The 52,755-nt window shown below is 58.9% G+C and carries 66 protein-coding genes and 2 tRNA genes (2 of these 68 only partly in view); 38 read left to right on the forward strand and 30 right to left on the reverse strand.

The genetic code is table 11. The annotated features are described in order from the left end of the window. Both ACI512_RS11045 and ACI512_RS11050 read left to right on the forward strand, forming a co-directional pair. Positions 1-266: the end of an MFS transporter gene (locus tag ACI512_RS11045; RefSeq protein ID WP_236379689.1), read on the forward strand. The gene continues 898 nt to the left of window position 1, outside the view; only the last 266 of its 1,164 coding nucleotides appear in the window; its start codon lies beyond the left edge, outside the window; it ends in the stop codon at positions 264-266. Next, positions 263-1,456 carry an MFS transporter gene (locus tag ACI512_RS11050; protein ID WP_236379688.1) on the forward strand — a complete coding sequence of 398 codons (1,194 nt, stop codon included), beginning with the start codon at positions 263-265 and terminating at the stop codon, positions 1,454-1,456. The genes ACI512_RS11045 and ACI512_RS11050 overlap by 4 nt, the downstream gene beginning before the upstream one ends. Positions 1,457-1,506: 50 nt before the next feature. On the opposite strand, the gene ACI512_RS11055 is transcribed toward ACI512_RS11050, so the two are convergent. From ACI512_RS11055 to ACI512_RS11085, 7 genes are all read right to left on the reverse strand, one after another. Beyond that, positions 1,507-1,812 carry a DUF6482 family protein gene (locus tag ACI512_RS11055; protein WP_236379687.1) on the reverse strand — a complete coding sequence of 102 codons (306 nt, stop codon included), beginning with the start codon at positions 1,810-1,812 and terminating at the stop codon, positions 1,507-1,509. 23 nt (positions 1,813-1,835) lie between these two features. Next, complete coding sequence (locus tag ACI512_RS11060) at positions 1,836-2,360, reverse strand: DUF3833 domain-containing protein (protein ID WP_236379686.1); 525 nt, start codon at positions 2,358-2,360, stop codon at positions 1,836-1,838. 187 nt (positions 2,361-2,547) lie between these two features. Further along, positions 2,548-2,621 (reverse strand) — tRNA-Gly (locus ACI512_RS11065). A gap of 161 nt (positions 2,622-2,782) precedes the next feature. Then, positions 2,783-3,667, reverse strand: coding sequence for an alpha/beta fold hydrolase (locus ACI512_RS11070; RefSeq protein WP_012722737.1), 885 nt, complete (start codon positions 3,665-3,667; stop codon positions 2,783-2,785). A gap of 306 nt (positions 3,668-3,973) precedes the next feature. Next, complete coding sequence (locus ACI512_RS11075) at positions 3,974-4,666, reverse strand: pseudouridine synthase (protein ID WP_236379685.1); 693 nt, start codon at positions 4,664-4,666, stop codon at positions 3,974-3,976. Further along, the gene (locus ACI512_RS11080) at positions 4,666-4,878 is read right to left on the reverse strand and encodes a cysteine-rich CWC family protein (RefSeq protein ID WP_012722740.1); all 213 of its coding nucleotides are present in this window, start codon (positions 4,876-4,878) and stop codon (positions 4,666-4,668) included. The genes ACI512_RS11075 and ACI512_RS11080 overlap by 1 nt, the downstream gene beginning before the upstream one ends. A 74-nt stretch (positions 4,879-4,952) precedes the next feature. Beyond that, entirely contained in the window at positions 4,953-6,575 is a 1,623-nt protein-coding gene (locus ACI512_RS11085) for a methyl-accepting chemotaxis protein (RefSeq protein WP_236379684.1), read from the reverse strand. 262 nt (positions 6,576-6,837) lie between these two features. On the opposite strand from ACI512_RS11085, the gene ACI512_RS11090 reads away from it, so the two are divergent. Continuing rightward, on the forward strand, positions 6,838-7,197 hold the full coding sequence (locus ACI512_RS11090; RefSeq protein WP_236379683.1) for a hypothetical protein: 360 nt from the start codon (positions 6,838-6,840) through the stop codon (positions 7,195-7,197). Positions 7,198-7,252: 55 nt separating this feature from the next. On the opposite strand, the gene ACI512_RS11095 is transcribed toward ACI512_RS11090, so the two are convergent. Then, positions 7,253-8,365, reverse strand: coding sequence for an enoyl-CoA hydratase/isomerase family protein (locus ACI512_RS11095; protein WP_236379682.1), 1,113 nt, complete (start codon positions 8,363-8,365; stop codon positions 7,253-7,255). A gap of 136 nt (positions 8,366-8,501) precedes the next feature. Between ACI512_RS11095 and ung the strand changes: the two genes are divergently transcribed. Next, the gene (gene ung, locus ACI512_RS11100) at positions 8,502-9,194 is read left to right on the forward strand and encodes a uracil-DNA glycosylase (RefSeq protein ID WP_064055046.1); all 693 of its coding nucleotides are present in this window, start codon (positions 8,502-8,504) and stop codon (positions 9,192-9,194) included. A gap of 69 nt (positions 9,195-9,263) precedes the next feature. Here ung and ACI512_RS11105 read toward each other — a convergent pair whose 3' ends face one another. The 5 genes from ACI512_RS11105 to ACI512_RS11125 form a co-directional block, all read right to left on the reverse strand. Further along, entirely contained in the window at positions 9,264-10,301 is a 1,038-nt protein-coding gene (locus tag ACI512_RS11105) for an AbrB family transcriptional regulator (protein ID WP_064055047.1), read from the reverse strand. Next, entirely contained in the window at positions 10,294-11,808 is a 1,515-nt protein-coding gene (locus ACI512_RS11110) for a tripartite tricarboxylate transporter permease (RefSeq protein ID WP_012722750.1), read from the reverse strand. Before ACI512_RS11110 ends, ACI512_RS11105 begins: the two co-directional genes overlap by 8 nt. A gap of 1 nt (position 11,809) precedes the next feature. After that, entirely contained in the window at positions 11,810-12,268 is a 459-nt protein-coding gene (locus ACI512_RS11115; RefSeq protein ID WP_043204945.1) for a tripartite tricarboxylate transporter TctB family protein, read from the reverse strand. A 129-nt stretch (positions 12,269-12,397) separates the two neighbouring features. After that, positions 12,398-13,381: a tripartite tricarboxylate transporter substrate binding protein gene (locus ACI512_RS11120; RefSeq protein ID WP_064055049.1), complete on the reverse strand. Its 984-nt coding sequence runs from the start codon at positions 13,379-13,381 to the stop codon at positions 12,398-12,400. Positions 13,382-13,414: 33 nt separating this feature from the next. Beyond that, entirely contained in the window at positions 13,415-14,707 is a 1,293-nt protein-coding gene (locus tag ACI512_RS11125; protein ID WP_236379681.1) for an OprD family porin, read from the reverse strand. 235 nt (positions 14,708-14,942) lie between these two features. Here ACI512_RS11125 and ACI512_RS11130 point away from each other — a divergent pair, with 235 nt between their 5' ends. Both ACI512_RS11130 and ACI512_RS11135 read left to right on the forward strand, forming a co-directional pair. Then, positions 14,943-15,614, forward strand: a complete 672-nt coding sequence (locus tag ACI512_RS11130; protein ID WP_010212220.1) for a response regulator — start codon at positions 14,943-14,945, stop codon at positions 15,612-15,614. Further along, positions 15,607-16,992, forward strand: coding sequence for a sensor histidine kinase (locus tag ACI512_RS11135; RefSeq protein WP_064055052.1), 1,386 nt, complete (start codon positions 15,607-15,609; stop codon positions 16,990-16,992). The genes ACI512_RS11130 and ACI512_RS11135 overlap by 8 nt, the downstream gene beginning before the upstream one ends. Here the strand turns inward: ACI512_RS11135 and ACI512_RS11140 are convergent, their stop codons facing one another. Both ACI512_RS11140 and ACI512_RS11145 read right to left on the reverse strand, forming a co-directional pair. Beyond that, entirely contained in the window at positions 16,993-17,814 is an 822-nt protein-coding gene (locus tag ACI512_RS11140; RefSeq protein ID WP_012722755.1) for an HDOD domain-containing protein, read from the reverse strand. Positions 17,815-17,850: 36 nt separating this feature from the next. Further along, positions 17,851-18,792: a folate-binding protein YgfZ gene (locus ACI512_RS11145; protein WP_236379679.1), complete on the reverse strand. Its 942-nt coding sequence runs from the start codon at positions 18,790-18,792 to the stop codon at positions 17,851-17,853. A 140-nt stretch (positions 18,793-18,932) separates the two neighbouring features. Here ACI512_RS11145 and ACI512_RS11150 point away from each other — a divergent pair, with 140 nt between their 5' ends. Next, positions 18,933-19,187, forward strand: coding sequence for a succinate dehydrogenase assembly factor 2 (locus tag ACI512_RS11150; protein ID WP_012722757.1), 255 nt, complete (start codon positions 18,933-18,935; stop codon positions 19,185-19,187). Continuing rightward, entirely contained in the window at positions 19,171-19,617 is a 447-nt protein-coding gene (locus ACI512_RS11155) for a protein YgfX (protein WP_236379678.1), read from the forward strand. Before ACI512_RS11150 ends, ACI512_RS11155 begins: the two co-directional genes overlap by 17 nt. Here the strand turns inward: ACI512_RS11155 and nadB are convergent. Then, on the reverse strand, positions 19,586-21,202 hold the full coding sequence (gene nadB, locus ACI512_RS11160) for an L-aspartate oxidase (protein WP_236379677.1): 1,617 nt from the start codon (positions 21,200-21,202) through the stop codon (positions 19,586-19,588). The genes ACI512_RS11155 and nadB overlap by 32 nt on opposite strands. Before the next feature lie 464 nt (positions 21,203-21,666). Between nadB and rpoE the strand changes: the two genes are divergently transcribed. The 3 genes from rpoE to ACI512_RS11175 are packed head-to-tail and all read left to right on the forward strand — an operon-like array spanning position 21,667 to position 23,846. Next, positions 21,667-22,248, forward strand: coding sequence for an RNA polymerase sigma factor RpoE (rpoE, locus tag ACI512_RS11165; protein WP_003172477.1), 582 nt, complete (start codon positions 21,667-21,669; stop codon positions 22,246-22,248). Positions 22,249-22,280: 32 nt separating this feature from the next. Next, positions 22,281-22,868: a sigma-E factor negative regulatory protein gene (locus ACI512_RS11170; RefSeq protein WP_012722767.1), complete on the forward strand. Its 588-nt coding sequence runs from the start codon at positions 22,281-22,283 to the stop codon at positions 22,866-22,868. Between the two features lie 15 nt (positions 22,869-22,883). Next, the gene (locus ACI512_RS11175; RefSeq protein ID WP_236379676.1) at positions 22,884-23,846 is read left to right on the forward strand and encodes a MucB/RseB C-terminal domain-containing protein; all 963 of its coding nucleotides are present in this window, start codon (positions 22,884-22,886) and stop codon (positions 23,844-23,846) included. A 29-nt stretch (positions 23,847-23,875) separates the two neighbouring features. Here the strand turns inward: ACI512_RS11175 and ACI512_RS11180 are convergent, their stop codons facing one another. Next, the gene (locus ACI512_RS11180; RefSeq protein ID WP_102061808.1) at positions 23,876-24,055 is read right to left on the reverse strand and encodes a hypothetical protein; all 180 of its coding nucleotides are present in this window, start codon (positions 24,053-24,055) and stop codon (positions 23,876-23,878) included. A gap of 25 nt (positions 24,056-24,080) precedes the next feature. On the opposite strand from ACI512_RS11180, the gene ACI512_RS11185 reads away from it, so the two are divergent. Continuing rightward, the gene (locus ACI512_RS11185) at positions 24,081-25,517 is read left to right on the forward strand and encodes a DegQ family serine endoprotease (protein ID WP_046034528.1); all 1,437 of its coding nucleotides are present in this window, start codon (positions 24,081-24,083) and stop codon (positions 25,515-25,517) included. 65 nt (positions 25,518-25,582) lie between these two features. On the opposite strand, the gene ACI512_RS11190 is transcribed toward ACI512_RS11185, so the two are convergent. Next, entirely contained in the window at positions 25,583-27,016 is a 1,434-nt protein-coding gene (locus tag ACI512_RS11190; RefSeq protein WP_012722770.1) for a M48 family metalloprotease, read from the reverse strand. 95 nt (positions 27,017-27,111) lie between these two features. Between ACI512_RS11190 and ACI512_RS11195 the strand changes: the two genes are divergently transcribed. Together ACI512_RS11195 and ACI512_RS11200 are read left to right on the forward strand one after the other, a co-directional pair. Then, on the forward strand, positions 27,112-27,351 hold the full coding sequence (locus tag ACI512_RS11195) for a sulfurtransferase TusA family protein (protein WP_010212198.1): 240 nt from the start codon (positions 27,112-27,114) through the stop codon (positions 27,349-27,351). Between the two features lie 31 nt (positions 27,352-27,382). Continuing rightward, positions 27,383-28,453 (forward strand): AI-2E family transporter, encoded by a 1,071-nt coding sequence (locus ACI512_RS11200; RefSeq protein ID WP_053136801.1) that lies wholly within the window; start codon positions 27,383-27,385, stop codon positions 28,451-28,453. A gap of 163 nt (positions 28,454-28,616) precedes the next feature. On the opposite strand, the gene ACI512_RS11205 is transcribed toward ACI512_RS11200, so the two are convergent. Both ACI512_RS11205 and ACI512_RS11210 read right to left on the reverse strand, forming a co-directional pair. Further along, positions 28,617-29,090 carry a peroxiredoxin gene (locus ACI512_RS11205; protein ID WP_012722772.1) on the reverse strand — a complete coding sequence of 158 codons (474 nt, stop codon included), beginning with the start codon at positions 29,088-29,090 and terminating at the stop codon, positions 28,617-28,619. A gap of 11 nt (positions 29,091-29,101) precedes the next feature. Then, a complete protein-coding gene (locus ACI512_RS11210) occupies positions 29,102-29,662 on the reverse strand; it encodes a glycine cleavage system protein R (RefSeq protein WP_012722773.1) in 561 nt (186 codons plus the stop codon). Positions 29,663-29,935: 273 nt separating this feature from the next. Here ACI512_RS11210 and dapA point away from each other — a divergent pair, with 273 nt between their 5' ends. The 8 genes from dapA (at position 29,936) to ACI512_RS11250 (ending at position 35,384) form a co-directional block, all read left to right on the forward strand. Then, complete coding sequence (gene dapA, locus ACI512_RS11215) at positions 29,936-30,814, forward strand: 4-hydroxy-tetrahydrodipicolinate synthase (protein WP_012722774.1); 879 nt, start codon at positions 29,936-29,938, stop codon at positions 30,812-30,814. A 17-nt stretch (positions 30,815-30,831) separates the two neighbouring features. After that, entirely contained in the window at positions 30,832-31,947 is a 1,116-nt protein-coding gene (gene bamC, locus ACI512_RS11220; protein ID WP_012722775.1) for an outer membrane protein assembly factor BamC, read from the forward strand. Between the two features lie 4 nt (positions 31,948-31,951). After that, on the forward strand, positions 31,952-32,710 hold the full coding sequence (locus ACI512_RS11225; RefSeq protein ID WP_236379674.1) for an MBL fold metallo-hydrolase: 759 nt from the start codon (positions 31,952-31,954) through the stop codon (positions 32,708-32,710). 27 nt (positions 32,711-32,737) lie between these two features. Continuing rightward, positions 32,738-33,451, forward strand: a complete 714-nt coding sequence (purC, locus tag ACI512_RS11230; protein ID WP_010212191.1) for a phosphoribosylaminoimidazolesuccinocarboxamide synthase — start codon at positions 32,738-32,740, stop codon at positions 33,449-33,451. 83 nt (positions 33,452-33,534) lie between these two features. Continuing rightward, positions 33,535-33,624 (forward strand) — tRNA-Ser (locus tag ACI512_RS11235). A 137-nt stretch (positions 33,625-33,761) separates the two neighbouring features. Then, positions 33,762-34,370 (forward strand): hypothetical protein, encoded by a 609-nt coding sequence (locus ACI512_RS11240; RefSeq protein ID WP_405121765.1) that lies wholly within the window; start codon positions 33,762-33,764, stop codon positions 34,368-34,370. A gap of 483 nt (positions 34,371-34,853) precedes the next feature. Beyond that, positions 34,854-35,108, forward strand: coding sequence for a hypothetical protein (locus tag ACI512_RS11245; protein ID WP_405121766.1), 255 nt, complete (start codon positions 34,854-34,856; stop codon positions 35,106-35,108). 3 nt (positions 35,109-35,111) lie between these two features. Continuing rightward, entirely contained in the window at positions 35,112-35,384 is a 273-nt protein-coding gene (locus ACI512_RS11250) for a hypothetical protein (RefSeq protein WP_168224213.1), read from the forward strand. A 75-nt stretch (positions 35,385-35,459) separates the two neighbouring features. On the opposite strand, the gene ACI512_RS11255 is transcribed toward ACI512_RS11250, so the two are convergent. From ACI512_RS11255 to ACI512_RS11280, 6 genes are all read right to left on the reverse strand, one after another. Further along, positions 35,460-36,674: a tyrosine-type recombinase/integrase gene (locus tag ACI512_RS11255; protein WP_405121767.1), complete on the reverse strand. Its 1,215-nt coding sequence runs from the start codon at positions 36,672-36,674 to the stop codon at positions 35,460-35,462. Next, positions 36,671-36,886 carry an excisionase family protein gene (gene xisR / locus ACI512_RS11260; protein WP_093543899.1) on the reverse strand — a complete coding sequence of 72 codons (216 nt, stop codon included), beginning with the start codon at positions 36,884-36,886 and terminating at the stop codon, positions 36,671-36,673. The genes ACI512_RS11255 and xisR overlap by 4 nt, the downstream gene beginning before the upstream one ends. Then, positions 36,883-37,197 carry a hypothetical protein gene (locus tag ACI512_RS11265; RefSeq protein ID WP_405121768.1) on the reverse strand — a complete coding sequence of 105 codons (315 nt, stop codon included), beginning with the start codon at positions 37,195-37,197 and terminating at the stop codon, positions 36,883-36,885. The genes xisR and ACI512_RS11265 overlap by 4 nt, the downstream gene beginning before the upstream one ends. A gap of 10 nt (positions 37,198-37,207) precedes the next feature. Next, complete coding sequence (locus ACI512_RS11270; RefSeq protein ID WP_065886457.1) at positions 37,208-37,471, reverse strand: pyocin activator PrtN family protein; 264 nt, start codon at positions 37,469-37,471, stop codon at positions 37,208-37,210. 47 nt (positions 37,472-37,518) lie between these two features. Further along, positions 37,519-37,713, reverse strand: a complete 195-nt coding sequence (locus tag ACI512_RS11275) for a hypothetical protein (protein WP_405121769.1) — start codon at positions 37,711-37,713, stop codon at positions 37,519-37,521. A 144-nt stretch (positions 37,714-37,857) separates the two neighbouring features. Next, on the reverse strand, positions 37,858-38,613 hold the full coding sequence (locus ACI512_RS11280; RefSeq protein ID WP_405121770.1) for a helix-turn-helix transcriptional regulator: 756 nt from the start codon (positions 38,611-38,613) through the stop codon (positions 37,858-37,860). 155 nt (positions 38,614-38,768) lie between these two features. Here ACI512_RS11280 and ACI512_RS11285 point away from each other — a divergent pair, with 155 nt between their 5' ends. The 3 genes from ACI512_RS11285 (at position 38,769) to ACI512_RS11295 (ending at position 42,001) form a co-directional block, all read left to right on the forward strand. Then, positions 38,769-38,978, forward strand: a complete 210-nt coding sequence (locus ACI512_RS11285) for a Cro/CI family transcriptional regulator (RefSeq protein ID WP_405121771.1) — start codon at positions 38,769-38,771, stop codon at positions 38,976-38,978. A gap of 8 nt (positions 38,979-38,986) precedes the next feature. Next, positions 38,987-41,329 carry a VapE domain-containing protein gene (locus ACI512_RS11290; protein ID WP_405121772.1) on the forward strand — a complete coding sequence of 781 codons (2,343 nt, stop codon included), beginning with the start codon at positions 38,987-38,989 and terminating at the stop codon, positions 41,327-41,329. Positions 41,330-41,584: 255 nt separating this feature from the next. Next, positions 41,585-42,001, forward strand: a complete 417-nt coding sequence (locus ACI512_RS11295) for a hypothetical protein (RefSeq protein WP_405121888.1) — start codon at positions 41,585-41,587, stop codon at positions 41,999-42,001. A gap of 83 nt (positions 42,002-42,084) precedes the next feature. Here the strand turns inward: ACI512_RS11295 and ACI512_RS11300 are convergent, their stop codons facing one another. The 3 genes from ACI512_RS11300 to ACI512_RS11310 form a co-directional block, all read right to left on the reverse strand. Next, on the reverse strand, positions 42,085-42,474 hold the full coding sequence (locus tag ACI512_RS11300) for a hypothetical protein (RefSeq protein WP_405121773.1): 390 nt from the start codon (positions 42,472-42,474) through the stop codon (positions 42,085-42,087). A 262-nt stretch (positions 42,475-42,736) separates the two neighbouring features. After that, complete coding sequence (gene nadS / locus ACI512_RS11305; RefSeq protein WP_181081085.1) at positions 42,737-43,024, reverse strand: NadS family protein; 288 nt, start codon at positions 43,022-43,024, stop codon at positions 42,737-42,739. Positions 43,025-43,026: 2 nt separating this feature from the next. Beyond that, complete coding sequence (locus ACI512_RS11310; protein WP_405121774.1) at positions 43,027-43,341, reverse strand: type II toxin-antitoxin system RelE/ParE family toxin; 315 nt, start codon at positions 43,339-43,341, stop codon at positions 43,027-43,029. A gap of 117 nt (positions 43,342-43,458) precedes the next feature. Between ACI512_RS11310 and ACI512_RS11315 the strand changes: the two genes are divergently transcribed. The 6 genes from ACI512_RS11315 to ACI512_RS11340 all read left to right on the forward strand — a co-directional run bounded on the left by ACI512_RS11315 (position 43,459) and on the right by ACI512_RS11340 (position 48,497). Then, positions 43,459-43,791, forward strand: a complete 333-nt coding sequence (locus tag ACI512_RS11315) for a phage holin, lambda family (RefSeq protein WP_304628121.1) — start codon at positions 43,459-43,461, stop codon at positions 43,789-43,791. After that, a complete protein-coding gene (locus ACI512_RS11320; RefSeq protein ID WP_304628120.1) occupies positions 43,788-44,102 on the forward strand; it encodes an HNH endonuclease in 315 nt (104 codons plus the stop codon). Before ACI512_RS11315 ends, ACI512_RS11320 begins: the two co-directional genes overlap by 4 nt. A gap of 117 nt (positions 44,103-44,219) precedes the next feature. Next, positions 44,220-44,741: a phage terminase small subunit P27 family gene (locus ACI512_RS11325; protein ID WP_405121775.1), complete on the forward strand. Its 522-nt coding sequence runs from the start codon at positions 44,220-44,222 to the stop codon at positions 44,739-44,741. After that, positions 44,707-46,467, forward strand: a complete 1,761-nt coding sequence (locus tag ACI512_RS11330; RefSeq protein ID WP_405121776.1) for a terminase large subunit — start codon at positions 44,707-44,709, stop codon at positions 46,465-46,467. Before ACI512_RS11325 ends, ACI512_RS11330 begins: the two co-directional genes overlap by 35 nt. A 2-nt stretch (positions 46,468-46,469) precedes the next feature. Then, on the forward strand, positions 46,470-47,714 hold the full coding sequence (locus tag ACI512_RS11335; RefSeq protein ID WP_405121889.1) for a phage portal protein: 1,245 nt from the start codon (positions 46,470-46,472) through the stop codon (positions 47,712-47,714). Between the two features lie 12 nt (positions 47,715-47,726). Next, a complete protein-coding gene (locus ACI512_RS11340; protein ID WP_405121777.1) occupies positions 47,727-48,497 on the forward strand; it encodes a head maturation protease, ClpP-related in 771 nt (256 codons plus the stop codon). A 43-nt stretch (positions 48,498-48,540) separates the two neighbouring features. On the opposite strand, the gene ACI512_RS11345 is transcribed toward ACI512_RS11340, so the two are convergent. After that, positions 48,541-49,401 carry a DUF6216 family protein gene (locus tag ACI512_RS11345; protein ID WP_405121778.1) on the reverse strand — a complete coding sequence of 287 codons (861 nt, stop codon included), beginning with the start codon at positions 49,399-49,401 and terminating at the stop codon, positions 48,541-48,543. Between the two features lie 135 nt (positions 49,402-49,536). On the opposite strand from ACI512_RS11345, the gene ACI512_RS11350 reads away from it, so the two are divergent. The 7 genes in view from ACI512_RS11350 to ACI512_RS11380 are tightly spaced (at most 8 nt apart) and all read left to right on the forward strand, a layout consistent with a single transcriptional unit that may run on beyond the window. Then, on the forward strand, positions 49,537-50,781 hold the full coding sequence (locus tag ACI512_RS11350) for a phage major capsid protein (protein ID WP_405121779.1): 1,245 nt from the start codon (positions 49,537-49,539) through the stop codon (positions 50,779-50,781). A gap of 2 nt (positions 50,782-50,783) precedes the next feature. Next, on the forward strand, positions 50,784-51,125 hold the full coding sequence (locus tag ACI512_RS11355; protein WP_405121780.1) for a head-tail connector protein: 342 nt from the start codon (positions 50,784-50,786) through the stop codon (positions 51,123-51,125). Then, positions 51,125-51,448, forward strand: coding sequence for a phage head closure protein (locus tag ACI512_RS11360; protein WP_405121781.1), 324 nt, complete (start codon positions 51,125-51,127; stop codon positions 51,446-51,448). The genes ACI512_RS11355 and ACI512_RS11360 overlap by 1 nt, the downstream gene beginning before the upstream one ends. Next, entirely contained in the window at positions 51,441-51,857 is a 417-nt protein-coding gene (locus ACI512_RS11365; protein ID WP_405121782.1) for an HK97-gp10 family putative phage morphogenesis protein, read from the forward strand. The genes ACI512_RS11360 and ACI512_RS11365 overlap by 8 nt, the downstream gene beginning before the upstream one ends. Then, positions 51,854-52,201: a hypothetical protein gene (locus tag ACI512_RS11370; protein ID WP_405121783.1), complete on the forward strand. Its 348-nt coding sequence runs from the start codon at positions 51,854-51,856 to the stop codon at positions 52,199-52,201. Before ACI512_RS11365 ends, ACI512_RS11370 begins: the two co-directional genes overlap by 4 nt. Before the next feature lie 8 nt (positions 52,202-52,209). Next, positions 52,210-52,674 (forward strand): phage tail tube protein, encoded by a 465-nt coding sequence (locus ACI512_RS11375; RefSeq protein ID WP_405121784.1) that lies wholly within the window; start codon positions 52,210-52,212, stop codon positions 52,672-52,674. Further along, positions 52,674-52,755, forward strand: partial view of a phage tail assembly chaperone gene (locus ACI512_RS11380; protein WP_405121785.1) — the beginning only. 386 nt of this gene lie beyond the right edge of the window; the window shows 82 of its 468 coding nt (coding positions 1-82); its start codon is at positions 52,674-52,676; its stop codon lies off the right edge, out of view. The genes ACI512_RS11375 and ACI512_RS11380 overlap by 1 nt, the downstream gene beginning before the upstream one ends.

Consider the following 52,755-nt stretch of genomic DNA (forward strand, 5'->3'; position numbering starts at 1 on the left):
GTTCCACCGGCGTGTTTCTCGCTCAGGCGGCGGCCAACGCCTTTACTGCCGCTACCGCCCGCGATAACAAAGCAAGTGCCGTGGGCGTGTACCTCACGTGCTATTACCTGGGGGGCAGTTGCGGTGCGATTGTCCCGGCGTTGATCTGGGAGCGCTGGGGCTGGACCGGGTGTGTGGCGCTGATTATCACCTTCCAGATACTGACCTTGCTGATCGCCCTGAACGGCTGGAAGCCCTCTGAACCTGAACTGATCCCGACGCCATGAACGACACTGTCGCTGTGCCCGCTCCCGCCTCATCAACCCGTCGACGCACGCTGATCGCCGGCTGCAGCGCCCATGCCGTGCATGATGGCCTTACCGACGTCATCTATGTGCTGCTGCCGATCTGGCAAACGCAGTTCGCGCTGTCCTACGCTCAGGTCGGACTTTTACGCGGGGCCTATTCAGGAATGATGGCGGTGTTCCAGCTCATGGCCAGCCGCGCCGCGAAACGCTGGGGCCGTGTGCCGATGCTGGTGGGCGGAACCGCCCTCGCGGGGGCGGCTTATCTAATGGTGGGGCAAACCACTGGACTGGTGATGCTACTGCTGGCGTTGCTGTTGGGCGGATTGGGCGCCAGTACCCAACACCCACTGGCGTCCTCGATGATCAGCGATGCCTATGAGGACGGTGGCGGAATCAAGCAGGCCTTGGCCCAGTACAACTTCTCCGGTGACATTGGCAAAACCCTGGTTCCCGGACTGGTCGGCTTGTTGCTCACGGTCATCAGTTGGCGCGCCAGTGCCACGTTCCTGGGATTGCTGGGGTTGGCTGCGGCGGGGTTGTTGTGGTGGCTGATTCCCCGCCAGCCGGACGCCTCGGCGGCGACCCAAAAAAACAAGTCGCCTATCGGAGCCGGCTCTGTCACCGGCCTGCGCGCACTGATCCTCACCGGCACCCTCGACAGCGCCGTGCGCATGGGTTTTCTCACGTTCCTCCCGTTTCTGCTGCAAGCCAAAGGCGCGGGCACCGCCGGTATCGGCCTGGCCCTGACCCTGCTGTTTATTGGTGGCGCGTTCGGCAAATTATTCTGCGGCTACCTGGGCGCGCGCATCGGCATGATGAGGACGGTGTGGTTGACTGAAAGCAGCACGGCGTTGCTGATCGTCGCCGCCGTGTATTTGCCGCTGACCGGGCTGATGGTGATGTTGCCGTTGCTGGGCCTGGTGCTCAATGGCACGTCGTCGGTGCTATACGGCGCGGTGCCAGACCTGGCGGGTGCAGGTAAGCGGGAGCAGGCGTTTGCGGTGTTCTACACCGGTACGATTGGTGGCGGGGCACTGGCGCCGGTGGTGTTTGGCGGGGTGGGGGACGCATTGGGCGTGCCGGTCGCGGTGATGGTGCTGGCGGGGGTGTTGTGGGTGACGTTGCCGTTGGCGTGGGTGGTGCAGCGGGGGATGGAGAGGGAGGATTGATTGCCTCTTTTCGTACCGGAAACTCAGTTCTGTCCTACATATGCGCAGCCTTAAACGGACGAATCCAGCGTAAACGGAATTCGCAACGCACCAATAGGCCCTTCCCGAACACCGCACATTTCATCGTGTACGCAGTGCTGCACCAGCACACAGGGAAACGGCGGAACCCGTTGCAACAAATCGCGCAAATGCGTGGTGGAGCGGATGCGCAGCGGCTTGGCATCATCACCCAGCAACGTCATTTCGGCATGATCCAACGTAACGCGCGCGAGGTAGAAACCACCCTCCAGCGACAGCAGCTGCAGCTCGCGAATTTCGCCTTTTACTGCCAGTTCAGTCAGCCTGTGCAGATTCATGATTCACTCCCCTGGTGGGTCATTCACTGACGACGAAAGAACAACGTGACCTGGCCCCATTCGACGCCGAACTTGGTCATGCTGGAGCGGTTGATCAGGGTGTCTTCGTCCATCAGGTACATCCAGTCATCAAAGCTCACCTCGTAGACTGAGCCGTCCACCGGCAGGTTGAGTCGGTAGCGCCAACGCAGTGCGTTACCCGCCACTTCGCCAATGGCCTCGCCAACCACATCTCCCGCCCGACCGCGCCAGCGCCCCGGGCCATCCGGTGTCAGTGTCCACACCCGCTGTTGACGCGTGCCATCGCTGTACAGGAAGCGCTCGTCGAGAATCAGGGCGTTCCCCTCGCGTCGGCTGGCGATATTCACTTCAAAGCGCTTGGCCACTTCGCCCGAGCGTTTCTGGAAAATCCCCCAAGCCTTGACGGGCTTGCTGAAGAATCGCTCCAGGTCCAGTTGCGGCTGTTGGCCAGCGTAGTGCTCGACGCTTACGTTGGCGCAACTGCCCAAGCTCAAGGCCAGCAACAATGAAACCAATAGACGTGTCATTGCTCGGCTCCGTGATGGTGTGTCAGTGCTTTGGAGTGATAGTTGTACAAAAATATTGATTTGTACAGGTATGCTCGACGCAAGTCGCTGATACGTCAAATCGCGGCCATAAAAAAACCGGTCTCAAAGGACCGGTTCTTTATGCATCCCCCGTCAAAAACAACCTGACGTGGAACATGAATTTGAGTGGAGCGGGTAGAGGGAATCGAACCCTCGTCGGAAGCTTGGGAAGCTACTGTTCTACCATTAAACTATACCCGCTCAGAGCGGCTGACTTTGTACCAGATGTTCACCGGGATTTGAAGTTTTTCTTCAAAAATGTGTGTGGGAGATGGCTTGCCTGCGATATCGACACCTCGGTGTGTCAGTCACACTTCAGTAAGGCTGTCGCAGGCAAGCCAGCTCCGACACAAGCTTGCACCTCAGATTGCAAATGCATGCTGCGTCTGGCCATGTTGATAACGCAACCGGCTGACCTGCCGCTCCGGTTTCAAGAAGCCCACCACCGCATCCCGACTGTCGCGGCATGCTGCTTTGTGCTCCATGTCCAGAAAATGCCCGGTGGCCTGGATGGTACTGAAGCTGCTGTTAGAAACATGCTGCCCAAACAACTTGGCATCCTGGGCGCTGGTGTACTCGTCCCATTCGCCGTTCAGGAACAACACCGGAATATCGATCTGCTTGGCCGCCTTGAGGTAGCACAGGCGATCGCTGTTCAGCACATGGCTGATGTGAAAGTGCATCTGCCCGTACTCATGCTCGGCCAGGCTGCTCACGTGTTTGTAGTTGAACCGCTTGAACAGTGACGGCAGGTGTTTGCCGATGGTGCTGTTGACCAGGTGGCCGACGCGGTCGCGGTCGAGGTTGCCGAGGTAGTCGACGCCTCGTTCCAGGTAGTCGCGCATCGGTGCGTTGATCACCGGGGAGAACGAGCTGATCACGGCTTTTTCCACGCGACGAGGGCGGTGCGCGAGGGCGACCAGGGTGGCGGCGCCGCCCCAGGAAAATGAAAGAACGTGTTCGGCGGCAAAGTGGTCGATGAGCTCCAGCAGGAGCTGGCCTTCGACTTCCTTCGTCAGCATTTGCTCATGGCGGTTATGGATTTTGGAACGACCCGCGTAGGGCTGATCGTACAAAACCACATTGAACTGCGGGTACAGGCTTTTCACGGTTTGGGCGAAGGATGCCGTGGTGGCCATGGAGCCGTTGACCAGGATGATGGTCTTTGCAGCAGCGTCCGCGCGATAGAACTCCGTGTAAACCCGGTATTGACCCTGTATATCCAACACAGCGATTTCTGGCCTCATGTCGTAAGACTCCTGGCAAGCGGGTAGGGCGCGCAGATCACTCTGCACGAGCTATGTGACAGGTAGGCATACGCCTGGAAAGTGAGGGCCCATGTCGATCCGATGACGGCTGGCCGACGGGTGTTGTTATGGCGGGCTGTTTGCCGGGAAGGCCCGTAGATCAAGCGCGGGCGGGGCAAGGTGTTTCTTGGAGGTTATAGGCGACTCGCCAGTCATATTTAAACTGGTGATTCTGATTCAAGCAGCAGAGCGGGTGCCCCGCAAGGCGATGGAGCAGTTTTTTGCCCATCACCGGCTGAACGGTCGTCAGACCTGGCGGATTTCGTCGTCAGTCAGCGCACGATAGTGGCCCGGCGCGAGGGTCGCATCCAGCACCAACGGGCCCATGCGCTCGCGATGCAGGCCGATCACCTTGTTATCAAAGTGTCCGAACATGCGCTTCACTTGATGGTAACGACCTTCGATGATGCTCAGCCGCGCCGTTGTTGGCCCAAGCAATTCCAGCTCGGCGGGTTGAGTCGTGAGGTCCTCGAAGGCGAAGTACAGGCCGTTGGCAAAGGTCGTCGCATACTCAGGGCCGATGTCCTGTTCGGTCTCCACGTGGTAGACCTTGGGCAGTTTGGTCTGCGGCTGCGTCAGGCGCCGCGACCATTGACCGTCGTTGGTGATCAGCATCAGGCCAGTGGTGTTGAAATCCAGGCGACCGGCAATGTGCAGCTCATCTTTGTCCGGCTCGTCGAGTAAATCCAGGACGGTCGGGTGTTGCGGATCCGTCGTTGCGCTCACGCAACCCTGGGGCTTGTGCAGCATGAAGTAGCGCGCCGGTTTGCCCGCTTGCAGCACTTCATCGTCCACGCATACGCGGCTGAATGTCCGCACTTCATGATGAGGATCGCTGACGGCCACGCCGTCGATCGACACGCGCCGCTCAACCAGCAACAGGCGCACTTGCTTGCGATTGAACCGCGGCAGGTTGCTGAGGAAACGATCAACCCGCATTACGTCGGCTCAGCGCCACGCAACTGCGCATCGACCTGGGCGCAACGCGGGCACAGGCAGGCTTTGTTGCGCAACTCATCGGGCAGGGCTTGGAGCACGGCGGGGTCGATGGTGACGCTGTAACACCAGCAGGCCTGGTCGACCGTACGTGGGTCAGCCAGGCTGCAGTCGTTGCGGGCCCCGCAGGCGGGGCAAAGGGTTGGCGTGGTCATGGGCAGGTTCGGGCAAGGTTGCGGAGAATCCCGCTGTGCCTTGTACGATACAGGGCCGACCCTGCCCGGGCTACTTAGAGCTGGAACTTGCTGACCAGTACGTTAAACGAGGTGGCCAGGCGCGACAGGTCCTGGCTGGAAGCGCTGGTCTGATGGGCACCGGCCGCCGTCTGGGTGGACAGGTCCTGAATGTTCAGCAGGTTGCGGTCGACTTCGCGGGCCACCTGGGCCTGTTCTTCCGAGGCGGAGGCGATCACCAGGTTGCGTTCATTGATCTTCGCCACACTGGCGGTGATCCGTTGCAGCGCTTCGCCGGCGTTCTGCGCCAGGGTCTGGGTGTTGTTGGCCCAGTTCAGGCTCTTATTCATTGCCGCAACTGCACCGTCGGCGCCGGTCTGCACTTCACCAATCATCTTTTCAATATCGACCGTGGACGTCTGGGTGCGGTGAGCCAGCGCCCGCACTTCATCGGCGACCACCGCAAAGCCACGACCTTGCTCACCCGCCCGCGCCGCTTCAATGGCGGCGTTGAGGGCCAGCAGGTTGGTCTGGTCGGCGATGCCGCGGATCACATCGATCACCTTGCCGATTTCCCGCACCTGGCCGGCGAGGTCTGCGACCGACTGCGTGGAGTCGTTAATCTCGACCACCATCGAACTCATGCCGGACACGGCCTGTTCCACTTGCTGACGGCCATCTTCGGCTTCGGTGGTGGCCTGGCGCGAGGCTTCAGAGGTCGAGACGGCGTTGCTGGCCACTTCGTCCACGGCTGCGGTCATCTGGTTGACGGCGGTGGCCGCTTGCTGGATCTCATCATTCTGGCGGGTCAGGCCACGGCTGCTTTCATCGGTGACCGCACTCAGTTCTTCGGCGGCCGATGCAAGCTGGTCGGACGCGTTGGCGATTTCCATCAGGGTGCTTTTCAAGCCGCCCTGCATATCCGACAGCGCCACCAACAGTTGCCCGGCTTCGTCGGTACGCTCGGTGGTGATGGCTTGGGTCAGGTCGCCCTTGGCAATGCGTTGTGCACTCTGCACGGCCTGAGCGATGGGGCGCGTGATCAGGCGGGTGATCAACACGCCGATAGTCAGGGCGATGATGAAGGCCAGCACAATGCCGCTGATCATCCACGTCAACGCGCTGTTGCGCAGCTCGTCGGCGGCGACCGCCCCCTCTTTGATCTGGCGGTTATTGGATTCGATCATCACGCGGATCAGCTCGCGCGCCTGACGGAAGACTTCATTGTTGGTGGTATTGAGCTGGGTGCGGGCCTCATCGACCTGGTTGCCGTCGAGCAGCGACATGATGCGCTCGGAGCTGCTGATGTAGGTGGGCAGGATCTGGTCGAGTTTGTCTCCCGCTGCGCGTTCATCATCTTCCAGCGGCGTTGCGCGGTAGGTGGCGTACGCAGCTTGGCTGCGCTTGAGTTCCTGGGCGATATCCTGGCGCACGCGTTCACGATCCTGGGCGGAAACGTCGCCTTTACTGGCGTCCATCAAGCGGTACAGGCCTCGGTTATGGGCAACCAGGCCATTGAGAGTGGCGTTTGTGTTGCTTACAGAAACCAGGTTGTTGGAGAACGTCAGCTCCAATGCCGTGGCGAGGCGCACCACGCTTTTGATGCCCAACAAGCCGACCCCGAGGGTGACCAGCGCACACAGTAGAAATGAAAGCAGCAGCTTGGTTGAGATTTTCATGGCTTGAATCCGACGGTAGTAACGGAGGACGCACGGTAGAGCCTCCCTGGCCTGGTGCAGTGTCATAGTGACATCATCGCAATCGACAAAGTTTCGATCCAGACAAATTAACTGAATCGATAAAGCTCGCGCAGATGTATCAAGCTGTTGCAAGAACGCACCAGATTCCGTTTTTGATGTCAGATATTTCGTCATTCAGTGAAAGCTGAATGCCGCCCTCCCGCGTCGCTGGAGGTGCTCTTCCGCGGTCCAGGAGGCCGCCATGTATCGACGACTGCTGCTCAGCGCTTTACTCGGTCTGACCCTTTCTGCTTGTGTGCCTTATTACGATGGAGGCCAGAGCTACTATCGATCCGAGGTCTACACCTCACCGGCGCCGGTGTATTACTACGGGGGTGGCACGGCGTACCCGTACCGCCGTGATTACTACCCTGCGCCGCGCTATTACGCGCCCCAACCGCGTTATTACTCGGCCCCGCGCTACTACCAGCCGGCCCCGCGTTACTACGGACCGCGTGCCGGTTACCGGCCTTATCCGAACCAAAGCTGGGGCGGCGATCGTTGGGGCAATGGCGGGCACGGCCGCGGTGACCATGGAGGCGGTCGCGGCGGTCATCGCTGACGGGTCTGTAGTGCAAGCGGCGCAGGAAGCGCCGCTTTTTATTGGCCACAATTAATCAATAATCGGACAGGTCTGCCAGCAGATGGCGGCCTTCCCACGCCTTAGTGAAATGCGCCTGCACCACCGCCTCCGGAATCGCGTTGATATCCGGCCAGTGCCAATGCGGCGCCTGGTCCTTGTCGATCAGCCGCGCACGCACGCCTTCGCTGAATTCGGGGTGACGGCAACAATTGAGGCTCAGGGTGTATTCCATCTGGAACACCTGCGCCAGGGACAGATGCCGGCCGCGTTGGATCTGTTCCCACACCAGGTGCGCGGTCAACGGGCAGCCTTCGCTGAGCGTCTTGCCGGCCCGGCTGAACAGTGGGTCGGCGTGTTCGCGCAATTGACTCAAGGCGCGCCAGGCACACCGCACATCACCCACGTCCAGCCATTCGTCGATCTGTGCCCGGCGTGGCAGCCATTGAGCCTCCGGTTGTTGCTCGACGGCTTCCTGGGCCAACGCCTTGAGCAGGCTGTTGAGTTGCATCGAGGTCTGTTCCTGCCAGTTCAGCTGCAGCAGGCCATCGAGCAGTTCGTCTTGCTGGTCGTCGCGCAGGAAGCGGTCGGCCAGGCCCAGGTCCAAAGCGTCGCGGCCGTTGATATGGGCACCCGTGAGGCCCAGGAAGAGGCCGAGCTTGCCTGGCAGGCGTGACAGGAACCAACTGGCGCCCACGTCCGGGTACAGGCCGATGCTGATCTCCGGCATGGCCAGCCGGCTGCTGGGGGTGACGATGCGCACCGCCGCACTTTGCAGCAGGCCCATGCCGCCACCCAGCACGTAGCCGTGGCCCCAGCAGATCAGCGGTTTGGGGTAGGTGTGCAGGCGGTAATCAAGGCGATATTCCGCGGCAAAAAACTGCGCGGCCAGGTCCGGCACAACCCCTGGCTGTTCCCGGCACGCCTGCGCCAGGCTGCGCACTTCGCCACCGGCGCAAAACGCTTTGGGGCCGTTGCCGCGCAGCAGTACACAGACGATGTTCGGGTCCTTGGCCCAGGTATCCAGGCGTTCGCCCAGGGCGAGGATCATCGGCAAGGAGAGGGCATTGAGGGATTTTTCAGCGTCGAGGCTGGCGATGCCGATACGGGCACCGTCACTGCCGGTCAGATCTTCGAAGTGCAGGTTCATCGTGACCTCAATCGATACGTTGAAGGATGAGTATGATCGCTTCGTAGGAAAGTGTCGGTGGTGTGTCAGATCAATTGACAAGCGGGGTCGGCTTTCCTAGGGTTCGCCTCATTCTTTTTGACAAGACTATTCAACCATGACCGAAGACGACCGTATCAAACTCGAACCCAGCTGGAAACACGCCCTGCGGGATCAGTTCGAGCAGCCGTACATGGCGCAGTTGCGCGAGTTCCTGCGCCAGGAACATGCCGCCGGCAAAGAGATCTACCCGCCCGGCCCGTTGATTTTCAACGCGCTCAATTCCACGCCGCTGGACAAAGTGAAAGTGGTGATCCTCGGCCAGGACCCGTACCACGGCCCTGGCCAGGCCCACGGCCTATGCTTCTCGGTGCAACCGGGCGTGCCGGCGCCGCCGTCACTGGTCAATATCTATAAAGAGCTCAAGCGCGACCTGAACATCGACATCCCCAATCACGGCTACCTGCAAAGCTGGGCCGACCAGGGCGTGCTGATGCTCAATACCACCATGACCGTCGAGCGCGCCAATGCCAATGCCCATGCGGGCAAGGGCTGGCAGTTTTTTACCGATCGGATTATCGAAGTGGTCAGCGAGCATCAGCCGCATCTGGTGTTTTTGCTGTGGGGCGCACATGCCCAGGGCAAGCAGAAGCTGATCGATGCGACCAAACATCTGGTACTGACGTCGGTGCACCCGTCGCCGTTGTCGGCGTATCGCGGGTTTCTGGGTTGCGGGCATTTCAGCCGCACCAACAAGTTTCTTGAGCAGAATGGCGAGACGCCGATTGAGTGGCGCTTGCCGCCGCTCTAACGGCTGTCGCTGATCAAGTCTGGGAGGGAGGGGGCTTGCTCCCACCCACCTGTTGAACGGTGACAGCCTTTAGATCTTCTCGGGTTGGCGGTTCCAGTGCCTGAACAGCGGCTCCGCCAGAAACAACACAAACAGTAAACGCATCACCTGCATCGCCGTCACCAATGGCACCGACAGTTGCAGGGTCTCGGCCGTGAGGCTCATTTCGGCGATACCGCCGGGCATCATGCCCAGGGTCAGCGAGCGCAGGTCCAGATGGGTCAGGGCGCTCAACCCTACCGCCGCCAATGTCGCCAGCGCCATGGTCAAGGCCGTGCCAATCAAGGTACGGCCCATGAAAGAAGGCGCACGTCGGAAGAACTGCCGATTGAAGTGACACCCCAAACCGCTGCCGATCAACCACTGGCCGATCTGGCTGCCGCCGTCGGGCAGGCCGATATGCAGGTCCCAGACGACGCTGGCCGTCGCACTCACCAACAACGGCCCGAACAACCAAGGGTTCGGCTGACGCAAACGCTGCCAGCCCCAGGCGACCAGTGCGCCCATCGGAAACAGCGCTAACAGCCAAGGCCAGCTCACGGGCGCCGGATGAAACTGCGGTGTACCGCCTTCCAGCAGGTACTTGAAGATCGCCGGCACACACAGCACCACCACCAGCACGCGCAGACTCTGCCCTGCCGCGACACGGCTGAGCACGGCGCCATTGCGGGCGCCGAGGTTGACCATCTCGCCGGAACCGCCCGGCATGCTGGAGAAGAACGCGGTAGCGCGGTCTTCACCGCTGCGGCGCATTAACCATACGCCTACCACGCTCGACAGGCTGGTGACCAGCGCGCCGAAAAAGATCAGCCCGAAGTGGCTCATCACCTGCTCGATCACCACCGGCGTGAAGTGCAGGCCGATGCCAATGCCCACTACCCATTGGCCGCATTTGCGCCCGCCGGGGATCTCCGCCAACTGCCAGGGGGTTAGGCAGCGCACCAGAATGATCGCCAGCAACGAGCCGACCATGTACGGCAAAGGCCAGCCCACCAGGCTGGCCAGGTAACCGCCGGCCAGGCCGACCAGCGGTGTTCCCCACCATTGTTTAAAGGTGACCTCAGACATCGGCCACGGCACGACGCTGCAGGGCACGTTTGCGGTAGATGCGGATCAGCGGGAAGGCCAGCATCAGCGCGGTCAGCACCCACACACCAAAGGTGATCGGGCTCGACCAGAGGATCTGCAGGTCACCGTTGGAGATCGACAGCGCACGGCGCAGGTTCTGCTCCATCAAGCCGCCGAGGATAAAGCCCAGCAGCACCGGCGACAGCGGGAAGTCCAGCTTGCGCAGGATGTAACCGAAGATGCCGATACCGACCATCAGGAACAGGTCGAACGTGGTGGCGTGCACCGCGTACACACCAATCGCGGTGATGATGGCGATCACCGGCACCAGCGCCCAGTTCGGCACGGCGAGGATACGGGTGAAGATGCGGATCATCGGGATGTTGAGGATCACCAGCATGATGTTGGCGATGAACAACGACGCGATCAGGCCCCAGACGATGTCCGGTTGCTGTTGGAACAGCAGCGGGCCCGGGGTGATGTTGTACAGCGACAATGCGCCGATCATCACCGCCGTAGTGCCCGAACCGGGTACGCCGAGGGTCAGCATCGGCACCAGGGCGCCGCAGGCGGAGGCGCCGATGGCCGTTTCCGGAGCCGCCAGGCCGCGCATGTCGCCCTGGCCGAATTTACCGCTGGCACCGGCCAGGCGTTTCTCGGTCATGTAGGCAACGGCCGAGGCCAAGGTAGCACCGGCACCCGGCAACACGCCCATGATGAAGCCAAGCAGACCGCAGCGGATGTTGACGACGAAGACGGCGCCGGCTTCCTTCAGGTTAAACATCATGCGCCCGGTGGCTTTTACCGCTTCCTGGCCACGGTGGGTTTTTTCCAGCAGTAACAGAATCTCGCTGATGGAGAACAGGCCCAGCACCAAAACCACGAACTGAATGCCGTCGGTGAGGTGAATGTTATCGCCGGTAAAGCGGTACACGCCGCTGTTGGCGTCGATGCCCACCGCAGATAGGAACAAGCCGATCAGCGCCGCCACAAAGGTCTTCAACGGTTTGTCACCGGCCATGCCTCCCAGGCAGACAATCGCGAACACCATCAGTACGAAATATTCCGCCGGGCCGAAGGCAATCGCCCATTTAGCCAGCAGCGGCGCAAACAGCACCATGCCGCAGGTGGCGATAAACGCACCGATGAACGAACTCCACGCCGACAACGACAGTGCCACGCCAGCCAGGCCTTTACGGGCCATCGGGTAGCCGTCGAGGGTGGTCATTACGGTGGAGGCTTCGCCTGGGATGTTCAGCAGAATCGAGCTGATACGGCCGCCGTATTCGCAGCCCAGGTACACGGCTGCCAGCAGGATCAACGCCGATTCCGGCGGCAGGCCCAGGGCGAAGGCGATGGGGATCAGCAGCGCCACGCCGTTGATCGGGCCCAGGCCCGGCAACAGGCCGACGACAGTGCCGATCAGGGTGCCGCACAGTGCGGTGACCAGGTTGTAAGGGGACAGTGCAACGCCGAAGCCCTGGCCCAAGTAGCCGAAAGTATCCATATCAGTTCTCCAGAACGTCGAGCAGGCCGAGGGGCAACGGCACATCCATGGCTTTATCGAACAGCAGATAAAGACCAATCGCCATCAGGCTGACGATCACCACGCTGGGCACCCAGCGGCCGCCATACAGGCGCGCCATCGGGATGCCGATCAGCATGCTGCTGAGGATGAAACCCAGGGGTTCGAAGGTGGCGGCGAACACGATCAACAGCGCGACGCACACGCCGATCTTGATCAGGGTGTCGCGGTCCAGCGCGGGCTCTTCTTCGGTGTGCTGGGTCGGCTGTGGACGAAACAGCATGTAGATCAGTGCCAGGCTCATCAGCCCGAGCATCAGCAGCGGGTAGGCACGTGGCCCTACCGGCTCGTAGGAAAACGACGCTTGATACGGCCAGGCCATCAGCGCCAGGCCGGCGCAGGCGAGCAACAGCACGGCGGCGAAAATGCGTTGTAAGAGCATAGGAAACTCCTTGGAGACTCTTGTAGGCGCGCGCTTGTTCACGAAGGACGCAAGGACGTCGCGTGTATCAGGCCACACGCGTCATCGTTGACGTTTTTCGCGAGCAAGCCCGCTCCCACAGAGGGGCGATTACTGGATGAGGCCGAACTCTTTGGCCAGCACTTTGTAGTCAGCCACCTGTTTCTTCACGTAGGTGTCCAGCTCCGGGCCGGTCATGGCGAACGGGAACAGCTCGCGCTGGTCACGCAGCTTGGCGAACTCCTCGGAGGCCAGCAGTTTGTCGAAGGCGTCTTTCCACCAGGCGTAGTCCGCATCGCTGACTTTTGGCCCTAGGTAGAAGCCACGTACCACTGGCCAGACGATGTCGTAGCCTTGCTCCTTGGCGGTCGGAATATTCTTCATTTCCGGCTCGTCCAAGCGTTGCTCGGAGAACACCGCCAGCAGGCGCATGTCGCCGCTCAAGATGTGCGGCATGGAGTCGGAGATGTCGGTACTGCCCACCTGGATATGGCCACCGAGCAGGGCGGTGGCAATTTCACCGCCGCCTTCGAGTGCCACGTAACGCAGTTCGCGCGGGTTGATCCCGGCGGCCTTGGCGATCAGCGCGGTTTGCATCCAGTCCTGGCTGCCGACGGTTCCGCCGGAACCGATCACCACGCTGCCCGGATCTTTCTTCAGTGCTTTGACGAGATCGTCGAGGCTCTTGTAGGGCGAATCGGCTTTCACCGCGATAGCCCCGTAGCTGGTGCCGACGGCGGCCAACCAACGCACGGCGCTTTCGTCGAAACGACCGAACTTGCCCTGGGCCAGGTTCAACAGCGAACCGCTGGACCAGGCCACCAAGGTGCCGGCGTCTGCAGGACGCTGGGCCACTACGGCGTTGTAGGCCACCGCGCCTACGCCGCCAGGCATGTAGGTCACGCGCATCGGCTTGCTGAGCAGTTTCTCGTTGACCAGCGCGCTTTGCGCCAGTTTGCAGGTCAGGTCAAAACCACCGCCAGGCGAGGCTGGGGCGATGCATTCCGGGCGCTTGGGTTCGTCGGCGGCCAGCAGTTGGCCGGCGAACAGCATGCAGCCGGCGGCGAGGGCCAATTTACGCAGTGAAGGGGTCATGGTTATCTCCGTCTTTGTTGTTATGAGTTGTTACTACCAAAGCGCAACGCTATAGCTCACCAGCAAGCGCATTTCATCCGCATCACGGGCTGAGTAGTTGGAACGGTAGGTGGCGTTGCGCAGGCGCACGGCCACGTCTTTGAACGTGCCGGTCTGTACCACGTACTTGATCTCGCTGTTGCGTTCCCACTCTTTGCCCGTCTCGCCGTTCTTGAGCTTGATGTTGTCACCTGAGAGGTAACGGCTCATGAAACTCAGGCCGGGGATCCCCAGCTTGGCGAAGTCGTAGTCGTAGCGCGCTTGCCAGGAGCGCTCTTCGGCGCCGGCAAAGTCGTTGATCTGCACGAAGTTGACCAGGTATGGGTCGCTGCCATCCACATACGGGAACGCACTGTCACCGGACATGTGCTGGTAACCGGCGCTGAGCTTATGACCATTGAGGGCATAGCTGAACAGGCCGTTGAGGGAGGTGTTGTCGATCTTGCCGCCACGCGCACTGCCGGTGTCATCGCTGATCGCCAGGCGCAGGTCGGTGCCGAACGTACCGGGGCCCATCGGGCGCGCGGCCACCAGGCCGAGGAAGTGCTGGCGGTACACGTCGTCGAGTTGGGCGAAGTGGTAGCTGCCGGTGATTTTGTCGGCGAACTTATAGTCGGCCCCGCCGAAATTGAAGTGCTTGCCGGTGGCCCCGTTGAGGAAGCGGCTGTTCTTGTTGTTGAGGGCAATGTCTTCGTAGTTGCTGTCGTCGCGGTCCTTGGCTTTGTCCAGGCGACCACCGGTGAACACCAGGTTCTTGAATTCCTTGGACGTGATCAGGCCGCCATTGAAGGTCTGCGGCAGGATGCGACCGTCGTTGGGCTTGAGGATCGGCAGTTCGGGGATCAGCGAGCCGATTTTCAGCTCGGTGGCCGAGATCTTCACTTTGCCGGTCAGGCCCAGCTTGGAGTACTCATCGGCGGCGCGACCGTCGTCATGCGTGGGCAGCAGACCGGTGCCGGTGCGGTCGGGGCTTGAGTCGAGCTTGACGCCGAGCATGCCCAGTGCATCCACGCCGAAACCGACGGTGCCGTCGGTGTAGCCCGATTGCAGGTTGAGCATGAAGCCCTGGGCCCATTCATCGCGCTTGGATTGCTGCGCGCTAGTGCCGTCGCGGAAGTCGCGGTTGAAGTACATGTTGCGGGTTTCCAGGGTCGCGCTACTGTCCTCGAAGAAGGCAGCCTGGCTAAGCGGCGAAAAGCCGGCAAGGGTAGCAGCACTGGCAAGGGCGGTCTGGGTCAGGCGAGAAGAACGAACAGGCGAGGGGGCCTGGGGCTGTGTCGACAGCATCGTTGTGTACTCCGTTATTGTTCTTATTTTGGCGAAAACGCTTCGAGGCGTTTTTCGGGCGCTGCGGTTCAGGCAACTCGGCGGGCATAGACCACCGTGACTGGATGCTAAAGGGCGAAGCTTTCACTAACCTTTCAGCTGCGTTTCAATGTTTTCGGGCTTCACAGGGCAGTCGGCGCCTGTAAACTGCCCGGCAAAGCGTGGTGCTAACCACCCCTGACTGAGGTAGAAATCCATGCGTGTCTTGCTGGTTGAAGACCATCTGCAACTCGCTGAAAGTGTCGCGCAAGCGCTCAAGAGCACGGGTTTGACCGTTGACGTGCTGCACGATGGCGTGGCCGCGGACCTGGCCCTGAGCAGTGAGGAATACGCCGCGGCGATCCTCGATGTGGGGCTGCCGCGCATGGACGGTTTCGAGGTGCTCGCGCGCCTGCGGGCCCGTGGGAAAAATCTGCCGGTGCTGATGCTGACGGCGCGCAGTGACGTGAAAGACCGCGTGCACGGCCTGAACCTGGGGGCGGACGACTACCTTGCCAAACCTTTCGAGCTGACGGAGTTGGAGGCGCGGGTCAAGGCGTTGCTGCGGCGCAGCGTGTTGGGCGGTGAGCGTCAGCAGGCCTGTGGTGTGCTGGTGTATGACCTCGATACCCGGCGTTTTACCGTGGGCGGCGAGCTGATGACGCTTACTTCCCGTGAGCAAGCGGTGCTTGAGGCGCTGATCGCCCGTCCGGGCCGGGTGATGAGTAAGGAGCAGTTGGCTTCCCAGGTATTCGGCCTGGACGAAGAGGCCAGCCCCGACGCCATCGAAATCTATGTGCATCGCCTGCGTAAGAAGCTCGACGGCCAGCCCATCGCCATCGTGACCTTCCGCGGCCTTGGTTATTTGCTGGAAGCCCGCGATGCATAAGCCCAGCAGCCTGCGCTGGCGCCTGTTGTGGAACCTGGCGCTGTTGCTGGTGTTGTTGATGATCGCCAGTGGCCTGAGTGCCTATTGGAATGGTCGCGAGGCCGCCGATACGGCCTACGACCGTACGCTGCTGGCCTCGGCGCGCACCATTGCCGCCGGGTTGACCCAGGTGGACGGTACGCTCAGCGCCAATGTGCCGTACGTCGCGCTCGACACGTTCGCGTACGACAGCGCCGGGCGTATTTACTATCAGGTCAATGACATCAACCAGCAGTTGATCTCTGGCTACGAAAACCTTCCAGGCCCGCCGCCGGGTACACCACGAACCGATGATTACCCGGCCTTGGCACGGTTCTACAACGCCATCTACCAAGGCCAGGAAGTGCGGGTGGTCAGCCTGCTCAAGGCCGTTTCCGAGCCGAACATGAACGGCATGGCGGAGATACGCGTGGCTGAAACCGACGAAGCACGCGTCAGCATGGCCCGCAGCCTGGCAGCGGACACGTTGCTGCGCCTGGGCATGCTTGCGATTGGCGCCTTGTTGTTGGTGTGGTTTGCGGTGAGCGCGGCATTGCGCCCGCTGGAGCGATTGCGCACGGCGGTGGAAGAGCGTCAACCCGACGATCTGCGGCCGTTGCCCTTGGTGGAAGTGCAGCACGAGTTTGGCCCGCTGGTGCGGTCCCTCAACCACTTCACCGAGCGCTTGCGCGGCCAGTTCGAGCGCCAGGCGCAGTTTATTGCCGACGCTGCCCATGAGTTGCGTACGCCACTGGCCGCGCTCAAGGCCCGGCTCGAACTGGGCTTGCGTGCCGAAGAGCCCGCCACGTGGCGCAGCACCCTGGAAACCGCCGCCCAGGGCACTGACCGCCTGACTCATCTGGCCAATCAATTGTTATCCCTGGCCCGCATCGAAAATGGTGCCCGCGCGATTGCCGAGGGTGGCGCACAGTTACTCGACCTCAGCCAATTGGCCCGTGAACTGGGCATGGCCATGGCACCGTTGGCTCACGCACGTGGCGTGGCATTGGCGCTGGAGGCCGATGAGCCGGTGTGGCTGCGCGGTGAGCCCACCCTGTTGAATGAGCTGTTGAGCAACCTGGTGGACAACGCCCTGGCCCACACGCCACCGGGTGGCAATGTGATCCTGCGGGTGACGGCGCCGGCGGTGCTGGAAGTGGAAGATGATGGTCCAGGCATTCCGCTGGACGAGCGGGACCGGGTGTTCGAGCGTTTTTACCGACGCAGTCAGCAGGGCATGGGCTCGGGGCTGGGGTTGGCGATTGTCGGCGAAATCTGCCGGGCGCACCTGGCGCAGATCAGCCTGCACGATGGGGAGCAGGCCGGGTTGAAGGTGCGGGTGAGTTTTATCGCGGGTTGATCAGTAGAACATCGAGCGGGCTTCATCCAACTCGGCCCGCAAGGCGTCGCTGTAGGGGTCGAATCGCAGCTTTTTGATCGCCGGCAGCGTGGAAACCGCTATGTTGGCCAGCGGGTGATCGGTGCCGCGATGGCAATACAGCACGGCGACCTGCACCAGGTCGATGTAGTCGAGGCTGGGCGAATCGCGCTCCAGGTCGAGGTATTGGCCGGGCAGTTTTGCCAGCATTTCCGGGAAGTCCCAGCCACCCAGCAGTTTGTCACCCAGTAACGGGTGGATGCTCTCGATGACGTGGTTGAGGCTGACCGGGTCCGCGAGCAGCTCGTAGTGGTCTTCGGCATACGTCAGGATCGGCAGCACGCCGATCTGGTGCACCAGGCCGCCGAGGGCGGCCTGGTCCGGCTTGAGCTGGCTATGGCTGCGGCACAAGGCGTAGCTCACGCCCGCGACTTCGAGGCTGCGGCGCCACACATCACGCATCTTTTGTTCGACCACGTCGGAGCGGGCGTGGAAGATCTGCTCCATCACCAGGCCGATCGCCAGGTTACTGCTGTAGTTGGTGCCCAGCCGGGTGATGGCGGTGTGCAGGTCGGTGACTTCCTGGGTCGCGCGCAACAACGGGCTGTTGACCACTTTGATCAGGCGCGCCGACAGCGCGGTATCGCGACCGATCACTTTGCTCAAGTGGCTGATGCTGATTTCCGGGTCTTCGGCGGCCTGACGAATGTTCAGGGCCACTTCCGGCAATGTCGGCAGAACCAGGTCATCGTTATCGATGGCCGTCACTAAAGCCTGTTGGACTTTTTCCGCCAGCTTGTTCATTCATGATCTCTAGGGTGTTGCAAAAGGGTGCGGCGACTAACGCTGGATCTCTCGATCACGGTCGAGCGTGTAAGGCAGGTCAAGCAGTTGCAAGCCGGGACCTTCCAGATTGCCTAAATGCACATCGCCACTATCGGCAGCTTCGGCTTGCAATACGGCCAGAAGTTCAACGCTCTGGTCAGCTTTTGCGGCAATGACCACTTCGCCGATCGCGCTGTTATGGCTGGGTGAAAACAGCGGTGTGCCTGGCGCGGGCATTTCAGTCGCATTGAGGCTCAAGCGGTACAGGCGACGTTTGAGTTTGCCCAGGTACTGCATGCGCGCGACGATTTCCTGGCCGGTGTAGCAGCCTTTCTTGAAGCTGACGCCGCCCACGGCTTGCAGGTTGAGCATCTGTGGGATGAACAGTTCGCGTGTTTGCGGCATGACCTGGCCGATGCCGGCGCGGATTTGCCCCAGCAGCCATTCATTCAAGTCCGCTTGTTGCAGCCGTTCTGTCAGCTGGCTGCGCAGCGTATCGGCGTGCTCGGCGGGCGCCCACAGTTCGGCGCGGCCGGGGGACACACGAACAGCGATCAAGGTATCGGTGCGGGCAACGCTGTCGGTCTCGGCCGGCAGTTCCAGACCAAGGCCGGACAAGGCCTGGTCGGCATTCGCCAGGCCAAAACGCACCCAGTCGGCACTTTCGTCGGTGAGTTTGGATTTGGAGAATACGGCGTATTTCTTCAGGTCTGCCAGTTGCGGTTCCAGCAGCTCGGTGGCCATGGCCAGCAACACGCCGTCACCTTGCAGCAGGATGCGGAAGCTCGACTGCATGCGCCCTTTTTGCGTGCACCGCGCACCGAGGCTCGCCTGGGTGTCGCTCAGGTAATTGAGGTTGCAGGTCAGTTGGCCCTGAAGGAATTTGGCAGCGTCAGCGCCGCGGACGGCGAGAACGCCTTCGTGGGACAGGGGGCAGAAGAAAGCAGAGTCAGCCATGGGTCATCGCAGGTCAAAAAGTCATGGGTGCATCATAGAGGGGCGCCCGGCAAATGGATAGTTTCCGTAGGGGGCGACCAAAGCCGACTGTTCCGGTGCCGTCGGGGCTGTATACTTGCCGCCTATTTGAGGAGCGCTCCATGGTCGAAGAAGTTGAAATCAATCGCCTCTACTGGCACAGCCGTCGTGGCATGCTGGAGTTGGATGTGTTGTTGGTGCCTTTCACCAAGGAAGTGTACGCGACGCTCAACCAGGTGGACCGCGACCTCTACGTCAGGCTGCTGACTTGCGAGGATCAGGACATGTTCGGCTGGTTCATGGAGCGCGCCGAATCTGAAGATCCGGAGCTGCAGCGCATGGTCCGGATGATCCTGGACCGTGTCCAGCCCAAGTAATCGCTTCGAATGCCGCTGGCAGGCCTCACGGCTGTTGCTGGCGGCGTATCTCCTTGCCCAGCTGTTCGCGTTGGGTGCGCTTTCGTTGCTCGATCTGACGTATTCAAGCCTCGCCATGCTGTTATGCCTGGCTCATGCCGCCTGGGTGCTGCCGCGCCATATCCTGCTGACTCACCGTTCGTCGATTCGTGGCCTGCGTCGCGATGACGATGGCTGGTGCCTGTTCAGTGAGGAGCGGGGCTGGCACAGCGTGCAGCTACTTCCCGACAGCCTGGCGTTGCCGCTGGTCGTAGTGCTGCGCTATAGGGTGCAGGGTGGGTGGTGGGCGCGTTCGATGTGTGTGCCCAGGGATGCGCAGGCGGCCGACGTACACCGGCGCCTGCGGGTTCGCCTGAAGTTCAGCCGCCGTAGGTGGTTGGCACCAGGATAGTGTCACGGGCGTCGGGCAACATCTGGGGGTAGTCGAGGGTGTAATGCAGGCCGCGGCTCTCCTTGCGCTCCATCGCCGAGCGGATCATCAGTTCGGCGACCTGGGCCAGGTTGCGCAATTCGATCAAGTCGCGGCTGACCTTGTAGTTGCTGTAGAACTCGTCGATCTCATCCAGCAGCAGCCGCACCCGGTGTTGCGCGCGTTGCAGGCGCTTGTTGGTGCGCACGATCCCTACGTAGTCCCACATGAATCGGCGCAACTCGTCCCAGTTGTGCGCGATGATCACGTCTTCGTCCGAGTCGGTGACCTGGCTGGCGTCCCAGCGGGGCAGGGCGGCAGGCACCGCAATGCGTGGCAGCTGTTCGAGAATGTCCGCCGCCGCCGAGCGCGCATAGACGAAGCATTCGAGCAGCGAGTTGCTGGCCATGCGGTTGGCACCGTGCAGGCCGGTGAAGCTGGTTTCACCAATGGCGTACAGGCCGGGCACGTCGGTGCGGCCGTGCTGGTCGACCATCACGCCGCCGCAGGTGTAGTGAGCGGCCGGCACCACCGGGATCGGCCCTTTGGTGATATCGATGTTGAATGCCAGGCAGCGCTCATAGACGGTGGGGAAGTGGGTCTTGATGAAATCTTCGGGTTTGTGGCTGATGTCCAGGTAGACGCAGTCGACGCCCAAGCGTTTCATTTCATGGTCGATGGCGCGGGCGACGATATCCCGAGGGGCCAGCTCGGCGCGTGGATCGAAGCGCTGCATGAAGCGTTCGCCGTTGGGCAATTTCAAGTGTGCGCCTTCACCGCGCAGGGCTTCGGTGATCAGGAAACTCTTGGCCTGCGGGTGATACAGGCAGGTGGGGTGGAACTGGTTGAATTCCAGGTTGGCCACGCGGCAACCGGAGCGCCAGGCCATGGCGATGCCGTCGCCACAGGCGCCGTCGGGGTTGCTGGTATAGAGGTAGACCTTGGCTGCGCCGCCTGACGCCAGGATGGTGAAGCGCGCGCCGTAGGTGTCGACTTCGCCGCTGCCGCGATTGAGCACGTAAGCGCCAAGGCAGCGGTCGCCTTCCAGGCCCAGGCGTTTTTCGGTAATCAGGTCGACGGCGACGCGTTGCTCCAGCAGCTCGATGTTGGGGCGTTGGCGCGCCTGATCGAGCAGGGTTCTGAAGATGGCGGCGCCGGTGGCGTCGGCGGCATGGATGATGCGGCGGTGGCTGTGGCCGCCTTCGCGGGTCAGGTGGAATTCGAAGCCGCCGTCGTCGCTGCCTGCGTGTTCGTCACGGGTGAACGGCACGCCCTGGTCGATCAGCCATTGGATCGCCTCGCGGCTGTGCTCGACGGTGAATCGCACCGCCTCTTCATTGCACAGGCCGCCACCGGCGTTGAGTGTGTCTTCGACGTGAGATTGCACTGTGTCGGTGTCGTCCAGCACGGCGGCGACACCGCCCTGGGCCCAGAATGTCGAGCCGTTGGCCAGGTCGCCTTTGCTCAGGACCGCAATGCGCAGGTGGCCGGGGAGGGTCAGCGCAAGGCTCAAACCGGCCGCGCCGCTGCCGATCACCAGGACATCGTGTTGAAACTGTTGGCTCATTGGAAGGATTCCGCAAAAAGCGATCCGAAGAGGGGGCGCAAACAGGACGCCTGGATCGGCGAATCAAAGGGGCACACGGGCTACTAGTATATAGAGGGGTGGAGCGGCACAATAGCCGGGCATTCGTGGCAATGTGAGATTACGGTGCACAGCTTGGGGTAAAATCGGCTGGTTATTGAATCGGGAACTTTTTGCATAAGCCTCGACTCAATAGCAGGTTGCCCGAAAGCTGGGAAAACGTTGAGTTTATTGGCCCGTCGGGAGCATTGGACGCGTCAGAAAACCGACGACAAGATTATTCGCGCAGTCGGCGCTGCCCGTACTGCGTTTTTCGTGTGTGCCAAATCAGTGCGTGCCGGAAACTTGCTTGAAGGGGGAGAACTTTTGCGAAAAGACCGAGTCTATGTTTGCAAGCCTGATCGTTTAGTTATGCAAGCCTCCTTCAAGTACAACGAGGAGTGTTCATGCTAACCCAGGAAGAGGATCAGCAGCTGGTCGAGCGCGTTCAACGCGGCGACAAGCGAGCTTTTGATCTGCTAGTGCTGAAATACCAGCACAAAATTCTCGGGTTGATCGTGCGGTTTGTGCACGACACCCATGAAGCGCAGGACGTTGCACAGGAGGCCTTTATCAAGGCTTACCGTGCACTTGGTAATTTTCGCGGTGACAGTGCGTTTTACACGTGGCTCTACCGCATCGCCATCAACACGGCGAAGAACTATCTGGTGTCTCGCGGACGCCGCCCACCAGATAGCGATGTAAGTTCAGAAGATGCGGAATTTTACGATGGTGATCACGGCCTCAAGGATCTCGAGTCGCCGGAGCGTGCATTGCTGCGCGACGAGATCGAAGGCACCGTTCATCGCACAATTCAGCAACTGCCAGAAGATTTACGTACGGCGTTAACTTTACGTGAATTCGATGGTCTGAGTTACGAAGACATTGCGAGCGTCATGCAGTGTCCGGTGGGGACTGTAAGGTCACGGATTTTCCGGGCCCGGGAAGCCATCGATAAAGCCTTGCAACCGTTGTTGCAAGAGAACTAAAGACAGCGGCGACAGCCAAGAGAGGAACCGCCATGAGTCGTGATGCCCTGCAGGAATCGCTGTCCGCAGTGATGGATAACGAAGCGGATGAACTGGAACTTCGTCGAGTGCTCAATGCATTTGATGATGCCGAAACCCGTGACACCTGGTCTCGTTACCAAGTCGCTCGGGCGGTGATGCACAAGGATCTTCTAATCCCTCGTCTGGATATTGCTGCGGCTGTTTCTGCTGCGCTGGCTGATGAAGCCGTTCCGGCTAAAGCTACTCGTGGTCCATGGCGTAGCCTGGGTCGCCTGGCAGTTGCAGCCTCGGTGACTGTTGCCGTGTTGGCCGGTGTTCGCCTGTACAACCAGGACGAAATCGCGGGTGCCGAGCTCGCCCAACAGACTCAGCAGCCGGTCATGGCCGGTCCGCAAGTCAAAGGCCCAGCGGTACTGGCCGGCTACAAGGAAAGCTCCGACACCACCGGCCCTATGGCTAACGGTGTGTTGCAAGGGCAATCCGGCTGGCAAGACCAGCGTCTTCCAGGTTACCTGCGTCAACACGCGCAGGAATCAGCCCTGAAAGGCACTGAAAGCGCTCTGCCATACGCTCGCGCAGCAAGTCTGGAAAACCGCTAATCCGTAAGGAGCTCTATGCGAGCCATACCGCTCCTTACGCTTTTGCTCAGTAGTTGGTTTGCACTCCCCGCCCACGCCGATGAAGCCCAAGATTGGCTGACTCGACTTGGGCGTGCAGAGCAGCAGCAGAGCTTTCAAGGTACGTTCGTCTACGAACGTAACGGCAGTTTTTCTACCCATGACATCTGGCATCGTGTCCAGAATGGTCAAGTCCGTGAGCGGCTCTTGCAACTCGACGGTTCTGCCCAGGAAGTCGTGCGGTTGGACGGTCGTACACAATGCGTCAGCGGCACCCTCGTCGCAGGCTTGGGCAACTCACGTGATGCACCTTCACGTGCGCTGGATCCGCAAAAACTCAATGAATTCTACGAACTGGCCGTCATTGGCAAATCTCGTGTGGCCGGTAGAAATGCGGTCATCGTATCGATTACGCCGCGTGACCAGTACCGTTATGGGTTTGAATTGCACTTGGATCGAGAGACCGCGCTGCCGCTCAAATCCCTGTTGTTGAACGACCAAGGGCAATTGCTGGAGCGCTTCCAGTTCACTCGGTTGGATACCTCGCAGGTACCTGACGAACGTGATCTGCAGCCTAGTGGTGAATGCACGCCTATCGCCGTCGCGAATGGCAAGGCGCCAGAAGTGCAGTCTACCGAGACTTGGCATATGGAGTGGTTGCCCCCCGGTTTTCAACTGACCCGTAGCAGCGCCCGCAAAGACACCCAGACCAAAGCGACGGTCGACAGCCTGATGTATGAAGACGGGCTGGCGCGTTTCTCGGTGTTCCTTGAGCCGATCAGCGATGTGAGCGTCACCGAAACCCGCACTCAACTGGGCCCTACCGTTGCAGTATCGCGTCGCCTCAATACGGTGGACGGCGAGATGATGGTGACGGTGGTGGGTGAAATACCCATCGGCACCGCAGAACGTATCGCGTTGTCGGTGCGCGGTGAAAAAAAGCCAGCCCCCCAGCCGTGAGTCGTTAATCCTATGTTCATCCTGACCTTTCACTGTATTTCCATGCCAGGTTGGCTGCCGAGAGCATGAAATGTCTGGATCAGCATTTTCACTTGCAAAAATCCTTCATGTTTTTTATAGGTCAGGGCTTGTCGGCTCTGGCCTTGATTTGTTCGCGGAACAAAGATGTCGGTCGCAGTTTTCGGCGTTTCTTGAACCCTGTCGCTCAACCCTGCTCGTCGTAACGGGAGCTGTATGTCGATACCACGTTTGAAGTCTTACCTATCCATAGTCGCCACAGTGTTGGTGCTGGGTCAGGCCTTACCTGCGCAAGCAGTCGAGCTGCCTGACTTCACCCAATTGGTTGAGCAAGCCTCGCCTGCCGTGGTGAATATCAGTACCACGCAAAAACTGCCGGATCGCAAAGTCTCTAACCAGCAGATGCCGGACCTGGAAGGCCTGCCACCGATGCTGCGCGAGTTCTTCGAGCGCGGCATGCCGCAACAGCGCGCACCACGCGGCGGTGGTGGTCAACGTGAAGCTCAGTCCCTGGGCTCGGGCTTCATCATCTCGCCGGATGGCTATATCCTCACCAACAATCACGTGATTGCCGACGCCGATGAGATTCTCGTGCGCCTGGCTGATCGCAGTGAGCTGAAAGCCAAACTGGTCGGCACCGATCCACGTTCCGATGTGGCTTTGCTGAAAATCGAAGGCAAAGACCTGCCTGTGCTGAAACTGGGTAAATCCCAAGACCTGAAAGCCGGCCAGTGGGTGGTTGCCATCGGTTCGCCGTTCGGTTTTGACCATACCGTCACCCAAGGCATCGTCAGCGCCATCGGCCGCAGCTTGCCGAACGAAAACTACGTACCGTTCATCCAGACCGACGTGCCGATCAACCCGGGTAACTCTGGTGGTCCGCTGTTCAACCTGGCGGGCGAAGTGGTCGGCATCAACTCGCAGATCTACACCCGTTCCGGTGGTTTCATGGGTGTCTCGTTCGCGATCCCGATCGACGTCGCCATGGATGTTTCCAATCAACTGAAAAGCGGTGGCAAGGTCAGTCGTGGCTGGTTGGGTGTGGTCATCCAGGAAGTGAACAAAGACCTGGCTGAGTCCTTTGGCCTCGACAAACCGGCCGGTGCCCTGGTCGCGCAGATCCAGGACGACGGTCCGGCTGCCAAAGGTGGCCTGCAAGTTGGCGACGTGATCCTGAGCATGAACGGCCAGCCGATCGTCATGTCGGCCGACCTGCCGCATCTGGTAGGCGCACTCAAGGCTGGCAGCAAGGCCAAGCTGGAAGTGATCCGCGAAGGCAAGCGCCAGAACGTTGAGCTGACGGTGGGCGCAATCCCTGAAGAAGGCGCAACGCTGGATGCACTGGGTAACGCCAAGCCAGGTGCCGAGCGCAGCAGCAATCGCCTGGGTATCGCTGTGGCCGAGTTGACCGATGAGCAGAAGAAGAGCTTCGACCTCAAGAGCGGCGTCGTGATCAAGGAAGTGCAGGACGGCCCTGCCTCCCTGATCGGCCTGCAGCCGGGTGACGTGATTACGCACCTGAACAACCAGGCAATCGACAACACCAAGCAATTCACCGACATCGCCAAGGCGTTGCCGAAGAACCGTTCGGTGTCGATGCGCGTGCTGCGCCAGGGGCGTGCCAGCTTCATCACCTTCAAACTGGCTGAGTAAATCGGTAAAAACAAAAAGCCCCGCCTTCGTTTAACGAGGGCGGGGCTTTTTTGTGCCTGATAGGTTTAGCTCATCATGCCTTTAACCAGGCGTTCCTGCTCGATCAACTCACGCTGGCGTGCGTCGATGCGCGACGACAGGGGGAAATTGTTACCGGCCCGACGCTTGGCAAAGTCCAATTGCTGAATGGCCTGCTGGAAATCACCCACCAACGCAAAGTATTCGGCGCGGGCCTGATGCAGGCCGATGATGTTGCCGGACAACCCGCGTGTTTCGGCGACCTGGTACCAGACGTCCGGATCATCCGGACGCGACTTGAGCAAGCTGTCCAACGCCTTTTCCGCGTCTGCCGTGCGGTTCTGCTTGAGCAGCAGATCCACGCGCACCTGATTCAACGGATAGTTGCCCGGATACTGGGTCAGCATCCGATCCGTCCGTTGCTGGGCATCCGGCAGGCGGCTGTTGTCGATGTCCAATTGGATCTGCGCCAGGTTGTAAGTGATGTCGTTGGGCGCCTTGGCCAGCAGCGCCGCCAGGTTTTCCCGTGCCTGCTTGAACTGAGAGCCTTTGATTTGTGCGATAGCCAGGCCGTAGCGCGCCACATCATTCTTCGGGTTCTCGTCCAACTGCGCCTGGAAGCGCTTGGCGGCGAGGCCCGAGGTGTCTTCGTATTGCAACTGCACTCGAGCGCGAATCAGCTGATAGCGCAGGCTGTCTTCCTTGCCGCCAGGCTTGGACTGCTCGGCACGGTTGCGGGTGTCGGCGATCCGCGATTCGGTGACCGGGTGCGTCAGCAGGAATTCCGGAGGCTTGGCATCGAAGCGGTACTGGCGCATCAGGCGCTCGAACATGGTCGGCATGGAGCGTGGGTCGTAACCGGCTTTTTCCAGGTTGAGGATGCCGATGCGGTCCGCTTCCTGTTCGTTCTGGCGGGAGAACCGTCGTTGTTCCTGGATCGCGGCGGCCTGGGTGCCGGCAATGGCGGCGATACCGGCATCACCGGCACCGGCGGCTGCCGCGATGATGCCGCCGAGCAGCGCGGCCATCATCGGGATCTGCATGCGCTGTTGCGCTTCAACGCCACGGGCGAAGTGGCGTTGGGACAAGTGCGCCAATTCGTGAGCCAGTACCGAGGCATATTCGCCTTCGGTCTGGGCGTTGAGGAACAGGCCGCCGTTCACACCGACAATCCCGCCAGGCGCGGCGAAGGCGTTCAGTTGCGGGCTGTTGATGAGGATGAACTCCAGGCGCCGGTCGTTGACCTGGCTGGTCTCCACCAGTTTGTACACGCTGGTCTCGACGTAGTCCTTGAGTTGCGGGTCGTTGAGCTGCGAGACCTGGCCCCGCAGGTAAGCAAGCCACGCACGGCCCAGCTGGTATTCCTGTTGTGGCGAGACAATGGCAGAACTGGCGTCGCCAAGTGACGGTAGGTCGTCAGCGAAGCCTGGGGAGGCCAGCAGGCAAGCCAGCGTCAGCAGGGTAGGGCGCAAAAAAGTCATGCACAGAGCCTTTCGACAAAGAGCTTACTGTAGCCGGACACTGAGCTTCGGACCAGATATTCTAAGCAACCCAAATGCGTGCCCGGAGTAAAAACATGACCGACGCTGTAGCCTTTGATGCCGAACTCGATGCCAGCGGCCTCAATTGCCCGTTGCCCTTGCTCAAGGCCAAGCTGGAACTCAATCGTTTGGCCAGTGGCGCAGTGCTCAAGGTGATCGCCACGGACGCTGGCTCCCAGCGCGACTTTCGAACCTTTGCCAAACTGGCCGGCCACACCCTGCTGCATGAAGAAGACGCCGCCGGTGTGTACCGCTATTGGTTGCGCAAGGCCTGAACCGTTTGCCCCCACCACCCGAGGTTGATTGATGTTCAAAGTGTTACGAGACTGGATTCAGCGCTACTTCTCCGATGAGGAGGCCGTGGTGCTGGCGGTCCTGCTGTTTCTGGCCTTTACGGCCGTGCTCACCTTGGGCGGCATGCTGGCGCCCGTATTGGCGGGGATGGTGCTGGCTTACCTGATGCAGGGCCTGGTGACCACGCTGGAACGCTTGCGCTTGCCGGGCGGTGCTGCGGTGGGGCTGGTCTTTGCCTTGTTCATGGGCCTGTTGGTGGTGTTTATCGTGGTGGTATTGCCGTTGTTATGGCATCAGCTGATCACGCTGTTCAATGAGTTGCCGGGCATGCTCGCCAAGTGGCAATCGCTGTTGTTGCTGTTGCCAGAGCGCTACCCGCATCTGGTGTCGGACGAGCAGGTGTTGCAAGCCATCGAAGTGGCGCGCGGCGAGATCGGGAAATTCGGCCAGTGGGCGCTGACCTTTTCCTTGTCCAGCCTGCCGCTGCTGGTCAACATCATGATCTACCTGGTGCTGGTGCCGATCCTGGTGTTCTTCTTCCTCAAGGACCGCGCCATGATCGGTCGCTGGGTGCGTGGCTATCTGCCCCGCGAACGCGCGCTGATCACACGCGTGGCCGAAGAGATGAACCGGCAGATCGCCAACTACATCCGTGGCAAGGTTATCGAGATCATCATCTGCGGGGGCGTGACCTACATCGCGTTTATCGCCCTGGACCTGAACTACGCGGCCTTGCTGGCATTGCTGGTCGGCATTTCAGTGGTGGTACCGTACGTCGGCGCCGTGGTGGTGACCGTGCCCGTGACCCTGATCGCCCTTTTCCAGTGGGGGTGGAGCGATCAGTTCATCTACCTGATGGCGGTATACGGGATCATCCAGACGCTGGATGGCAACGTGCTGGTACCGCTGCTGTTCTCTGAGGCGGTCAACCTGCACCCAGTGGCGATCATCTGCGCAGTGCTGTTGTTTGGTGGGCTGTGGGGTTTCTGGGGCGTGTTTTTTGCGATCCCGCTGGCAACACTGTTCAAGGCGGTGCTGGATGCATGGCCACGGCAAGAGCCGGTAGTAGCGCCGCTGTTGTAACGGCACAAATAACTTACTGTAGTGAGCGGGCTTGCCCCGCGCCGGGCTGCGCAGCAGCCCCAATACAGCCGCCGCGGTCTTTCAGGTAAAACGCGATTGCAGGTTTCAGGGCTGCTTCGCAGCCCAGCGCGGGGCAAGCCCGCTCACTACAAAAGCCCGCGTTTCAGGCCTTGTTTAAAGCCTGTGCTGCCGCCAATACGGCATCCACATGGCCTGGCACCTTCACGCCGCGCCATTCCTGGCGCAGCACACCTTCGCTGTCGATCAGAAAGGTGCTGCGGTCCACGCCCAAGTATTCCTTGCCATATAGCTTCTTCAACTTGATCACATCAAACAGCTGGCAAACCGCTTCATCCTTGTCGCTGATCAGCTCGAAGGGGAATTCCTGCTTGCCCTTGAAGTTCTCGTGGGACTTCACGCTGTCGCGCGACACGCCGAACACTTCGGTGTTGGCCGCCTTGAAGGCTGCGTACTGGTCGCGAAAGCCTTGGCCCTCGGTGGTGCAACCCGGCGTGCTGTCCTTCGGATAGAAGTAGATCACCACTTGCTTGCCCTTGAGCGCTGCGAGGCTGAAGGTCTGGCCGCTGGTGGCCTGGGCTTCGAAATCGGCTACAGGTTTGTCGATGACTACCGTCATGAAAAACTTCCTTACATTGGGTTCTGTGGGCGCCATGGCTCGATCAAGGCGTCGAGGTTCAGGGCATCGGCGAAATCCAGGAACTGGTCGCGCAGCCAGCTGATCTGCACGCCAGCCGGCAAGGTCACGGTAAACGTGGCGTTCAACATGGTGCCGCCGGTTTGCGGGGCCAGGTAGGTGTCGCAGGTCAGGTTCTCCAGTTCGACGTTGTGGTCGATGAAGAACTGGCACAGCTCGTTGACGATGTCCGAGCGATAGGCGGAACTGACATAGGCGACATAAGGCAGGGCCTGGGGACGATTCTCCAGGGCAGCACTGCGTACCACATTGACGGTGAAATCATGCTTCTTGGCCAGGCCCGGCAGGCCCGTCTCCAGGCGCGCCAGGGCATCCCAGGTGCCGGAGATCTGTAGGACCAGCGCGCTGCACTCGCCATGGCGGGTCAGGCGGGAGGTCACGACGGCGCAGCGGTTTTCATGGCTGGCGCGGCACAGGACGTTGGTCAGCTCCATGGGGTTGGCGCCGAGGGCACTGATAACAAGGAATTGTTCGCGAACTGTGGGGGTGGACATGCAGCCTTCCTAAAACGATGAGCGGTCGATACCGTGAGGGCTGTATCGATCAAAGCATGAAGGGTAGCGAAAACCGCCGCCAAGGGATAGGAGGTGGCGTTTTCATTGCGTGATCGGTCTGATTTCATCGTGCGTCAGAGCATGCTTTTGTCCAATGATGGCATTGCCCGTCGTTTAGTTGCGCCAGAACGCATCCTCACGCGGTACTTCGCTTGTACAAGCATCTTGGCGCCAGTACCATTACGGCTCTCTTTTTCCGGCAGGAGCGGTTGCATGATTGCGGGCAGTATGGTGGCACTGGTCACACCCATGGATGCACAAGGTCGTCTCGACTGGGACAGCCTGGGCAAACTGGTGGACTTCCACCTGCAAGAAGGCACCAACGCCATCGTGGCGGTCGGCACCACCGGTGAATCGGCCACCCTCGATGTGGAAGAACACATCCAGGTGATCGAATTCGTGGTCAAGCGTGTCGCGGGCCGTATCGCCGTGATCGCTGGTACGGGCGCCAACTCGACGCGTGAAGCGATCGAGCTGACCAAAAACGCCAAGAAGGCCGGCGCCGATGCCTGCCTGCTGGTGACCCCGTACTACAACAAGCCGACCCAGGAAGGCTTGTACCAGCACTTCCGCGCCATTGCCGAAGCGGTCGCTATCCCGCAGATCCTCTATAACGTGCCGGGTCGCACCGCGTGCGACATGAAGGCCGAGACCGTGATCCGCCTGTCCACCGTGCCGAACATCATCGGTATCAAGGAAGCCACCGGCGACCTGCAGCGCGCCAAGGACATCCTGGCCGGCGTGAGCAGCGATTTCCTGGTGTATTCCGGTGACGACGCCACCGCGGTCGAGCTGATCCTGCTGGGCGGTAAAGGCAACATCTCCGTGACCGCCAACGTGGCCCCGCGTGCCATGAGCGACATGTGCGCCGCCGCCATTGCCGGCGACGCCGTGACCGCCCGCGCGATCCACGAGAAGCTGATGCCGCTCAACAAGACACTGTTTATCGAATCCAACCCTATCCCCGTGAAGTGGGCGCTGACTGAAATGGGCATGATGCCGGACGGTATCCGTCTGCCGCTCACCCGTCTCAGCGAAGCCTGTCACGAACCGCTGCGACAGGCCCTGCGCCAGTCCGGCGTCCTGGTTTAATTGAGGAAGCACTACGCATGAAGCGATTGGCCGGACTTTCCGCACTTGCCTTGATTATCTCCAGCACCAGTGGCTGCGGTTGGATCTGGGGCCCGGAAGGCTACTTCCGTGACCGCGGCAGCGATTACCTGGAAGCACAACCCACCAAACCGATGGAATTGCCGCCGGGCGTCAACGTCGCCAAGCGCCTTGACCCGTTGCTGCCGATCCCGCGCAACGTCGCTGACGACACCACCAAAGGTGAATACGTGGTGCCACGTCCACAGCCGATCTCGGCCGTGGCGGATGCCAGCGACTACAGCCTGCAGAAGAGCGGCGACTCCCGCTGGATCGTGGCTCAGCGCCCACCTGCCGAAGTCTGGCCAGTGGCGGTGCAGTTCTTCCAGGACAACGGTTTCCGTATCGACGAGCAGCGCCCGCAGACCGGTGAATTCACCACGGCATGGCAGCAGGGCAGCGAACTGTCCGCCACCATGGCCAAGCGCCTGCAGGCCGGTGGTGTAGCCGCCGACAGCGAAGCCCGTGTGCGTGTGCGCATCGAGCCAGGTGTGCAGCGTAATACCAGTGAAGTCTACGTGGTCAGCGCCGAGCGTCCTGCCGGCAGCACCGCCAACGTTGATTTCACCAACCGCTCGGTCAACACCGGCGTCGACTCGGCACTGGTCGACGAAATGCTGGCCAGCATGAGCCGTATCTCCGAGAAGGGCGGCTCCGTGTCCCTGCTCGCCGCCCGTGATTACGACACCCCGAGTCGCGTTAGCCTCACCGAAGACGGCAGCGGCAACGTGGTGCTGAACCTGGGTGAAGACCTCGATCGCGCCTGGGCCAGTGTCGGCCGCGCGTTGGAGCAGGGCCCTTGGCGCGTAGAAGACATCAACCGCAGCCTCGGCCTGTACTACATCAACGTGGCTGAAAAGGCCGAGCGTAAAGATGAAGAGCCCGGTTTCTTCGGCAAGCTGTTCGGCAGTAAGCCGACCAAGGAAGAAATCGAGACTCGCGCCGAGCGTTACCAGGTTCGTTTGAGCAAGGTTGGCGAAAGCGTGCAGGTTACCGTCGAGAAGAACATCAATACCGTTGCGCCCGCTGAAACAGCGCGCAAAGTGTTGGGCGTGATTCAAGACAACCTGGGCTGATCCGGTGCGTTTTGCCGTTCTCGGCAGCGGTAGCCAAGGGAACGGTACGCTGGTCGCCCACGACGACACGTACGTGCTGGTGGATTGTGGTTTCTCGTTAAAAGAAACCGAGCGGCGCCTGTTGCGCCTGGGGGTTCACCCCGCGCAACTGAGTGCGATTCTGGTGACCCACGAACATGCCGACCACGTGCATGGCGTGGGTTTGCTGTCTCGGCGCTACAATCTTCCGGTGTACCTCAGTCGCGGTACCTTGCGCGGGATGCGCAAACCCATTGAACCCGCAGGTTTCCTGGCCGGTGACGAGCAGCTGCAAATCGGTGCCTTGAGCATCGATGTGATTGCCGTGGCGCACGACGCCCAGGAACCGACGCAGTATGTCTTCAGTGACGGTGAGCGGCGCTTCGGCGTGCTCACCGACCTGGGCTCCTACTGCGCCAAGGTGCTGGACGGTTACCGGAACCTCGATGCCTTGATGATCGAGTCCAACCACTGCCGAGACCTGCTGGCTCGCGGTCATTACCCCTACTTTCTCAAGCAGCGGGTGGGTGGCGAACTGGGACACTTGAACAACCACCAGGCGGCGTACCTGGTGTATGAGTTGGGCTGGCAAGACTTGCAACACTTGGTCCTGGCCCACCTGAGCAGCAAGAACAACCTGCCGCAGCTGGCCCGGCAATGTTTTGTCGACACCCTCGGGTGCGACCCGGACTGGCTGCAACTGGCCGATCAAGATTCAGGGCTCGACTGGCGACACATCGCCTAGCCCACCATTTAGCAAGCGGAGCCCATCATGGAAAAACGTGAAGAACTCTACCGCGGCAAAGCCAAGTCGGTGTACAAGACCGACGACGCCAACCGCCTGATCCTGCTGTTTCGCAACGACACCTCGGCGTTCGACGGCAAGCGCATCGAACAACTTGATCGCAAAGGCATGGTGAACAACAAGTTCAACGCCTTCATCATGCAGAAGCTCGAAGCGGCCGGCATTCCGACCCAATTCGACAAACTGTTGGGCGACAACGAGTGCCTGGTCAAGAAGCTCGACATGATCCCGGTTGAATGCGTCGTGCGTAACTACGCCGCCGGCAGCCTGGTCAAGCGTCTGGGCGTGGAAGAGGGCCTCAAGCTCAATCCCTACACCTTCGAATTGTTCCTGAAGGACGACGCCAAGGGCGACCCGTTCATCAACGAATCCCACGTCGTGGCATTCGGCTGGGGCACCGCTGAGCAACTGGCGCGCATGAAGGAATTGTCCCTCAAGGTCAACGACGTACTGAGCAAACTGTTCGACGACGCAGGCCTGCTGCTGGTGGACTTCAAGCTCGAATTCGGTGTGTTCCACGACGGCTCCATCGTCCTGGGTGACGAATTCAGCCCGGACGGCTGCCGCCTGTGGGACAAAGATACCAAGAAGAAGATGGACAAAGACCGCTTCCGCCAGGGCCTCGGTGACGTTATCGAAGCCTACGAAGAAGTCGCCAATCGTCTCGGCGTACCGCTGTAATCGACGCAAGCATCTGATAGCACGGAAAAAATTCGCTTCGGCGCTTTGCTTTCCTGATCCACGCTGTTATGATGCGCGCCGTTGGAGAGATGCCAGAGTGGCCGAATGGGACGGATTCGAAATCCGTTGTACCTTCACCGGTACCTAGGGTTCGAATCCCTATCTCTCCGCCATTATTGAATACGACTAAGCCCCTGAAATGGTTGAACATTTCAGGGGCTTTTTCGTTGTTGGGGTTTGGATTAGGGCAAATTTAGGGCAACTCTCAGGTTTGCCTAGCAGCCTTTCTATCACTCATAAGGATTTGGTGATGCGATACCAACTACCGCGCCTTGTTGCGCTGCTATCTCTCGCTGCTGCTTACTCAAGCAATGTTGTAGCCGCCGTAGAGGGCACAGCAGGCGTTATTCAGTACGCCGAAGCTCTCACGTACCAGCAGCTTTTGGACCAGGGTGAAAAGCCCATGAGTTCCCCAAAATACTGTTGTTCGCTCCTGCATAGTCCGGGAACCCCCGAAAGCGAATATCACTTCGAGCTGAAAGATGCTTACTTTATTCGAGTCCGTGTTGATGCTGCCAAACTCGCACCGATTCTCTTTCGAATGTCTTGCCAGAACAGAGGCTTTTTCTCTCCTACGACGAAGTGCTCTGCGGCTGAACTGAAAGTGAAAGTTGATCAGGCCCTTGATGGAAATAATCCGCACACGTTGTATGGGAAGTTTCGAGGACGTTGGGTGGTGAAGCAGGATGGAAGACCTTTGCCTGATACCTCCAAATGGATTGGTCAGGACATCTATAGTGCCAAGCGAGAGAGTGGAGTTGACGATATTGTAGTGGGTCCGATTAAGGGATTACCAACGTCGGTCGGACTTCTCGGTCTTGATGAGCTGTCTGTAAAGCAGCCGCAGCCATCAAAGTGAAATAACGGCCAAATGTAGTACTGGTCGATTCATTATTTCTAGGCGGATGTGCAATCGCGAAGAGCCGATTTTGATTGTTTTGGATCCGAAATAATTTGTGACAAACGGCGTAATGCTTGAGCCATGCGGGTTACGCAGCCATTACGTCTTTCATACACATTTTAACCACAGCGTTATCCACAGGTAGCGCGTTGCTATGCCCTTAAAAACGCATTATCTTGTGTTCAGGGCGCGAAATCATCCCTATATGTAGGGTTTCGTTGCCTGCCGTACTCCTAGGAGCAGGTAGGAAGTCAGCGGGTGACTACGCTTCGTTTTTGCGGACAGAACGTAATCACTCGCCCTCATGCCAACGGCTGTTGAGCCTGACCTGAGATTGATCATTAGAGCGAATGGATACTCCATCGTCAAACGATGGATTATGAAAATCGCCCGACGGTTCCTTTTCAGGCGGGAATTCCCATACTGAACAGGAAATACATCATGAGTAAGAATACCAAGCAGACCTCCAGCAAGCTCGCCACCTTGGCGGCTGAAACACTCAGCAGTCAAAGCTCTTCGGCTATCGCCAAAAGCTTTGCAGCTTCGGCGTTGTCTCAGACTGGTACTGATAAGCAGACCAGTGCCGAGATGGAGGCCAAGGCTGGAATGGTTCTGCAGAGCAGTAAATATAGCGACGACACGAAAGCCCTTGCTGCCTCGGTCCTCTCTCAATCCAATAAGTCTCGGGGGGAGTGAAGCATGACGGTTTATGTGACTTTGACTGTCGACCTTAACGGTAATGTGCCTCCGAACTCGCGAGCGAAATTTAACGAGTACCTCAAGGAAAAACATTTTACCAAGCACAAGCTAACCACATTGTGGACAGCTCAGTTTGTTCCCAATACGACGATTGACGGGGCTATTACTTTTACTAAGGCAACCGTCGCAGCGGCGGCTAGACATGCTGGGATTGCTAACTTTGAAGCATTGGTAATGCCAGGCGAGCAAGCACCTACAGAGTGGCGGCAATAGCAGTCGCTATAGTTCAGTAATGTTTTAATGAGTAACCCCGCGTAGCGGGGTTTTTCATTTGATGGCCGAACCTGTTTAATCCCTGAAGCCAAGCATTTTGGAAACAATCCCCGCCATGCTCTTGGTGTCGCGCGGTATCCACCTGCCGTAGTGCTTCCTCACCATAGTCGTATCCGCATGACCAAGCTGCCGAGCCACCCACTCGACCGGCACATAGCTCGACAGCATCTGACTGGCAAACGTATGCCGGCATTGGTTGGCCCCGCGATGCCTGACCTCAGCTTTCTTCAGATGGGCAGTAAACCACTTACTCAAAATCTTGCCGTTCCATAGCAACCCGCTGGCAGAGCTTCGGAAAAGAAACCTGACCCTCGCAGGCTTTGTCGTGATGTTGTCCCGCTGTGTGACGCTGATATCGACGTACGGTTCAGCGCTGGCCGCAGCCAGGATCTCCCGCATCAACTCCAGAGCGGGATCAATCAGCTCCACCACTCGCACCCTGGTGCGCTCCTTGGGCACCTTGAACTGCCCAACCACCAATGCACGTCGAACGTGAACAGTGCCAGCCTTCAGATCCACATCTTCAACGGCAAGCGCAATCAACTCGGACAGTGAAAGCCCAGTCCAGCAGTTGAATACGATCATTCTGGCATCGGCCATTCGCTCTGAATCTGCCGCACTAATCCGCTCGATTTCTTCCCGGCTGAAAGGGTCGGCATGTTCGTCATCGGCGTCCGTACTGACGTTGCTGATTCTCTCCAGCGGATTGGTTTTCAGAATCCCATCACCAAACGCATCAGCCCAAACCCCGCGCACCACGGTAAAAATGTCGTTCACCGTTTTCGGCGCCAGCTTTTGCTTCAATAGCTGAGCCTGGAACAGCTCGATGTCGCTCTTGCTGACGTCGACGATCCGCGACTTGCCAAACTTATTCTCGACGTGCACAGCCTTGCTCTCGTAGTTGATCACCGTGCTGGCAGCCTTGAGCGCGTGCTGCACCTCCAGCCAACGGTCTATGCCTTCTTTCACGGTTCGTTTGGCTGAATGTCCGGCGCTCCCCGAGAGCGTCTGTGCCCTCGGGGAGTTAGGGAAGTGTGCGGCGTAGTCAAAGCGGTTCTCCTTGATCTCTGCAAGGATCGCCCGCCGCTTGTTGTCCGCGTAGGCGATAGATGCCTTGTTGACCGTCACAACGCCTTCCAGGGGCTCACGACAGCGTTGGCCGTGGAGCATGAAGCAGATGCGGAGCTGTTTGCCGTTCAGCTCCACACCCGTTGGCATTTTCCCGCTCATGGCTGGCCTGCCATCCACTTTTCGATTTCGTCCCGGTTGTAGACGATTACGTGGGCGGGGTCCCATCGCCAATGTTTGCCTTCGAGCCAAATACCCCTGGAGCGGTATTTGCGGACCGCTTCGGTGCTCAGGCCAAAAACGGGGAAAAGCAGGTCTTGGCGAAACCAGGTTCCGGGTGTAACGCTGATCTCCAATTTCTCGGCGGTGCTCATGCTGCCGCCTCCTTAGCCTCCGGGCTATGGCCCGCCGTGCGGCTGGCGTAGCTCACGTTACTTAACTCTTCGTAGAGGCCTTCTGTTTCGTCGATGCTGATCCAGCGTGCCATAAGGCCCATCTCAATCTGCCCGTAGACGATCCAGTAATTGACCTGACGCATTTTCTTGTCGCCCAGGCGCACTTCGTTGATACGCCAGCGCAGATGGCTCAGGAAGCGCTCGTGGATTTGCTCGGGCGGCAGCAGTTGCACGAGATCACTCTGTGCGCTGGTGGCGACAGCTTCGGATTTAGTCTGTGAGTGAGTCATTTCGCTCTCCTCATGTAGTCAGGGTTGGCGACGGGCGTTCTATCGATGTGCCCATGGCATCCAGATAGTCAGCGAGGTCATGCAGATAGATCACCGGTGCAGACCTGATCGAGCCATGCAACCGCGTGTATCTGATCGGGATATGACCCGCGTTGATTTCGTGGAGCATGTATCTGTCTGTCTTGATGTGCGGAAAGTACCGCTGACGCACAGCCGACAGCGTGGGGCAGGGTGTGCTCCATTCACGGCGGAGTTGGTCGAGGGTTGAGTTCATGTGGTTACCTCCCGTCATCGCGTTCTTGGGCGTTGACGTGCGATGGTTCAGGCGGCGTCGCCACCCCATGGATTGGTGTCATCGTGATAGGCGATGGGCTCGGGTGGTTTTGGCGCACTTGAGCGCTGACCGATGATGATCAGCAATTGGCCTATACGCTTTTGAAGGGCCTCAATCTCGGCTCGTTGCGAGACGCCGGGATGGAGGTATACCGGCTGTGCATTTAGTTTTCTGACTTTCATGGTCGCTACACCTCATGCAGCGAAGTGATGACGATTAAAAATTAGGATCACTAATTTTATGTGTCAACTGCACTTTCTAAGCGGGGCGTATAAGTAGTGATGGAGTGATGCTGATATAGCTGACAGGTAATTCTGAGGGAAGCTTTAAATCAACGCTGAATACCAAAACACTTTGCCGAGAATTCGGATATTTTTCGAAACAAAATCACCGTCTCGATTTTCCTCAGGATACTCATCGCTGTTGTAACTGCGCAGTCGCAATCCGCTTTCTGGCAGTTTGTAGAGCAGGCGTAGTCGGAGTTGGCCTTTGTAATCGAGGAGGTACATCTTCCCGTCCTGGATCTGCGTTACCGAGGTATCAATGGCAACGCGGCTACCCTCGGGTAGCACGGGGTCCATGCTGCTTCCTTCGACTAAAACACCTGCAACCACTTCAGGCTTGATGTTCTTGAGGTACAAGTCCCTACGACTGCACGGCATTGTCCTTCCGCCACCTAATTTCACCTTCGTGCCCTTGCCGTCGGGGCGTTCAACCTCGTGATAGAGGTCGACTTCGATGTCGCCAGGAGCCGTTGGAATCTTGTTGTTCAAGTCGGAAGGTGGGGGTGAGCTCACGTTGGTTTCACCCAGGGCACGAAGGAAAGAGGTGCCGATGGTAGTCGGCTGGGAGCCAACGTTGAAACCTTCAATTGGGAAGTCGGAGAAGAGGCGGGTGCTAACGTCGGTGGGCTGAAACTCCAACAGGGTGGCGAATTTCAGCAGCGCAGGCATGTTTAAAGGAATCTTCCCTGTCATGTACTGGCTGACGATGCTTTGCCCTTTCCAGCGACATTCTTCCCCAAGTTTTTTCTGAGTCAGAGCTGGATAGAGATCCTTGCGATCCTTGTAAATCGCCAGCAAGCGTGCAGCTTCTTCAAGGATATGCGGTGGCTGATCTGACATAGGCTGAAAATATAAAGGCGGCTTATTTCAGCATACTTTTACATCTTGGCGGTTGAGATGCAAAAGAAGGATTACTAATATCCATAGTCCAAAACCATTCGAGGTATCAAGGAATGGACGATGATATTGGTATTTCGCTGAAGGATTTTGCTCACGGTCGCACCCAGCCTGAACTCGGAAAACTGCTGGGTGTTTCGCAAAGCGCAGTGTCACAGATGCTGAGCTCGGGTCGTGATATCCGCGTTCAGGTCGATGAGCAGGGCCGTTACTCGGCCTACGAGATTCGGCCTGTCGGCGGCCGCAGAAAAGCTACGGCCGCGTAAGGTGCGCGATGCAACGGCCAACATCCTCTGACTGGGCAAAGCGCTACGTTGAACTGTTCAACCTAGCCCTCGTTCCCATCGAACCTCGTCAGAAAGCGCCCAAGGGCAGTGCCTGGAATCAGCCGGGCGGCTATTTCACCGACGCCGAGCAGGCTGCGGACTTCTGGCGTGACCATCCAAAACACAACATGGGCGTGGTTCTGGGGCCGAGCCGTCTGTGTTCGTTGGACGTGGATGATGTGCAGTGGACGCGGCGAGTTTTGTTCGAACAGTTGGGCCTTGATCTGGATGAGATGGCGAACGCCTTCCCGTGCGTAATTGGTAACCCTGCACGTATGAGGATTCTGTTTCGCGTGCCGGACGAAGTGGAATTCAGCCGACACGCGTTAGCGTGGCCACGTGAAAACGATCCTGATGGTTCGAAATTCAAAAGCGCCATCACGATGGCGAAAGAGGCCAAGGCCTCAGGGGATCAAGCTGCTGAAGCAGCAGCTAGAACGCTGGCGGACAAGTACAAGGCGTTCACGGTTTTCGAACTCCGAGCCGGGCTTGTTCAGGACGTGCTGCCGCCCTCCATTCATCCCGGAACAGGCAAGCCTTACACCTGGAAGAACCCACCTCCGGCTGAAGGTTTTCCGGTGCTGCTTCCAGAGCTACTTAAAGCCTGGCAGAACTGGGAGCTGTTCAAGCGTGATGCCGACGCAAGTTGCCCGTGGAAGCCCGCACCTAAACCGCCTGTGCGCAAACCGAAGCAAACTGAGCCAGGAAAGCACCCTTCGGTGATCGATGAGTTCAACCGCGCCCATGACGTTGAGGCAATGCTGGCCGATCACGGCTACACCAAACATGGTCGAAAGTGGCTCTGCCCTCATAGCAGCACAGGCTTACCCGGTATCACCGTAACTGAGGGCCGCGTGTATTCACATCACGCGTCAGACCCACTCGCCAATGGTCACCAGAACGATGCCTTCGCGGTGTATTGCTTGCTGGAGCACGACGGTGATGTATCGCGGGCAGTGAAAGCAGCCGCGAAGCTGTTAGGTCTAACCCCTACAGAAAAACCTCCGAGATCGCACAAGCGCCCGAGCGGCGCTATCGTCGAAAGTGATGACTGGAAAGCGCTTTTACGGCGTACCGAGGAGGGTGTGTTACGGTCCCAACTCGCCAATGCTTATTTGATCCTCAAGCACACACCCGAATGGCAGGGCGTCCTTGCCTACAACGAATTCGCCGACCGCATCGACAAACTCAAGCCTCCTCCTACGCCCAACGGTGAAAAAGGCCCATGGCAGGATGTCGATGCCAGCAAGACGCTGGTGTGGCTGCAGATGGTGTGGAGCCTGCACCTGCGCAGCAGTGCTGTCGCCGACGAGGCGGTGCGGATGGTTGCCTGGGAGCATCGCTTTCACCCCGTACGCAATTGGCTCGAGTCTCTACCGCCCTGGGATGATCAGCCCCGCTTGGAGATGCTGTTGCCCACGGTATTCGGTGCCGACATCAACCCCTACACCGCGCACATCGGCCAATCCATCCCTGTGTCCTCGATTGCGCGGATCTTCATTCCGGGCTGCAAAGTCGACGAAATGGTGGTGCTGGAAGGCGGGCAAGGACAGGGAAAATCCTCCTGTATCGCTGAGCTGTTTGGCTTCGAGTGGTATCTGGAAACCAGCGAGCCACCGACCAACAAAGACTTCTACGTCACCATGCAGGGCAACTCTGTGGTCGAGATCGGCGAGATGCAGAGCTTCTCCAAGGCCGATATCAACCAAGTGAAAATGGCGATCACCCGGCGCGATGACAAATACCGTGCGCCCTATGATCGTCATGCGCGGAGCCATCCACGGCAGTGCATTTTCATGGGTACCACCAACGCCGACGCCTACCTCAGCGACCCAACCGGGGCGCGACGATTCCTACCGGTGTTGTGCCGCAAGGCCGACGTCGCCTATATCCGGCAATGGCGGGATCAGCTTTGGGCTGAGGCGTTGCACCTGTACTGCACCGGCTTTCAATGGTGGGACTACCCGCAGGATCTAGCCCGCGAAGAGCAGGACTCCCGCTACGTCGAAGATCCGTGGGAGGAAGCAATTATCAAATACCTGGAAGGCCACGCACCTCAACTTCATTACCCCGACGGATTGTTCGGACCGATCAATGAAGTGACGGTCATGGGCCTGCTGAAACATGCCCTACAAATGGACCTGGCGCGGATGAACAAGCCAGAGCAGAGGCGGGTGGCGGACATCTTGCGCCGGTTGGGTTGGGTCAAGGAAAAGCAAAAACGCGTGGCCGGAACCTTGGAGCGGGTTCGCCCCTACGTCCGGCCGCAGGCGGAGGATCGAGCGGCGTAGATGTCACCAGCGTCACCGGCCATGTCACCAGCGATGCTCCGAAAAAGCGTTGTAGATCAATGGTGTCACCAATGTCACCAGTGTCACTACCGGTTCGCGCACGCGTACACCGCCTCATCGTCATCGGCTGCGTACCGTACAAATACTTTTTATCTGGTGACAGTAGTGACACTGGTGACAGCTTTGAATTTAAAGGCGTTTTTGTGTCACCAGTACGTCACCAATGTCACCAGATCAATGAGCGAGGTGAAGACGATGATTCCTGAAATCGAAACCCTGATGCGTCATTGGGGGGAACAGAACCGGCGTTGCAATGCCGAGCGCAGCCTTGGCAGTCCGTTGGGCACGCTGATGCGATTTGGTGGCCTGATGCCTCGTGGTACGCCGGGCTCCAGAGAGTTGTCCGTTGGTGCTGGTCCCGATCACATAGCGAGGGAAGTCGAAGCGGCGTTGGCCTGGTTGCAGCATCAGGGTGAGCAGGGCCAGCGGCTAGCCAAACTGGCGAGTCTGCGTTACTTGCCGGAGAGGGAGTTGTCCGTTGTTGAGCAAATGCGATTGCTAGGGTTGGAGGCAACTGCAGATAGAACCTATCGCAATTGGGTGCAGCGATTGCACGATCTAGTGTTGGCGAGATTGAATCACAGAGCATTGAGCCGCTCTGGCGGCTGCTGACTTGTCATTTCTGCTAGGGTTGCCGAACCCAGATCCTTGACTGAGCCCAATAGAGGGCTCATGGTTTTTAATTGATAGAGTTGTTATTTCCAGTTAAAACCAATTATCTCGAAATCCTGAGAGTTGGGGGTATCGGAGTAAGAAAGAGCTAACATCTGTCCGATTGCCAATGGTAGGGCGCGAAGCTGATTTAGTGGGTCCTCAGGGTTTTGAATGCGCTCGAAGCAGGGATGTAAAGTTGCATGCGAACCGTTTTCGAAGGTCAAGCTGAGCCGACGTGGATCATTCGCTGGTGCTGTAACGAACTTCGACGTTCGAGTTGAGTAACCGTCATAGATCTTTTCACCACCCCCGGCGAAATCAGACAAAAATTTAGGGGGGTGGTCGCTATTGCCAGTTATTGTCAGTGTAAGATTTGCCTCGGTGTCCCGCCCTCGGGTTCCTTTGAGGGATGTATAAACTTGAAATTCCATTGCGGCTGAAGCTCCATAATGTGTTCGTGTCATAGGTTGTATTGCAGCTGATGTGGTCTAAGTAAAACAGGTTTAGCGCTTTAGGCGCGATACCGCATTACCGTTTGTCAGCTCTCTATACCTTAACCGTGACACAACCTTCTCTCAATTCAGTACTGAGAAAATTTCTTTAATCAGTCCCTTTGCTCAATTTCCGTTGAGGAGTAAAACCTCGCTAAGTTGTTATTTTTTTGCCGGTAGCCCAGAGTCGAGAGCAACGCGCTCAACCCGCCAATGCGTTCAGCACATGTACTGGATCGTTGTGAATGGCCTTAAGCAGTGCTTTTGCTGGGCCAGTAGGCTCGCGCCGTCCCTGCTCCCAATTGCGTAAGGTTCCGAGTTGCACATCAATCAGTGCGGCAAACTTGGCTTGAGTCAGACCCGTTGCTTTGCGAATCTCTTTGACCTGTAGCGCATCAACGTGGAATTCGCGCGAAGGCTGACGCTCACCCCGTAGGATTTCGTTCATTTCCTGTACGCTTCCCATCAACTCGTCAAAAAATTTGCTCATGATTATCTCCAGTGTTCGATTGCAGCCTTCAACGCTTTGCGTTCGTCGCTGGTCAGGTCGTGCTGTTCATTCTTCGGGTAGATCATCAACAGAATAATCTGCGACATCGAGACGAAGTGGTAGTAGATCACTCGGGCTCCACCTTGTTTGCCATGGCCCTTCGCAGCAATTCGAACTTTACGAATTCCACCGGTGCCTTCGATCACGTCACCTGCGGACGGGTTAAGCATCAATGCACGCTGAAAAACAGTGTAGGCATCGTCATCAATCAATTCCTTCACACGGCGCGTGAAGGTTGGGGTCTCAATGAAAATCATAGCTAATGTACGCCATTGGCTTAGTTTTCGGCAATGCTAATCCCGAATACTTCAGCGTGCATCCGATGAGTTGTAACCGCTTTTTAACGAGTCTCGATGTATCGGAGGACTGTCGATATGCCTTCCAGTAAAGACCCCACCGCTTGGGCCGTTGCCCTCGCATGGCTGGCTCAACATGCCCCAGTCATCTACGCCACCAGCTTGTCAGCATTGATTTCTGCGCTACGAATCATCTACCGAGGCGGCACCCGAAAAGCCGTTCTGTTGGAGTCAATCCTCTGTGGCTGCATCACTCTGGCAATCCTCTCTGGGCTAAGCCTGCTAGGGCTCCCACAAGAGGCGGCAGCGTTCGTGGGGGGCATGGTTGGGCTACTCGGCGTCGACAAGGTGCGCAATCTGGCTGAACGCTTCGCCGGTGCCAAAATCCCCCGACGCGACGAGGATAGATGAACACATCCGCCCAGCGCGGCTACGGCTACCGTTGGCAGCAGGCTCGCCTCGGCTGGTTAAGACATCACCCGCTGTGCGCCGAATGCGAGCGCCACGGCCGTATCACCCAAGCTTCAGTCGTCGACCACATCCACCCCCACCACGGTGACACGCGCCTCTTCTGGGACCACACCAACTGGCAATCCCTCTGCAAGCACTGCCACGACGCCCACAAACAACGCTTTGAAAAATCCGGCGTAGTCCTCGGCTGCACAACCGACGGCCAACCCATCGACCCCAGCCACCCATGGAACCAGGGGAGGGTGGGGTGAAAGTTGCGCAGCCTCCAGCTTCAAGACCCCGCCCCCCGGTTTTTGTGCAGCGGCGGGAAAAATGAGGGGTGCCCCTTTCACGCACTAGGCGCTCCCTGGTGAAATCTGAGGTGAACAATGGCCGGTAATCAAAACTCTGGACGCCCAGCCAAGCCCGCCATCGTCCATCTGCTAAACGGCAACCCCAGCAAGCGCAACCGCGAAGAACTGCTGCGCGAACAGGCGAAACCACTGGCGCCAGTAGAAGCCCCAGCGAAACCCGATTGGCTCAGTGACGAGGCCCGCGCCGAATGGGAACGCATCGTGCCCGACCTGGAATCCCTAGGTCTGATCTCCCGCCTGGACCGCCAAGCCATGGCCCACTACTGCGAAGCTGTCGCCGAGTACCGCTTCTGGACCCTGAAGATCCGCGAGCTTAGCCAGGGCCAATCCCTACGCGGCGACGTGCAAACCTACCGTAGCGGCGCCCAGGATTTGTCGGTGTGGCGCAAGCTGCGTAACGACGCCGAACGCCGTGCCAATGAAGCAGGCGCCAAGTTCGGCCTGTCGCCCTTGGCCCGCCGTTCTCTGAAAGCACCTGCGCCCCAAGGCGAGCTATTCCCCAATGAGCAAAAGCGCCTCGCGGACAGGTATTTCTGACCGCGTCAGCGCCTTTGCCCTTGAGGTTGTAGAAGGTCGTATCGTCGCCGGGCCGGATGTTCGCCACGGCTGCCAGCGTCACCTAAACGACCTGAAAAACGGCGCTCAACGAGGCCTGCGCTGGGATCAGGAAGCGGCCAACCGTGCCATCGGCTACTTCGAAGACGTCCTCTGCCTGAACGGTGGCGAGTACGAAGGTCTGCCATTTTTACTCCTGCCCTGGCAGTCCTTCATCGTCGGCAGCCTATTTGGCTGGAAAGGCTCGGACGGTTTCCGCCGCTTCCGCACCGCCTACATCGAAACCGCCAAAGGCTCCGGCAAGTCACCGCTAGCCGCTGGCATCGGTCTATACGGAATGACGTCGGACGCCGAAGCCCGCGCCGAGATCTACGCAGCCGCGACCAAAAAAGACCAGGCGATGATCCTGTTCCGCGACGCGGTCTCGATGGTCGATCAGTCAGCGTTGCTAGCTAAGCGCCTGGAAAAATCCGGTCGCGGCGAAAAGGTCTGGAATCTGGCCCACTTTGCCTCAGGCAGCTTCTTCCGCCCGATCAGCGCTGACGACGGCCAATCCGGCCCGCGCCCACACATCGCGCTGCTCGACGAGATCCACGAACACAAAACCCGTGTCGTGGTGGACATGATCCGCGCAGGCACCAAGAGCCGTCGCCAAGCGCTGATCGTGATGATCACCAACAGCGGCCACGACCGCACTTCGGTCTGCTACGAGTACCACGAGTACGGGCGAGCGATCTGCTCTGGCCAGCAACACGACGACAGTTTCTTCGCCTTCATCTGCTCCCTGGACGAAGGCGACGACCCGTTCAAAGATGAGGCCTGCTGGTATAAGTCTAACCCGAGCCTAGCGTTCGGCCGAACCGGCGATGCAAACGGCGGCCTGCCAGGCTTGAAGTACCTGCGCGAACAAGTCACCGAAGCGCGGGGTATGCCTGCCAAGGAGTCGAGCGTTCGACGGCTGAATTTCTGCCAGTGGGTGGATGCTGAAAACCCTTGGCTCTCCGCTGATGTCTGGCTGGCTTGCGAAGCCGATTTCACCCTTGAAGACATCCCCCAGAACGAGCCCTGCTATGGCGGTCTGGACCTGTCCGGCACCCGCGACCTCACTGCGCTCGCGTTGTACTTTCCGCGGTTGCGTAAGGCCCTGGTCGAGTTCTGGACCCCAAAAGACACCTTGAACGAACGTGCCCGCACCGACCGCGTGCCCTATGACGTCTGGCTACGCGAAGGCTACTTGCACGCACCACCCGGCAGTGCAGTGGACTACGGCGCAGTTGCCACACGTCTCGGCGAACTGGCCGCACGTTTCAACATCGTCGGCGTGGCGTTCGACGCTTACCGCATCAAGTATTTCCTGCCGGAGCTGGAGGCGCGGGGCATTGAGGTGCCGTTGTTCGCCCATGGCCAGGGCTACACCGTCGCCAAGGATTCCGGCCTCTGGATGCCGCGCTCAATCGAGCTGACGGAAACCCTGCTCACCGAGCAGCGCATCCAGATCAAAACCAACCCGGTACTACGCTGGAACGCCGCCAGTGCGGTGCTCGACGCAGATCAAAAGGACAACCGCATCTTCGCCAAACGCAAAAGCACCGGCCGCATCAATGGCGTGGTGGCGCTGGCCATGAGTATTGGCGCCTCCGAGTTGCAACTGGCGGAGGTTGGCGATCGCGACGGCTTCTTCAACAATCCGATCATGGTGGGCGTTTGACCGTGAAACTCTGGAAACCCGGACGAGTGCGTGCCGCCTTGCAACACTGGCTCCGCGTGCCCATCGGCCTGCCCGACAAGGCCTTCTGGCAGGAATGGTTCGGCACCTCCAGCAGCGGTAAAGCCGTATCGGTCGATTCCGCAATGCGCCTGTCGACGGTCTGGGCCTGCGTGCGGTTGCTCTCGGAATCCGTTTCCACCTTGCCACTGAAGCTCTACCGGCGACTGCCCGATGGTTCTCGTGAACCCGCCACCGACCATCCGCTGTACCGCGTACTGTGCCGCTCACCAAATCTTGAAATGACCCCGCAGCGCTTCATGCTGATGGTGGTCGCCAGCCTCTGCCTGCGTGGCAACGCCTTTATCGAGAAGAAAGTCATCGGTCTGCGATTGGTGGCGCTGGTGCCTTTGTTGCCGCAATGCATGACGGTCAAGCGCCTGGACAACGGTCGCTTGCAGTACCTCTACAACGAAGCAACAGGGCAGCGCGAGATCTCGGAAAAGCACCTGGTACACATCCGTGGCTTCGGACTGGACGGCATCTGCGGCATGTTGCCGATCACCACTGGCCGCGACATCTTCGGCGCCTCAATGTCGGCGGAGGAGGCCGCAGCCAAGGTCTTCGCCAACGGCCTGCAAGCCTCGGGTTTCCTCACCGTTGAAGGCGGCGCTGCACAAGGCGCAGGCACCCTGACCAAAGAACAACGCGAACTCCTGCGCAAGAGCCTGGAGGAATTCAGCAGCTCGAAAAACGCCGGTAAAACCATGGTGCTGGAAGCGGGCCTGAAGTACCAAGGCATCACCATGAACCCCGAAGCCGCGCAGATGCTGGAGACCCGCGCCTTCAATGTCGAAGAGATCTGCCGCTGGTTTCGTGTGCCGCCGTTCATGGTCGGGCACATGACCAAGCAGAGCAGTTGGGCCGCGAGTGTCGAAGCACAAAACCTGCATTTCCTCACCAACAGCCTGCGTCCGTTGTTGGTGAATATCGAACAGGAAATCAATCGCTGCCTGATCGACGAGAACGACGCAGAAGGGATCTTCGTCGAGTTCGCCGTAGAAGGTCTGCTGCGTGCTGACAGCGCCGGTCGCGCCAGTTTCTATATCAGTGGTCTGACTCACGGCTGGATCAACCGCAACGAAGTCCGCCGTTTTGAAAACCTACCGCCAATCCCTGGCGGTGAGATCTTCACGGTCCAGGCCGCGATGGTTTCCCTTGAGCAACTTGATAAACAAAACGCCGCGTAACACGGAGCACCCATGACCCTCAAAACCCTGCCGCTAGCGCCGCAGTTGCAACCGTGTGCCCAACTATCCGGCGAGGTTCGGCCCTTGGCCCTGGAGCGTTGGAACCCATCGATCCGAGCGGCAAATAGAGATGAGCACAGCATCTCCATCTTCGACCCTATCGGCTTCGATCCCTGGACAGGCGAGGGCGTCACCGCGAAACGCATTGCCGCCGCGTTACGCACTATCGACGGCGCTGACGTTACGGTGAACATCAACTCGCCGGGCGGCGACATGTTCGAAGGCCTGGCTATCTACAACCTGCTGCGGGAGTACTCCGGCAAGGTCGTCATCAAGGTGCTGGGGCTGGCCGCATCGGCAGCATCAATTGTTGCTATGGCCGGAGACGAGGTGCGCATCGCCCGCGCCGGATTTCTGAACATTCATAATTGCTGGGTAGTTGCCATGGGCAATCGTTATGACCTTACAGAGATGGCGCAGAGGCTGTTACCGTTCGATCAGGCCATGGCAGATATCTACGCCACCCGCACTGGTGGCTCACAGGACGCCATGCAGCAGTTAATGAACGCTGATAGCTGGATCTCAGGACGTATGGCTGTTGAGAGGGGATTCGCCGATTACCTACTCGCATCTGATGCAGTGGAACAAGGGGCTTTGCAAGCGGGATTGCTCGCACGGCGCTACCTTGATCATCTTCAAACTAATTCACCTGAGGCTATGGCTGGTTTGAAGGTTTCTTTGGCACGATTTCGAAGTGCCATAGATGAATTGAGGCGACTCTAAGGCTTTGGGTGAGGTTGCGTTAGAGTCGCCGAGTTTTGATGTGTTACGGAGTTTGTGGAGAGGTTGCTGTTTTGCTTTCGATTTGTTTTTGAATTTTTCTTGCTATTGTGATTTTGTTGAGTTTTACCAGTATGAAAAATACTACCAGTATAGAGATAAATGCCACTACCAGTAGGAAGGCTTTTTGCTCTTTTACGCCGTCCTTTACATGCGCGCTGTAGTTGGAGTCAAGAAAAAGATTGCAAATTGTGTTGATGCGGTTTTCGGAGAAATCAGTGTTTATGAATTTTTTAAGTGATTCTGGCGATAGGCACTCTGTGGTTGTAAGCGTTGTGTTAGTCCAGAAATGAAATTTTGCCCCGCTCTCTGACAGATAGAATGAGGGAGTTTCTGGAGCATTCCTTAGTGACACCATTAGGTGTTCGGAACCTGCAAGTGGAGGGGTGACGGTGATGATTGCGAAAAATAGAATGAGCAACCCAATGAGAATGCGATAAGGCGCTTTTGAAAACAATTTTTCTTTAAGTGTTAGAGCGTTAAATTCTTTCCAATCAATAAAGGTTCTTATTTTAGAAACGTCCCTATGGCAGAGTTCGTTTTTGGAAATCCATTCTTCGGCTTGTTTTGCCTGTGTTAGATTTTGTGCGGGGATGTTGAATTCGAATCGATAGTGCTCGATTTCGCGAAGGTTCTTGCGTGCGATCTCATAAGTTGTATCTTCGAATTTTTCAGAGCCACCAAAAAAGCGCCACATCATGTCGCGCAAAAATATCAGTGAGCCAGATCGTGAGTATATATAAAATACTAGTAAGCAGATCGCAACTCCGCTAAATAGGCCGGCAACTGCTGCATAGTTTTCAAAAGTCCAGCTTACGATGTTGTCGTTTATTTTTGATTCAGACACGAGGTCGTCCTTGGTTTTTAGGAAATATTTTTGTCAGTCTTCAATGGCTGACAAACAAATGATACTGGTTGTTACTTAGTTTTAAAATTATTTTATGCAGTCCGATACGGCTCAGCATCTATGGGAGGATAAATCATGTCCGACACCACCCACGACCTACTAAAACAGGTCTCCGCCGAGCTGGAGCGTGCCTCCAGCGCCTTCAGCAAACAGGCCGAGGAGGCCATGAACGAAGCGCGCAAGGCTGGCGGTCTATCGGAGCAAACCAAGGTCACCGTCGATGAGCTGGCGCTGAAATTCAACAGCCTCGCCGAAGCCGAAATTCAGCTGAAAACCCGCCTCGGCGAGATCGAGCAGGAATTCGCCCGGCTGCCCAGCCCAACGGCAATCGCCCCGCAGGACAGCCTCGGCACCTGCGTCGTCAAAAGCGAAGCACTCAAAGCCTTCGCCGCCAGCGTCGAAGGTGGCAAGCGCATCAGTATTCCGGTGAACGCAGCGCTTCTGTCGACGGATATTCCCGCCGGTGTGATCGAACCTATGCGCCTTCCCGGCATCGACGCTTTACCCAAGCAACGCCTGTTCATCCGCGACCTGATCGCCCCAGGCCGAACCACCGCGCCTGCGATTTTCTGGGTCCAACAAACCGGCTTCACTAACGCCGCCGCTGTTGTGCCGGAAGGGCAAGCCAAACCCTATTCGGACATCCAGTTCGGCATCAAAATCACCGCCGTTTCCACCCTCGCGCACATGTTCAAAGCTGCCAAGCAAATCCTTGATGACTTCACCCAACTGCAATCCACCATCGACATCGAGATGCGCTACGGCCTCAAGTACGTGGAGGAGGATGAGATCCTGTTCGGCGACGGCACCGGTGTCCACCTCCACGGCATAGTGCCCCAGGCCTCGGCATTCGCCCCGGCCTTTTCGGTGCAAGAGCAATCCGGTATTGATGACCTGCGCCTGGCAATGCTGCAAGCCCAACTCGCGCGACTGCCCTCCAGTGGCCATGTTCTGCACTTTATCGACTGGGCCAAGATCGAGCTGACCAAAGACACCTTGGGCCGCTACATACTCGCCAACCCTCTGGGCCTCGCCGGGCCTGTGTTGTGGGGCCTGCCAGTGGTGGCGACCGAGGCCAGTGGGTTTGAAGGCAAGTTCCTGACCGGCGCCTTCCGTACTGGCGCGCAGTTGTTCGACCGGGAAGACGCTAACGTAGTGATCAGCACCGAGAACGCGGACGACTTCGAGAAAAACCTGATCTCCATCCGCTGTGAAGAACGCGTCGCCCTGGCCGTGAAGCGCCCCGAGGCCTTTATCCATGGCCCATTCACCGTGCCTGCGCCGCCTGAACTAGAAGGTCGCCGAGCCAAGGCTGCCTGATCATGAGCGTGATCGACATTGAAAACGCGATGCTCCATTTACGAGCCGAACCGGTTGATCAGCCGCTGGTGCAGCGTTATCTGGATGCAGCGGAAGACGCCGCGATGCAGTACTTGCAGCGGCGCTTCTACGCCAACACATCAGACTTGGAACAGGCCGTTTTCGCGGGTGACGCTGGGCACGATCCACTGCTGATCACCCCGTCGATTTTCGCTGCTTGTCTGCTGATCCTGGGGCACTTTTACGACAGCCGCGTCGACCTGTTCAGCGAAACCGGCCGCACCGATTTACCCACCGGCTCGCGATCCTTGCTCGCACCTTTCCGCTGCAATCTGGGTGTGTGATGCGGGCCGGTCGCTTGCGCCATCGGGTAACGCTCCAACGTCTGACCCGTGTGCAAGACGATATCGGCGGATGGATCGAAATCTGGCTGGACGTCGGCGAGACCTGGGCCGAGATCCGCCCAGTCTCCGGCCGAGCCTGGATGGCGGCAGCTCAGGAGCAACGCGAAGTCACGGCGGAAGTGTTGATCCGCCCACGCCAGGGCATCGTCTCCGGCATGCGCGTGATGAAGGGCGACACCTTCTACCTGATCGAAGCGGCCTTGCTGGATTACGCCCGATGCGAACTCAAGCTGATGTGCAAAACGGTGAAGGCTAATGCTTGATACCTCGCTACGCGTCATCGGCCTCGCAGAGCTGGAAACCGACTTCCAACGCCTGGCCAAAGCCACCTCCAACAAAGTGGTGCGCGATGCCACATTGGCCGGAGCCCGCGTAGCCCAGGACCGCACCCGCAAGAGCGCGCCCATCCGCAGCGGCAAACTGCAAAAACACATTGTTGCAAAACGTCTGCGCCAGCGGGATACACCGGGCGCCGCCGTGGCGGGTGTCAGCGTGAGGCGCCCGAAGAATTCCCCGGTGCCTTTCTACTGGCGCTTTCTGGAACTCGGCACGTCAAAGATGACCGCCAAACCCTTCATCCGTCCAACCTGGGACCGCAGTCTTCCTGATATCGAGGGCGCAGTGCGTAGCAAACTCGCCCAGGCCATTGATCAGGCGCTGTTAGCCCGATGATCGAAACCGCCATCGCCGCCCGCATTGGCACGCTGGCAGACGGCCGCGTCTACCCGGAAATCGCCCCAACCGATGCAGCGTCCCCACGCATCACCTGGACCCTGATCAGCGGCGGCGCAGGCTGGACGCTCGCAGGTTGGGACGGCTCAACCGACGCGCAAATCCAGATCGACGCCTGGGCGCTGAGCAAACGCGAAGCGATCCTCCTGGCCGAACAAGCCTTCGACCTGATGTCCGCCAGCGGCCCCGATTTTTGCGTCAGCGAGGCGATGCGTTTACCCGATGACTACGAGCCCGACACGCGTCTGTTCCGCGTGAGCTGGGAGTACACCCTGCAACCCTAGGAGGCACCATGGCCAGCCAGACGCCGACCAAGTCCAAGTACGTCAAATCCCAAGGCACGCAGGTCAGCGTGTCGAAAACCAGCACCACCGACCCCACTGACGACACTCTGGAGTTCGCCGACCTCTCGGTGACCATCAAGCAGCCCCAGTTCCAGGGCGGGCAGTCCGACGAGATCGAAACCACCACCCTGGCCAGCGACGCCAAGGAGTTCACCACCGGCTTGGCGGACAACGGCACCTTCAGCATGTCTGGCAACTGGAAGGCGGATGACGAAGCGCAAACCGTGCTGCGTGAGGCGCGGGATGACGGCGAGCCGCGTGCGTTCAAAGTGGTGTTCAAGGACAAAACCAGCTCGTTGTTTCTTGGGTTGGTGACTCAGTTCACCTGGGACGCTGCACCGAACAGCACGGTGAATGGCACGTTCAATGTGAGGATCACTGGGGCGGTCAGCTTTGACACGGGAGGTGCGTGATGCCGCGTGCAAGAACCAGCGATGGCGACCTGCGCGACAAAATCCTCGATCCGTTGCGCAATTTCAAACATGAGAGTGTGC

The sequence above is a fragment of the Pseudomonas petroselini genome (assembly GCF_045037875.1).
Classification (GTDB): domain Bacteria; phylum Pseudomonadota; class Gammaproteobacteria; order Pseudomonadales; family Pseudomonadaceae; genus Aquipseudomonas; species Aquipseudomonas petroselini.

Bases quoted from the DNA above. Each gene is read 5' to 3' on its own strand.
- ACI512_RS11375 (WP_405121784.1), top strand. From the start codon at position 52,210: ATGGCCAGCCAGACGCCGACCAAGTCCAAGTACGTCAAATCCCAAGGC.
- ACI512_RS11125 (WP_236379681.1), bottom strand. From the start codon at position 14,707: ATGCTGTCGACACAGCCCCAGGCCCCCTCGCCTGTTCGTTCTTCTCGC.
- ACI512_RS11075 (WP_236379685.1), bottom strand. From the start codon at position 4,666: ATGCGGGTTGATCGTTTCCTCAGCAACCTGCCGCGGTTCAATCGCAAG.
- ACI512_RS11050 (WP_236379688.1), top strand. From the start codon at position 263: ATGAACGACACTGTCGCTGTGCCCGCTCCCGCCTCATCAACCCGTCGA.
- ACI512_RS11110 (WP_012722750.1), bottom strand. From the start codon at position 11,808: ATGGATACTTTCGGCTACTTGGGCCAGGGCTTCGGCGTTGCACTGTCC.
- ACI512_RS11120 (WP_064055049.1), bottom strand. From the start codon at position 13,381: ATGACCCCTTCACTGCGTAAATTGGCCCTCGCCGCCGGCTGCATGCTG.
- ACI512_RS11175 (WP_236379676.1), top strand. From the start codon at position 22,884: ATGCGAGCCATACCGCTCCTTACGCTTTTGCTCAGTAGTTGGTTTGCA.
- ACI512_RS11300 (WP_405121773.1), bottom strand. From the start codon at position 42,474: ATGGAATTTCAAGTTTATACATCCCTCAAAGGAACCCGAGGGCGGGAC.
- ACI512_RS11265 (WP_405121768.1), bottom strand. From the start codon at position 37,197: ATGACTCACTCACAGACTAAATCCGAAGCTGTCGCCACCAGCGCACAG.
- ACI512_RS11070 (WP_012722737.1), bottom strand. From the start codon at position 3,667: ATGAGGCCAGAAATCGCTGTGTTGGATATACAGGGTCAATACCGGGTT.
- ACI512_RS11350 (WP_405121779.1), top strand. From the start codon at position 49,537: ATGTCCGACACCACCCACGACCTACTAAAACAGGTCTCCGCCGAGCTG.
- ACI512_RS11190 (WP_012722770.1), bottom strand. From the start codon at position 27,016: ATGACTTTTTTGCGCCCTACCCTGCTGACGCTGGCTTGCCTGCTGGCC.
- rpoE (WP_003172477.1), top strand. From the start codon at position 21,667: ATGCTAACCCAGGAAGAGGATCAGCAGCTGGTCGAGCGCGTTCAACGC.
- ACI512_RS11275 (WP_405121769.1), bottom strand. From the start codon at position 37,713: ATGAAAGTCAGAAAACTAAATGCACAGCCGGTATACCTCCATCCCGGC.
- ung (WP_064055046.1), top strand. From the start codon at position 8,502: ATGACCGAAGACGACCGTATCAAACTCGAACCCAGCTGGAAACACGCC.
- xisR (WP_093543899.1), bottom strand. From the start codon at position 36,886: ATGAGCACCGCCGAGAAATTGGAGATCAGCGTTACACCCGGAACCTGG.
- ACI512_RS11340 (WP_405121777.1), top strand. From the start codon at position 47,727: ATGACCCTCAAAACCCTGCCGCTAGCGCCGCAGTTGCAACCGTGTGCC.
- ACI512_RS11115 (WP_043204945.1), bottom strand. From the start codon at position 12,268: ATGCTCTTACAACGCATTTTCGCCGCCGTGCTGTTGCTCGCCTGCGCC.
- nadB (WP_236379677.1), bottom strand. From the start codon at position 21,202: ATGAGCCAACAGTTTCAACACGATGTCCTGGTGATCGGCAGCGGCGCG.
- ACI512_RS11060 (WP_236379686.1), bottom strand. From the start codon at position 2,360: ATGACACGTCTATTGGTTTCATTGTTGCTGGCCTTGAGCTTGGGCAGT.
- ACI512_RS11090 (WP_236379683.1), top strand. From the start codon at position 6,838: ATGTATCGACGACTGCTGCTCAGCGCTTTACTCGGTCTGACCCTTTCT.
- ACI512_RS11240 (WP_405121765.1), top strand. From the start codon at position 33,762: ATGCGATACCAACTACCGCGCCTTGTTGCGCTGCTATCTCTCGCTGCT.
- ACI512_RS11135 (WP_064055052.1), top strand. From the start codon at position 15,607: ATGCATAAGCCCAGCAGCCTGCGCTGGCGCCTGTTGTGGAACCTGGCG.
- ACI512_RS11130 (WP_010212220.1), top strand. From the start codon at position 14,943: ATGCGTGTCTTGCTGGTTGAAGACCATCTGCAACTCGCTGAAAGTGTC.
- ACI512_RS11105 (WP_064055047.1), bottom strand. From the start codon at position 10,301: ATGTCTGAGGTCACCTTTAAACAATGGTGGGGAACACCGCTGGTCGGC.
- ACI512_RS11185 (WP_046034528.1), top strand. From the start codon at position 24,081: ATGTCGATACCACGTTTGAAGTCTTACCTATCCATAGTCGCCACAGTG.
- ACI512_RS11285 (WP_405121771.1), top strand. From the start codon at position 38,769: ATGGACGATGATATTGGTATTTCGCTGAAGGATTTTGCTCACGGTCGC.
- ACI512_RS11360 (WP_405121781.1), top strand. From the start codon at position 51,125: ATGCGGGCCGGTCGCTTGCGCCATCGGGTAACGCTCCAACGTCTGACC.
- nadS (WP_181081085.1), bottom strand. From the start codon at position 43,024: ATGAGCAAATTTTTTGACGAGTTGATGGGAAGCGTACAGGAAATGAAC.
- ACI512_RS11200 (WP_053136801.1), top strand. From the start codon at position 27,383: ATGTTCAAAGTGTTACGAGACTGGATTCAGCGCTACTTCTCCGATGAG.
- ACI512_RS11330 (WP_405121776.1), top strand. From the start codon at position 44,707: ATGAGCAAAAGCGCCTCGCGGACAGGTATTTCTGACCGCGTCAGCGCC.
- ACI512_RS11210 (WP_012722773.1), bottom strand. From the start codon at position 29,662: ATGTCCACCCCCACAGTTCGCGAACAATTCCTTGTTATCAGTGCCCTC.
- ACI512_RS11055 (WP_236379687.1), bottom strand. From the start codon at position 1,812: ATGAATCTGCACAGGCTGACTGAACTGGCAGTAAAAGGCGAAATTCGC.
- ACI512_RS11370 (WP_405121783.1), top strand. From the start codon at position 51,854: ATGATCGAAACCGCCATCGCCGCCCGCATTGGCACGCTGGCAGACGGC.
- ACI512_RS11295 (WP_405121888.1), top strand. From the start codon at position 41,585: ATGATTCCTGAAATCGAAACCCTGATGCGTCATTGGGGGGAACAGAAC.
- purC (WP_010212191.1), top strand. From the start codon at position 32,738: ATGGAAAAACGTGAAGAACTCTACCGCGGCAAAGCCAAGTCGGTGTAC.
- ACI512_RS11085 (WP_236379684.1), bottom strand. From the start codon at position 6,575: ATGAAAATCTCAACCAAGCTGCTGCTTTCATTTCTACTGTGTGCGCTG.
- ACI512_RS11245 (WP_405121766.1), top strand. From the start codon at position 34,854: ATGAGTAAGAATACCAAGCAGACCTCCAGCAAGCTCGCCACCTTGGCG.
- ACI512_RS11195 (WP_010212198.1), top strand. From the start codon at position 27,112: ATGACCGACGCTGTAGCCTTTGATGCCGAACTCGATGCCAGCGGCCTC.
- ACI512_RS11170 (WP_012722767.1), top strand. From the start codon at position 22,281: ATGAGTCGTGATGCCCTGCAGGAATCGCTGTCCGCAGTGATGGATAAC.
- dapA (WP_012722774.1), top strand. From the start codon at position 29,936: ATGATTGCGGGCAGTATGGTGGCACTGGTCACACCCATGGATGCACAA.
- ACI512_RS11140 (WP_012722755.1), bottom strand. From the start codon at position 17,814: ATGAACAAGCTGGCGGAAAAAGTCCAACAGGCTTTAGTGACGGCCATC.
- ACI512_RS11290 (WP_405121772.1), top strand. From the start codon at position 38,987: ATGCAACGGCCAACATCCTCTGACTGGGCAAAGCGCTACGTTGAACTG.
- ACI512_RS11315 (WP_304628121.1), top strand. From the start codon at position 43,459: ATGCCTTCCAGTAAAGACCCCACCGCTTGGGCCGTTGCCCTCGCATGG.
- ACI512_RS11205 (WP_012722772.1), bottom strand. From the start codon at position 29,090: ATGACGGTAGTCATCGACAAACCTGTAGCCGATTTCGAAGCCCAGGCC.
- ACI512_RS11080 (WP_012722740.1), bottom strand. From the start codon at position 4,878: ATGACCACGCCAACCCTTTGCCCCGCCTGCGGGGCCCGCAACGACTGC.
- ACI512_RS11255 (WP_405121767.1), bottom strand. From the start codon at position 36,674: ATGAGCGGGAAAATGCCAACGGGTGTGGAGCTGAACGGCAAACAGCTC.
- ACI512_RS11320 (WP_304628120.1), top strand. From the start codon at position 43,788: ATGAACACATCCGCCCAGCGCGGCTACGGCTACCGTTGGCAGCAGGCT.
- ACI512_RS11095 (WP_236379682.1), bottom strand. From the start codon at position 8,365: ATGAACCTGCACTTCGAAGATCTGACCGGCAGTGACGGTGCCCGTATC.
- ACI512_RS11270 (WP_065886457.1), bottom strand. From the start codon at position 37,471: ATGAACTCAACCCTCGACCAACTCCGCCGTGAATGGAGCACACCCTGC.
- ACI512_RS11310 (WP_405121774.1), bottom strand. From the start codon at position 43,341: ATGATTTTCATTGAGACCCCAACCTTCACGCGCCGTGTGAAGGAATTG.
- ACI512_RS11365 (WP_405121782.1), top strand. From the start codon at position 51,441: ATGCTTGATACCTCGCTACGCGTCATCGGCCTCGCAGAGCTGGAAACC.
- ACI512_RS11325 (WP_405121775.1), top strand. From the start codon at position 44,220: ATGGCCGGTAATCAAAACTCTGGACGCCCAGCCAAGCCCGCCATCGTC.
- bamC (WP_012722775.1), top strand. From the start codon at position 30,832: ATGAAGCGATTGGCCGGACTTTCCGCACTTGCCTTGATTATCTCCAGC.
- ACI512_RS11150 (WP_012722757.1), top strand. From the start codon at position 18,933: ATGGTCGAAGAAGTTGAAATCAATCGCCTCTACTGGCACAGCCGTCGT.
- ACI512_RS11355 (WP_405121780.1), top strand. From the start codon at position 50,784: ATGAGCGTGATCGACATTGAAAACGCGATGCTCCATTTACGAGCCGAA.
- ACI512_RS11250 (WP_168224213.1), top strand. From the start codon at position 35,112: ATGACGGTTTATGTGACTTTGACTGTCGACCTTAACGGTAATGTGCCT.
- ACI512_RS11145 (WP_236379679.1), bottom strand. From the start codon at position 18,792: ATGGCTGACTCTGCTTTCTTCTGCCCCCTGTCCCACGAAGGCGTTCTC.